Raw genomic sequence first — 56,826 nt, forward strand, 5'->3', positions numbered from 1 at the left:
AGAGTGCTACGGCGCGTTGCACCTGCGCCCCGTCCGTGCAGTCGAAAGTGTCCTGGTCGCCCGCACACAACGCCCTCGGCAGCTTCGGCTGGTCGCGTAGCACCGTCGCCAACAGCGCGACGGTGGCGTCACCGTCGAGACGAACATCAGCGCCCGTCATGCTCGCCACCGTGCTGGCGTCGGAGTGTCGCGAACACTGCGGCCACGTCCGTCCCCGCCAGGAACGCGACGACGTGCCCGGCCAGCACGCTGGCGGCGTGAGCGACGTCGAGGTCGCTGAACTCGGACACGGCGACGAGCTGGTCGCAGCGCCCGATCTGGCCACGCTCGAACGCCTCGGCCAGGGCGATGGCGGCCAGGGCCAGGCGCACCTGTTCGTCGTCGGCCCCGACCTCGGCCGCTAGTTCGTGGGCGTCGGCACGGAGCTTGTCGAACGACGCTCTAGCGTGAGGACCGGCGAGCAGACCTGCCAGCGACCGCACGGCAGCGATGCGCAGCCACGCAGAGGGCACGGCGGCGTCGGCGATGACGACTGAGGCGGCCTCGGCCCGCCCGTGGGCTGCCTGCTCGGCGGCGTCGATGACGGCGAGCATCGCGGCATGGGGTGCCAGGGCATCCCAATCTGGTTGTCTGTCAGTCGTTGTCATCGGGTATCTCTCTCATTGCGTTGGAGCAGCCTGCATTCGGCGCAGAGGCCGTAGCGCACGGACAGCGGGTGAATGAGGCGCGCCGTGCAATCCTCGCCGTCGCACAGCGGCGTTCCGTCGGAGTCGTGGGCCATCAGCTCGCGGCCTCCTGACGTTTGCTGGCCTTGAGTTCGCACCACGTGCACAGGCCGGTGTCGGCGTGGATCGGACCGGGTCGGCCGCAGCCGCATTGACGCCTCGGCAGACGGTGGAGAGGCGTGTCTCGTCGCGAGATACCGTTTGCAGGCGCGACATCCGCGACATCCGCGACATCTAGTCGTCGTTGCTGTTCAGGGCCACTTTCGGTTGTCGCGCTTGTGTCGCGCTTGTCGCGCTCACGCTGTATCCGCGACACGTCCGCGACGGATTGACCTGCAATGTCGCCCGTGTCGCGGACGTCGCGCTTACCTCCAGCGGGCAGGTATCGAGCCCAGGCTTGCGCCAGTCCCGTTTGGCCGCTGACGAGATACCCCTTGCGGTGATCGGCACCGATTCGAACTTCCTGCGACTCAACGCCGTACCGCTTCAGCTCCTTTGCCAGACGGGACTGGTTGAGCGGCACACCCCACAGGTCCCGCCATTCGGATTCCGGATCGAATAGCAGCGTGGACACGATGTTGGCAGAGAACATGCGGTCGCGACTGCCGAACGCCTCCCGCACATCCGAGAGCAGTCGAACACCGAACGACAGCCGGTCGTCGGCGTTACTCTCCAGCACGAAGTACCGGCACGCTTCACGCGCCCGCCGGGGCCAGTCCCCGCCCACCACATCTGCGATGGACAGCAGCGCCTCCCAGACTTCGGCGGGACGGTCGCGCACACCTTTAGGCATGTCGGGCCGGGCATCGGTGAGCGCTTGCAGGTTCGCCTCGGCCCAGTGTTGTAGACCTTCGCGGAGCAGCACGGCCTTCAGCCCGGCGTCTCGCTCGCGAAACTCGGCGACCCGCTCCCCCGGTGCTCGGCGGCGCATGTGCAGGGTGATGCCCCGACTGGTGATGGTCGCGGGCATCTTCCCGGCCAGACCGGCCAGTGCCACGGGCGCGAATACAGGGAACTCGACCACCTTCATGCTGCGCGCGTCACCCTGGCAGCGGTCGACGGTCGCCCCGCGCTTGTATCCGGCGTTGTAGAGGGCGCGCAGTTCTTCGGCCTGAGGGGTGCTCACCCGACCGAACACGGCGTCGGCCTCATCCTGGAGGACCGTCGGCGGAGCGTCGTCAGCGGCTGCGATGCGTCGGTACAGCGCGGCCGTCGTCGTGGACACGGTGAGCTTCGCGTCACGGCATAGCAGTCCAAGCACCTCCAGGACGCGCGTCTTGCCCGAGCCAGGCTCGGGTGAGTCCAGGATCAGCCGAGGCGTCACGTAGAAAGCGGAGAGCGCCCACGTGTGCGCCGCCCACAGGCACACGACGGTGAGGTGGTGGTCGGTGGGGAACGCGAGGTACTGGTCCGCGAACTTCTCGACCGCGCCGAACAACTCGCCCCCGCCCCCAGCGACGTCAGTCATGGAGTCTCCCCCCGCAGCGCACGCAGCCGCTCCTCGGTCGCCCGCAGCTTGGCCACGGCGGTGTCCACCAGGCCGCTCAGGCTGACCTCGGAGGCGTCGGACGATGCGGTCACCAAGGCGTTGCCGATGGACTCGACCTGTCGCCGGTACGCCGCCGCCACGACGGCGCTGGCGTAGAACCGCAGAGCAACGGGCGTGCAGGCGGCCCCCGAGGTGGTGGCGTTGAGCAGCGCCGCGCGCACCTCCGGCCGTGAGCCGTTGCGGGTCAGGCGGTCCCATACGGCGGCCGGGCCGAACACGTCGGCGTCCAGCACCACCGCGGCGCGGATGGTTTCCAGGACCACCGCGTTGGCCGGGCTCCGCATGTCGGTGGTCTCGATCAGCGCCAGCACCTCGGCGGCGTCGATGGGTAGCGCACCGACGAGACCGCCGAGCAGCAGGGTCTCGGAATCGGGCGGGCGGCCAGTGGCGGGCGGCACCTGTCGCGTTGAGCGGGCAGGCGCGGCCGGTGAATCGGCTAGCATCGTCATTGGATTGCTCTCTGCGGCCCACCCTTTGACGGTCATCAGGGGTGGGCCGCGCTCGTTCTACTTGACGGTCACGCGCTCGCGGAGCGCGGCCATGAGTTCGTCGGGGCGGTCCGATAGGCCAATGAGATGGGACAGCATTTCAACCGCCTCCAGCAGCACGACACCCATTGGCACGGACGGCACGCGCAAGGCTTGGGCCATGCGGTGTCCGTCGCCCTGTAGTCGCGCACCAACGCTGTCGAGCACGGCGGACGCACCCGCAGCCTGCTGAGCGCGGAACATGCTCGCTCGCGCGGCGACCAGCTCGGGGTCCTCGGGCACCCGATTCCGGCTGAGCGCAGCCACCCTCGCCCGACTGCGGTCTACGTTCCTACTCGTCACGGTTCGGCTCCAGTCTTTCGGCAGCTAATGCCCTCGGGCTGAGTACAGCTCATGTTGTGTCGATCTGTCCAGATTGAACGTGACTGTCTAACAATGGCTTTCATTGACAGTCAGTTCGCGCGAACACGGTCGGCGACCCACGAATGCACGTCGCTCCACCTGTAGAGCACTCGTTGACCCACCTTGACGAAAGGGGGACCCTGGCGTCGGTATCGGAGCTGACTGAGCCCATCAACGGAGGTTTGTAGATACGCGGCGACGTCAGCCGGGGTGGCCAGCCGCTCGCGTTCAGAGACGGATGCAGCCTGAGCGCTGCGATTGCTTCTAGTCATGCACTAAGACTAGGGATGAGCCGCGACGGGAATCATCCGAAATCGGCTGTCTCAGTCCATCATTGGGGGTCGGTTGTCAGCCAGCCCGACCTAACACCCGCAGGCCTGCCTCCGAAGTGTCATACCGTGTCATAGGACCTGAGAAGTTCGTGAGACTTCAGCGGAGGCAGCCGAGCGGGCCTTGTCCAGCGCAACGGCAACCGCATCGAGGTCGTCGTCGAAGAGGTCGGCGTAGAGGTCCAGCGTCATGGCCGCCGACGCATGACCGAGCATCCGCTGCACGGCCTTCACGTTCGCGCCCGCTGAGACCGCCAGCGACGCGGCGGTGTGGCGCAGATCGTGCGGTGTCACCCTCGGCACCCCGGCCGTGGTGACGGCCTTGTCGAACCATCCCGAGCCCGTGTGTGGCCTCTCCAGGTGCTCCCCATCCGAGCCGGGAAACAGAAGGGCGTCGCGTTGCTTGCCCTCGCACTGGCGGGCGAGGTACGCCACCAGGAACGTGGGCAGCGGCACGCTGCGCTGCTTGTGCCCCTTGGTGGTGCCGACGTGGATGGTCGATCCGACCTGGACGGCATTCTCAGAGACCACCGCGCGAGGCCGAACCCGCAGCAGATCGAGGTCGCGCACCCTCAAACCGGTTGCCTCGCCCCAGCGCAGCCCGGTGTAGGCGAGCAGTAGCACTAGGGCCTCGCGCTCGCCCGACGCAGCCGCAAGGGCGGTGACCTGATCATGGTTGAGGTACACCGGACGCTTGGGCGTCTTGCGGGGCAGCTTCATGCCATCGCACGGGTTGCGGGCCAGCAGTCGGTCTCGCACGGCGTCGGCCATGATCGCCGAGAACACCTGATGTGTCCGGATGACGACGGTTGCACCGACGGCCTTGACGTCCCCGGCACCCTCGCCGAGATCAGTCAGCCAGGCCTGCACCTCCGACGGCCGAACGTCGCCGAGCGCGGTTGTGCCCCAACGCGGTTGTACGCGGGTTCGCCATGCGACCTCCAGCGGCCGGTAGCTCGACGGCTTGAGGTGACCCTTTTGTCGCGCCAGCCAGCTCGGCCCGAGACTGTCCACCGTTCGACGGGCGTCGGCCGGGTTGACGTACTCGCCGCGCATCTTGGCCACCTCGATGGTGGCGGCGAACATCTCGGCGTCGCGCTTGGTCCTGAATCCGCGCTTGTCGGTCTGCCTGCGGTCGGGCGTGCGGTACCGCACGCGATAGCGCTTGCCCTGAGCCGTCTGATACGCGACCACCTGTGCCATGGAGGTAAACCTACTCAGACACCGCGACGGAGAGTGGGCAGAATGTGGGCAGACGGTGGGCAATCCCCCGCACAGCAAACAGGAAAAAGCCCCCCACCTCGGTGGAGAGGTGAGGGGCATCGTGGGCGCGGAGGGTTTCGAACCCCCGACCGCTGGTGTGTAAATGCCTTTGACCAGCGTGTATTGCATTTCACCGTGTCCGCTCTGTACCTATATGTCCAGGTCAGCGGGTTGCGCCTGTCTCGCCTTGTCTCCGCCATCTCGCGCGTTTCTGCGGGTCTTGGCACACTCTTGGCACAGCGGGGGTTTTGATTAATTCGCCAAAGGAAGAGGCAGCGGTTAGCCCTAGCCACCGCTGCCACCACGTCAGGTGGACCGGAACCAACGCGGCGCTACTCGCTCCTAACGATCGCCCACTCGGGCCGCGCCTCTTGGCTACACCAGCGCCGTGACCGCCCGTTTGAACAGTTGACCGGCTCGGCCGTCGTTGCAGGGTTCCATGAGGCGCCGCGTCTACGACGGGTAGTAAACGGTACCGCCGGTTCGGGTATGTTGCTGTACCAAGTACGGGACAGTCCGTAGTTTGCCCCGGACTCTTCATTGCCAGTGCCCCGTCGCCCTGAATGGAACTGGAGGGAAACAGTGCTCATCGCCAACGTCGCCTGTAGGTGCATGGACAGCGCGCTGCAGCCAAACGGCGAGCAGGCGGTGATCGTGTGACGCTGTCGCCTTCTCCCTACCTGGCCACCGATGTCGGGCTGTGGATGTCGCTCCCCGCGTTCGGACCAGCACTGGCGGTGGTGGCGGTGGTGTTCGTCGTGATCCGTCGCGACCGTCGTCGCCACCCCGAAGTCGACGAACCGACTGAAACTGAGCCACCGAGCCACGGAAGGAACGAGATCTAATGCCCACCGTGACGTGTCTGACGCGCGCCGTGCCAGCCGTCCTGATGCTCCTGATCGTCGGTTGTGGGTCCACGTCGACGACAACGCAGTCGCAGTCAACGAGCCCGTCGGCGGAAAGCACTGCCTCGAGTTCGGCTGGTGGACCGTCGTCGAGTGAGTTGGCGCCGCCGACACCGGCACCCGCCGACCGCACCACGGTCGACATCTCGATCGCCAACGGCGCGGTGACTCCGACCAATGGCCAGACCACCGCATCTGTCGGCATGCCCATCGTCTTGCAGGTCGCCAGCGACACGGCAGATCAGCTGCACGTGCACTCCGTGCCCGAGAACACGTTCTCGGTTGAGCCGCGTCCCGATCAGAGCTTCGAGTTCACCGTCGACGTGCCGGGCCAGGTCGACGTCGAGTTACACGATCTGAACCGGACGGTCGTGACGATCCAAGTCCGCCCGTGATACCGACGGGTCTCACCGTCGTCGCCCATGGCGTCGGGGGCTCTACCGACCTTCCGGTGCCGCTGTCGTTCGCCCTGATCGGAGCTGCCTGGGCTCTCACGGCGACGTTTGCGATCGTTGCACTGGCGTGGAAGAAGCCGCGCTTCGATCCGGCCACGCCGGGACGGGACCTGCCGGCGTGGGTTACCCGAGCGGTGGACTCCCCGGTGATCCGTTGGACCGCTGCGCTTGTGGCGTTGGTGTTCGCCGTGTGGGTGGCCGTCGCTGCCGTATGGGGTCCGCCGGGAAGCGACAATGCCCTACAAGGTGTGTTCTACGTCTTGCTGTGGGTGGGCTTGGTCGCCGTGTCCGTCATTGTTGGGCCGGTGTGGCGGCTGCTGTCGCCGTTGCGGACGGTCTACAGGTTGGCGGGTCTGCGGCGGCGGGAGACCCCAGAGGGATCGGTACGTCGCTACCCACCCAAGTGGGGGTACTGGCCAGCCGCGGTAGGCCTGTTCGCGTTCGTGTGGCTGGAATTGGCGAGCCCGGATCCCGGATCGTTGACAGCGATCAAGACGTGGCTGGTCGTCTACGCGGTGGTGATGCTGGCCGGCGCATTGATCTTTGGATCGCGTTGGTTCGCCCGGGCCGACCCGTTCGAGGTGTACGGCATGGCGGTCTCTCGGCTGGCGCCGGTCCGACGAGGCCCGCAGTCAGGTCGTGTAGAGCTCGTCAATCCGCTCAATCACCTCCCGTCGCTGCCGGTGCGGCCCGGGATGGTCGCCGTTCTCGCGGTGCTGCTGGGATCGACTGCGTTCGACAGCTTCTCCGCGGCCCCGGCGTTCAGGAACTTCGTCGATCGGCACGCCATGTCGGTGCCCGCGGTGGACGAGGCCTGGGGTGCGACGCTGCTGCGTTCGGCCGGGCTGCTTATGTTCGTCTTGGTGGTGGGTCTGACCTTCCGGGCAGCGGCCCGAGCGACCGGAGGCGTCGACGCGGAGCTGCGGCGAGAGCTGCCCGGCCGGCTTGCGCACTCGCTGATCCCGATCGTCGTGGGGTACATCTTTGCCCACTACCTGTCCTATCTCGTCGAGCGAGGGCAGGAGACCCTCGTTCGCCTGGCCGACCCCCTGGGACGCGGATGGCATCTGCTGGGGCTGGACGCCGGTGACGTTCAATACGTGCTGTCGCAGCACCCGTCGGTGTTGTGGTCGCTCAAGGTGTCGTGCGTCGTCATCGGACACATCGTCGCGGTCATCGCCGCCCACGATCGTGCCCTGCACCTGCTGCCGCGACGGCATCAGATCACCGGGCAGCTGGCGATGATGCTCACGATGGTGGGCTACACGTTCGCAGGCCTGTACCTCTTGTTCGGCGGATAGCTCGAATATGTTCAGCGCGATGAGTTTTCGCTCAACCGCCGCGTGACAGGTGCGTACGTGTCGGCCGGCCAGCACGAAGCAGTGCAATCGCGACGAGCGTGAGTGCTGCCAGTGCGCCCGCCAGGACCCACAATTGCCGGGTTCACTCCCGCGGCTTGGTCCTCTGCGGGTGTGTGTCGTCGTAGCTGCGCGTGGTGGGCCGTGCGGTCGAGGATACCGACGGAATGGACGCAGGGGTGGCCACGGCCGGCGCCGCTGCGTGGACACGCCTCAGGCACGCGAGGTACTGACCCGCCACATCTCTGTTGTCCCGTCAGTCGTACGAGAAAGTCCTGCACTGCCACTCTACGAAGTACATCCGTAGGTCCAGTTCGGCGGATGGCCACATTCGCTGGGCGCTCCCGTAAAGGGCTTTGTGCCTCGTCGTCCGCCCAGCCAAAGTATAGACACATGCGCATGTCACTATGTATTGTGGCGTGATGACGAGATGGCGGGTCGGTGGCCACGTGGAAAGCTTCAGTGTCGAACCGTCTTTCGACCATGCCGATGCCAGGGCAGCCATCGTGTTCGTCGACATGTCGGGTTACACGGCGCTCACCGAGGTCCACGGCGATCACGTCGCCGCCCAATTCGCCGTCGACTTCGCCGACATGGCCACCGCAGCGCTGGGGACTGACGACGAACTGATCAAGACCATGGGCGATGCCGTCATGGTGGCCAGCGCAGACGCACCCGCCGCGTTGGCCTTCCTGCGCCGGTTGGGCGCAGCCGCTGGGCGCGCCGACGGCTTCCCTATGCTTCGCGCCGGGGTCAGCGCGGGGGTGGTGGTGAAACGGGGCGGCGATGTCTACGGGACGACCGTGAACGCCGCCGCGCGGTTGGCCGCACTCGCTTTGCCCGGCCAGGTCGTCGTATGTCGCGACGTCGCCGCATTTGCGCGCGAGGTCGACTTGCCCATTGAAGCGCTCGGACTGGTGAGCATCAGGAACATGGCCGAACCGATGGAGCTCTTCGCGGTCGATACCGCCGGGGGTCACCAGCAGCACGTGGACCCGGTGTGCCGGATGCACGTCAATGCCACGTCCGCCGCAGCCACCCTGAGCCGTGACGGACGAACCTACCGCTTCTGCTCGAGGGCCTGCGCCGACCGGTTCGACCCGCGGGCCAAAGATGCAACGGAGTCATCGAATACGCAGTGATCATTCAAAAGCTGTTGAGTCACAACGGGTACGACACGAGTTGAGGAGGCCGCAATGGCAACGGCAGCATTGGTGCTCTATGGAGTGTTCATCGTCTCGGGGTTCGGATGGCGAAGCTACCGGCAGTGGCGCCGCACCGGATCCACGGGCATGCGTGGCTTCCACGGTCGGCCCGGATCGCTGGAGTGGATCGCCGGTGCGGGCTTCGTGGTGGCAATCGTGGCGGGGGCCGTCGCGCCGATCTTGCAACTTGCCGGCTCACTGTCGCCGGTGGCCGCGGTCGACCACCCCGCGATCGCTGCGCTCGGGACGTTGGCTGCGGTGGTGGGTATCGCGGGGACACTTTGGGCGCAAGAGTCGATGGGCGACTCGTGGCGGATCGGTGTCGACGACGGTGAGGTCACCCGGCTCGTCGACAGTGGGGTGTTCGGGTGGGTGCGCAACCCCATCTTCACCGCCATGTTGGTCTTCGGCGCCGGTGTGGCACTGATGGCCCCAAATCCTCTGGCAGTCACAGGGTTCGTGCTGTTGGTGGTGTCGATCGAGCTGCAGGTGCGTGTCGTGGAGGAACCGTATCTGCGTCGCACGCACGGAGAGCGCTACCGCGAGTACGCCAGCCGGGTGGGACGTTTCATCCCGCGCATCGGACAAACGTACAGGGTTTCCTGAATACAGATCGCGCTGTATTGTCAGGATGATGGAGACACTCGTTCGACGTGACGCTCTGGTGCGGTTCGGCTACGCCTTGTCCGACCCGACGCGCACGCAAATCCTGCTGACCCTGCGGGACGGGGCTCGGTATCCGTCTGACCTCGCCGACGACATCGGTGTGTCGCGCCAGATCGTGTCGAACCATCTGGCATGCCTTCGTGGGTGCGGCTTGGTGGTCGCGGTTCCGGAGGGTCGGCGGGCGCGATACGAACTCGCCGACCCACGCATCGGCCGCGCCCTCGATGACCTGACCGGCCTTGTCCTGGCAGTGGATCCCGCTTGCTGCGGTGCCAGCGACGATGACGGGTGCTGCTGATGAGTGACCTCGGACTTCCCTCTGCAAGGCCGGCCGTTTCGGACGAACGCCGCCAGCTGCTGTCCCGCCGCATCCGGTGGTTCGTCGCCGCCACCATCAGCTACAACGTCGTCGAGGCAATAATCGCTCTGACGGAGGGCGCGCGCGTGTCCTCCACGGCGCTGGTGGGCTTCGGCCTCGACTCCGTCATCGAAGTCTCCTCGGCGGCCGCGGTGGCATGGCAGTTCGCCGGCAAGGACCCGGAGTCACGGGAGAAGGCGGCGCTGCGGGTCATTGCGTTCTCCTTCTTCGCCCTCGCCGCCTACGTCACCGTGGACGCGGTTCGAGCGCTGTTCGGTTTCGGCGAAGCTCGCCATTCGACGATCGGGATCGTCCTGGCGGCCGTCAGCCTGGCCATCATGCCCGTCTTGTCCTGGGCACAGCGTCGCGCAGGGCGGGAACTGGGATCGCTGTCCGCCGTCGCCGACTCCAAGCAAACGCTGCTGTGCACGTATCTGTCCGGGGTGCTTCTGGTCGGACTGCTTCTCAACAGCGTGCTCGGATGGTCCTGGGCCGACCCCATCGCCGCCCTGGTCATCGCCGGAGTCGCAGTGCGGGAAGGCCTCGAAGCTTGGCGAGGTCGAACCTGCTGCCCCGCGCCGATGATGCCGACGACTAAGGCCGCCTCGACGCACGACTGCGATTGCTGCGAAGACTGATGGAGGGCGCACGGCTCGAACCCCATACTTGCGATCTGTACTGCCGGGAGATGGCCGCCGCGAAGACCGCGTCAACTGCGGACCAACGGTGGAGGCATCTGGAACGGGCCCACATAGTGTCCCAAACAGATCCGTGCCTGAACACGTGTAATCACGCGGCGATGCTGGCGAATGTATGCCCATTCCCAGCGACCTCGCCGCGCAGTGGTCGCCGTGAGCGAGAGCATCCAAGGGTGACCGTTCGTTCGCGGCGTAACACCGATGAAGTCCGACCTTCACGACTCGAGGTGGTACACCTATCACGCAGTAAGGCCGTAGATGGCTCTGAGGCGGGCGGCACCCTGCGAACGAGCGGACGTTCAGGCAATCGAAAAGGGGCTCAACAGCTATGCATTCGCGACTGTGGGCGGTGCTCGCGTGCCTGTGTGCGCTGCTCTCCGGTCTGGTTCTTGCGCCACCGACCGTCGCGGCCTGCGGGATCGATGACGTCGGATGTGACTTGCGCGAGCGCATCGCCGAGGCCGAACGCTACGTGGCAACCCGGCCCGGGACGATCGGTTTCGTGCTCCGCGACCGCGTGACCGGGGCCAAGTACCGCAATGCCCATGCCGGCACCCCGATCTGGACGGCCTCGACGATCAAGCTGGCGATGGTCGCCGACCTGCTGACCCGCGAGCGGGCAGGATTGATCCGGCTCGGCGATGCCGACCGGCGCCTGATGGTCGCCATGCTGCGAACATCCGACAACGAGGCAGCCGACTCCTTGTGGTCGCGATACGGCGGAACCGACGGCGCGTTCAACGCCAACCTCGCGCGCTACGGCATGCCCAACGTCAGCCCCCAGCCCGGTTTCGGCGACGTATACCCCTACTGGGGATTTCAGAAGGGCACCGCCGACGACTTCGACGGCCTGATGAATTACGTGCTAACCGGCCTCACGCCAGCAGACGCGACCGCCGTGTCGGCCGAAATGCAGCGTGTCGACGGCCAGCAGCAATGGGGAGTATGGGGCGCCGGTGCCACCATGGCACCGGGGAACAAAAACGGGTGGTCACAGGAGCAGGGCGGATGGGTCGTCAACACCGTGGGCTTCGCGGGCCCGCAGCAGCGCTACACACTGGCCATCATGAATGCACTCGGCGACGAGGGCGGCTACGACGACGGCGTGGCCACCACCACAACGCTCAGCCGCATCCTGCTGGCACCGACCTAGCGGCATCGAGACCACGGATCAGACACGCTCTACGAGAGGAGGTCGGCAACTGTGAACACCGTTGCACGAACGATAGTGGCCCTCGTGGCCGCATTGGTGGGACTGACGTGCGCAGCCGGTAACGCCGCCGCGCACACCGCGTTGATCAGCTCAGACCCTGCCGCAGGTGCGACGACCGAGTCTGCGCCTACGGCCATCACCTTGACCTTCACCGAAGACATCAACACGGCCTTCGCCACCGTCGTCATCGGCGGCAGCGATGGTCGCAACTGGGCCGATGGCCCCGCGCAGGTGACCGGTCGCCTAGTGCGTGCCGCCGTGAGCCCCGACCTACCCAGCGCCGGCGGCTACACCATCGGCTACCGCGTGGTGTCGAAAGACGGCCACCCCGTGTCGGGATCCTTCACCTTCACCGTCGCCCCAACCCCCGGGGCCGCCGCACCACCGACCAGCGCATCGCCGACCAGCACCGCTGCCTCGCCCACGACCACCGCACCCACCGCCAGCGGCCCACTCGGCTCGGACACCAAGACCTCCGTCCTCACCGCCGCGGCGATAGGTCTGACCTTGGGAGGGCTCATCGCGTTCTGGCAATCTCGGCGACACCGACGCAACAACACCCCGAACGATGAGCCCCCCTCACCCGAATAGCTCCGCAGACGACCCCGCCGCCCCGCCGCGCTGGGGCGGTGCGGCCCTCCTGCGGCCGGGAGTGCTCGCGTTCGCCGGGTCTATCGGCTCCACCGACACCCACGCCCACCACGCCGTGCAAGTCATCACCGCTGCAACGCCATTGACGGTCATCGATGGGCACGGGGTGGCACACACCGGTACGAAGGTCGTGGTGCCCGCCGACGCCACCCACCAGATTGCGGCCGGTGCCCAAAACGGCACCGTGGTGTTCCTCGAGCCGGAATCCGCGCCGGGGCGGGCTGCCCACCTACGTGCCGTCGACTCTGGGTGGGCCGCGAGCCCGGCACTCGCCTCCACTGAGAGCCGATCTCTTGCCGCCACGGTCACCGAGCTGGTCGCACAACTATCACCCACCCCCAAAGACTGCGTTTTCCCGGCGCGGCACTCCTCGATCGACCGTGCGTTGCAGTTGCTGCCCGACCTCGTAGCAGCCGGAGCCGTCAGTGGCACCGAACTCGCGACACAGGTTGGCCTCTCGATGAGCCGTTTCACCCACCTGTTCACCGAGCAGGTCGGCATTCCGTTGCGGCGCTACGTCTTGTGGACGCGACTGCGGATCGCGATCACCCTGGTGCAGGGCGGAGATGACCTCACCGGCGCCGCGCACGGTGCAGGCTTCGCCGACAGTGCCCACCTCACCCGTACCACCCGCGAGATGTTCGGCCTGCCGCCCTCGGTGCTGAGCCGACACGTGTCCTGGAACCTCGAGTCCAGCGACTAGCCGAATCATTCAAGCCCCGCCCCGGCGCCGGCCGCGACGATCAGCACATGAGCACGACATCTTCCTCGACATCCACGACCACGGCCGCAGTTCAGGCAGTGGCCCGCTACGGCTACGTCCCGTTCATGCTGATCGGTCTCAACGGCGCGGGCATCGCGGTGGCCGCCGCCAGCGCCCCGAAGTACTGGCTGCTCGCGATTCTGGCGGTCGCGATCGCCACGGCGTTTCTGGTGGAGCGAATCATCCCGTATGACCCGGAATGGAATCACGACCGCGCCGACGGCACCCGCGACCGCATCCACGTCGCGGTCAACGAAACCCTCATCCTGGCCAGCGTCGCCGCAATCCCACTGCTCGCCGCCATCGTCCCCGCGCCTCAATTGTGGCCCCACAACTGGCCGTTCCTTACGCAGGTTCTCAGCGCCATCCTCGTCGCCGATTTCGGCATCACCGTCGTACACCTGGCCAGTCACAAGATCGGCGTGCTGTGGCGCTTCCACGCGGTGCACCACAGCATCACCCGCTTCTATGGCCTCAACGGCCTGATGAAACACCCCCTGCACCAAACCGTGGAAATGGCCGCCGGTGTCGCACCCCTGATACTCGTCGGTCTGCCCGTCGACGTCGCCTCCGCCCTGGCCCTAGCCGTGGCGATCCAGCTGTTGCTGCAGCACTCCAACGCCGACTACCGCATCGGCCCGGCCAAGTACGTCTTGGCCCTCAACGAAGGCCACCGCTTCCATCACCTCAAATGGGCCGGCATTGGTGACGTCAACTTCGGGCTGTTCACCCTTGTGTGGGACCACCTCATGCGCACCTTTTCCTACGACCCCGCCCGACGATTCGACTCCACCCAGCTGGGCATGGCCGCCAAACCCGACTACCCCAACGGCTATCTGCGTCAGATGATCCACCCGTTCACTCGTAGCGGCGGCTGCACCCTTAAACCCACCACGGCGGCGAACCACACCACGGACCTACCGGCACCCGACCCGGCCTCGAAGTATCGCTCTGACCGGTTATCATCGTTCGGTGACGATCAATAAGGCGGATCCCTGCCTCACCGGCACCACAGGAAATTCCCGTCTGAACGCCGCTGTAGCGCTGTTTCATAGCCTCTCGGACCCGGCCAGGCTGGCGATCGTGCGCCGCCTAGCCGACGGAGAGGCCCGCGTGGCCGACCTAACCGGAGCGCTGGGGTTGGCGCAATCCACCGTGTCGGCCCACATGGCGTGCCTGCGGGACTGCGGCCTGGTCACCGGTCGCCCGGAGGGTAGGCAGGTGTTCTACTCGCTGACGCGTCCCGAACTGCTCGAACTGCTGGCCTCAACAGAAACGCTGCTCGCCGCCACCGGCAACGCCGTCGCACTATGCCCGACCTACGGAACCTCCAGGAACGCCAAATGAGCATGCGGACACCCGAATTGACCGCCGCCGAAACCGACCGGCTCACCCGCCGCGGCCTGCGCCTGGCCCAGTTCACCGTCGGCTACAACGTCATCGAAGGCGCCGTCGCCATCACCGCTGGCCTGCTCGCAGGTCTCGTCTCGGTCGTAGGGTTCGGCATCGACTCCGGCATCGAATCCATCGCCGCCATACTCGTCGGACTGCGCCTGGCCGCTCGGCTGCGCGACGGCCACGCCGACGAACGCAAGGAACGCCTCGCCCTCAAGCTGGTCGCAAGCACCTTCTTTCTCCTGGCCGCTTACGTCACCATCGAAGGCATCCGCAGCCTCACCGACGGCGAAGAACCCGAACGCTCGTGGATCGCCATCGGGCTACTCGTCGCCTCCATCATCGTGATGCCTGTCCTGGCCGCGGCGAAGAAACGTGTCGGCCAACGACTCAACGACAACCTCATCCTCGCCGACGCCGCGGAGACGAAGATCTGTGTCCTCTTGAGCATCTCGACCCTGCTAGGAGTCGGGCTCTACGAACTGACTGGCGCAGCGTGGCTCGACCCAGTAGCCGGTTTCGTCATCGCCGCCTTCGCCATCTATGAGGGCAAAGAAGCTTGGGAAGGCGAACTCGTCGAGTCCGACGATGATGACGACTGACCTCGGGACAACCTCAGTCCTCGCCGCTCAATCCTCGAACCCACCAGCTGCGCAATGCGCTGCCGAGAACTCGACGGCCATAGCAAGACCCGCGTACCACCATGAAAGACGGTCGTCCACCGCAACAGTCAGCCAGCGCCTTTAGCTTCGGGGGCCATCTCGACTGCCGCGGACTCCTCGACCGGTTATGCGGCGTTCCGCGCGTGGCGCCGTCGCCACCGCCTGCGCGGTCCGTAGCAACGGTGACGGATGCATCTCGGTCGGGTCTAGATGTGGCGTCACTCAACAACTACCGGTGGTCGCGCTGCCATCCTGGTTCGGTGGCACCCAGGACAGCGAGGAAGACCGACAGCAGGCTGGCCGCTCGGCTCGCCGCGCTCGCCTCGATCGGCGCGTCAGTAATTCACTTCGCCGTCGTGCCGAACCACTGGCAGGAGTGGATGCCAGCAGGTGTCTTCTTCGCATCGCTCGCACTCTTCCAATTGCTCTGGGCGCGGCTCATTCTCTCTCGAACCACGATCCCTGTGCTTGCTGTTGGCATTGTGTTCAACATTGGAGCCATCGCTCTCTGGGCGTTGTCGAGGACCGCAGGAGCCCCGTTCGGCCCCAACGCGGGAGAAGCCGAATTGGTCCAAGCCGCGGACCTTTGCGCGCTTCTACTTCAAATTTACGTCGTGATGGGCGCCAGCTGGGTGTGGTACCGCGGCCTGCAGGGAGAGCCGATACCGATGTTCATCAGCGCATCAGTGCTCATGGGCGCGGTCGGTATCGTGGCGCTAGCGTCGACAGTGGGCGTTGCCTCAGGCCTGCGGCATGGCCACGACGCGTCAGCGAGCGCCGATGGTGGTCATCACGGGACAGCCCCGGGGGACGCGCAAAGCGAGCACCACGGGACCGCCCCCGACGATGCACATAGCGAACAACAAGCCATTGACGCTGAGTCTGAACAGTCCATCCAGCACGACTCCAGCGCTCAGCACGCCCATGACCCTGAGAGCAACCATGAGTCGGCCGTCCCGCCACCGGTGAACGAGCCCGCCAGCCAGTCGGCGCTGCCGCCGGCGCCGGCAGAAGCCCCGACTCCACCCGCAGTACCTGCACATGACGGCCAGGGCAATCATGATCACAGCGAGTGAAGAATCGAATCTCTGCGCTTGTTCGGGTCTCCGCACGACCGAACAGTTACCCGTTGATATCCGGTGAGCCATCTCGAAAGATGAACGTCCAGAGGGCACGTCGTCGGCCAAGCCGACCAGTCAACGTCTAGGGACGCTCATTGCCAACCTCCACCCCAACCGTGCACGCGGCCAACCATTCGCGGCGCACCACGAAATGGGTTCGCCGTCCCCGGTGCTAACGATCGAGAACCGAGCGCGTGCTGGCCTCAGGGCTCAGGTCGAGACGGCGTAACACTTGCGCATTGAGAGCCACGACGATCGTCGAGAAGGACATCAGAATCGCTCCGACTGACATCGGCAGCACGAACCCAATCGGGGCGAGCACACCCGCAGCCAATGGCACTGCGATGAGGTTGTAGCCGGCACCCCACCACAGGTTCTGCTTCATCTTCCGGTAGCTCGCCCGGGACAGCTCGATCACCGACAGCACCGATCGCGGGTCGGAACTGGCCAGGATTACACCGGCAGAGGCGATCGCTACGTCGGTACCCGCGCCGATCGCGATGCCAACGTCAGCCTGCGCCAACGCGGGGGCATCATTGACACCATCGCCGACCATGGCGACCTTCTTGCCCTCGTGCTGCAGAGCCGAGACCTTCGACGCCTTGTCCTCCGGGCGCACGCCGGCGAACACCCGATCGATGCCGAGTTCGCGGCCCACGGCTTGGGCGACCGCCTCGGCGTCACCGGTGATCATGACCACCTCGACGCCGAGTTCGTGCAGGGCAGCGACCGCTTCCCGCGATTCAGGCCGGATTTCGTCCGCCAGGCGCAGGCCGCCGAGCACAGCACCGTCGCGGACGACGTGCAAGATGATGGCGCCCTCCTCACGCCACGCGGTGGCGGTGTCGACTTCCCGTCCGCCGATCTCGTCGAGCAGGCGGGGGCCGCCCACCCGGATCTCGTGCCCGGCAACCGTGGCAGTCACACCGACCGCCGGCGAGGACGAAAAGCCGCTGGCGCGCGGCACAGTGAGTGCGCGCTCCTCGGCGGCTTTCACGATGGCCCGTGCCAAGGGGTGTTCACTGTCGGCCTCGGCGGCGGCGGCCAGGGCGAGCATGGTGTCGTGGTCGACGTCTCCGATGGCGTCGATCGCGGTGACGGTCGGTTCGCCCTTGGTCAGGGTGCCGGTTTTGTCGAAGAGCAGGGAATCGACGGTGCGCATGCCTTCTAGGGCGAGGCGGTCCTTGATCAGCACGCCTCCCCGCGCGGCTCGTTCGGTGGCGATGGACACCACCAGTGGTATCGCCAATCCCAGTGCATGGGGGCACGCGATGACGAGCACGGTGATCGCGCGGACGACTGAGGCGTCGGGATCTCCGACGATCGACCACGCCGCGGCGGTGATTGCGGCGGTCCCCAAGGCGAACCAGAACAGCCAGCCGGCCGCCCGGTCGGCGAGGCGCTGGGCTCGCGAGGACGAGTTCTGCGCCTCGGTGACCAGGCGCTGGATGCCCGCCAGCGCGGTATCGTCGCCCGTGGCGGTGATTTCGACCCGCAGCCCAGAATCGGTGGCGACAGTTCCGGCCGTCACCGCGTCCCCGAGACCACGGGCCACCGATCGCGATTCACCCGTCACCATCGACTCGTCGATGTCCGCGCGTCCGTCGACGATTCTGCCGTCGGCGGGGACGCTGCCGCCGGGTCGGACGACCACCAGATCCCCGACGTGCAGGTCGGCGGGTGAGACGGTGATGATGCGGTCGCCGTCGACTTTCTCGGCCTCGTCGGGAAGCAAGGCGGCCAGGGAGTCCAGTGCGGAGGTGGTTTGGGCGAGAGAACGCATCTCGACCCAGTGGCCGAGCAGCATAATCACGATCAGCAGCGCCAGTTCCCACCAGAACTCCAGTTCGTGGTGGAGCAGGCCCAGGCTCGCGCCCCAGGAGGCGAAGAATGCGACGGTGATGGCCAGCCCGATGAGCAGCATCATTCCCGGCTTGCGAGACCGGATTTCGCTGACGGCACCGGTGAGGAAAGGGCGACCACCGACGACGTACATGACCGTGCCGAGCAACGGCGCGATCCAGCGGGCGCCGGGAAAGCCGGGTACTTGGTAGCCGAGCAGCATTGCGAACATGGTCGAGAACACGATGACCGGGACGGCTATGATCACGTTGATCCAGAAGAGCCTCCGGAACACAGCGACGTGATCGCCGCCGTGGCCGGCATGGCCCCCGTGTCCAGCATGGCCGTCGTGGCCGGCATGGCCCCCGTGTCCAGCATGGCCGTCGTGGCCGGTGCTCGTTTGGTGTTCGGGGCGTCGTCCGTCTCCGCCGCGGTCTTCGTGGTCCGGGTGCGCGCCGCCGTGAGACGCCGCCACCGCGTGCTCGTCGTGATGTGTCATTTCGCTCCTTGGAAGACTCATGTGTCGGTTCGAACGTGTGAGTAGCGATCGGAGGTCCGACGCAACTGCGTCGAGATGCACCGCTGTCACGCGTCATGGCCGCCAGAGTCGATCAATCTGGACTCTTCAGTGCGTTTGGCGTCGTCGACCGGTCCTGCGGCGGCAGCGTCTGGAACACCATGGCGTCATGACGAGAGCGGTCACGCCGCGCTGGCGTACTTGTCGGGATCGCGGTCGAACCGCGGTCCACATCCTCTGCAGCACAACCAATACCGTTGACCGTGATAGTCGCGGAACAGGCCCGCGGCTTCGGCGGCCGCCTTGTTCACTGGCGTGCCGGGCATGACCGGGCATGTCGTCTCGTCGGATGCGGGTTCGAGGAGGTTCGTGGCCGCACGATTGATGACCGTCGTGCCGAGGTCTTGTGGTGATCCGCTGCAGCAGCAGCTCGACGTCAGGTTGTCGTTGTCGGACATGGGGTCTCCTTGATGCAGTAGGGGTTTAGTGGGCAGAGGCTGTGGATTTGAAGCCGCGCAGTCGGAGGCTGTTGCCCACGACGAAGACGCTGGAGAACGCCATTGCCGCGCCGGCGAGCATGGGGTTGAGCATGCCCAGGGCTGCGACCGGTATGGCGGCGACGTTGTAGGCGAACGCCCAGAACAGGTTCGTCTTGATCGTCGACAACGTTCTGCGGGATAGCCGGATTGCGTCGACGACGCTTCGCAGGTCGCCGCGCACCAGGGTGATGTCGGAGGCCTCGATCGCCACGTCAGTTCCGGTACCCATGGCCAAGCCGAGGTCGGCTTGGGCGAGGGCGGGCGCATCGTTGACGCCATCGCCGACCATCGCCACGGTCTTGCCCTCCGATTGGAGCCGGACAATGACGTCGACTTTGTGTTTCGGCATCACCTCGGCGATCACGGTGTCGATGCCGACCTCGGCGGCAATCTGCCTCGCAACGGCTTCGTTGTCACCGGTGAGCAGCACGGGGGTCAGGCCCATCTGGCGCATCTGTGAGATCGCCTGCGCGCTGGTGGGTTTTACGGTGTCTGCGACGAGGAGCACACCGCGAGCCTGACCGTCCCAGCCGGCGGCGACCACCGTCTTGCCCTGGGCTTCGGCCGCTTCTTTCGCCTGCACCAACTCCGGGCTCAGGTGTTGGGACCAGTCGGCGAGCAGTGATTGGCGTCCCACGACGACGGCGTGGCCGTCGACGATGCCCTGTACGCCCTTGCCTTCGACATTGGCGAAATCCTCGGGCGTGGGTAGCGTGCCGAGTTCTTGAGTCGCAGCGAGCGCGATGGCCTGGGCGATCGGGTGTTCCGATGCGTTCTCCAGTGCGCCGGCTAGCCGGAGCAGGTCTGCGCGTTCGGTTCCCGCGGCAGTGATCACCTCGACCAGGGTCATCTTGCCGGTGGTGACGGTGCCGGTCTTGTCCAGGACCACCGTGTCGACCTTGCGGGTGGACTCGAGCACCTCCGGTCCCTTGATCAAGACGCCCATTTGCGCGCCGCGACCGGTGCCGACCAGAAGTGCTGTCGGCGTGGCTAAACCGAGCGCGCACGGGCACGCGATCACGAGGACTGCGACGGCTGCGGTGAAGGCGGCCGCGACCGGAAAGCCTGCGCCCAGCCACGCGCCCAGTGTGATCACCGCGATCGCGAGGACGATCGGTACGAAGACTCCGGAGATGCGGTCTGCCAAGCGCTGGACTTCGGCTTTTCCGGTTTGGGCGTTCTCGACCAGTTGCGCCATCTGCGCCAACTGGGTATCTGAGCCGACGCGGGTGGCTCGCACCACCAGTCGCCCGCCGGCGTTGACGGTTGCACCGACCACGGAGTCACCTGGACCGACCTCTACGGGTACCGATTCGCCGGTCAGCATCGACGCGTCGACCGCCGATGTCCCCGATGTCACCATCCCGTCGGTGGCGATCTTCTCCCCCGGGCGCACGACGAACTCGTCGTCCACCGCCAGGTCCTCGACGGCGATCTTCGCTTCCGCGCCGTCGCGCAGCACGGACACCTCTTTGGCGCCCAGCTCTATTAAGGCGCGCAGCGCGGCGCCGGCCTGCCGTTTGGACCGTTTCTCGAAGTACCGTCCCGCGAGGATGAAGGTCGTTACACCTGCTGCGACTTCGAGGTAGATGTTGGCGGCGCCGTGAGACGGTGCCAGCGTCAGTTCGAAGGGGTGTTTCATTCCCGGGGTGCCGGCGGTGCCGAGGAACAGCGCGTACAGCGACCACAGGAACGCCGACAGGGTGCCCAGGGAGATGAGCGTGTCCATTGTTGCCGTGCCGTGTCGCAGGTTGGTCCAGGCGGCGCGGTGGAATGGCCACGCCGCCCAGACGATCACCGGCGCAGCGAGCGCCAGCGACGCCCACTGCCAGTAGGTGAACTGCGCTGCGGGGATCATCGCCATCGCGATGACCGGCACCGACAACAGCACCGAACCGACCAGCCGGTGGCGTAGCGACACCATCTCGGGGTCGTCGGTTTCGCCTGTTTCCCGGCTGGGGGCGGGCTTCTCCGGTGTCGGGAGCGCGGCGCTGTAGCCGGCGTTCTTCACCTCGGCGATCAGCAGCGCCGGATCGTATTTGTCAGGCACCGTGACGGTGGCCTTTTCTGTCGCGTAGTTGACCGTCGCGGCGACACCATCGATCTTGTTGAGCTTGCGCTCGATGCGGTTGGCGCAGGAGGCGCAGGTCATCCCGCTGATGCGCAATTCAACGCTCGGGCCGGACACTGGTGTCGATGTCGTCATACGTGGCACTGCCTTTCGATTCTCTGGGTCGGGCGGAAGTCGTCAGTGCCCGCCGGCATGGCCGGCGTCGCGCGAAGGCTCTGGCTCGGCCTGATCGGTATTTCCACGCGCGGCGTCCACGACGAACGTGGCGGTGTGCACGATGTCATCGACTTTGAAGTCGAGGTAGAGCAGGTAGCGACCGGCGGTGGGTGCGGTCGCCGCGAATGACACCGCAGGCCCGCCGGTGCGGCCCGCTACCGGCTCAACCCCCTCAGGGTGCACGTGCAGATAAGCCAGGTCTCCCTCACGTAACGCGACGAGGTGCCCATAGGCCCCCAGGTAGGGCTGCAAGGTCGTCACCGGGTCGCCGTCACGGGTGACCGTCGCAGTGAGCTGCTTCGAGACGCCCGCGCTGAGCGCACCGTCGAGTTCTACGGTGTACCCGGCGATTTCATCCATGGTGCGTGTGGCAGCCGGGTGCGACGGGGCGAAGTCGCCGGCCACCTCCACGGTGCGGGTGAGGGTGAGTTTCGTGCTGTCTGCTCGGGCAGGCTGAAAGTCGGCGAACACGCGGTAAGAGCCGGCAGCCTTCCACGTCCAGGGCGTCGACCACGTGCCCGCGGTATGGTCCAGGACCGGGTGTACGTGCGCGAAGTGCTGACCATCAGAACGGACGACGATGAGATGCAGCTGCTTGTCGTGCACGGTCGCGTAGTCGAGCAGCGGCTCGCCATCAGGATCGACAATGGCGAAGCTCAACGTTCCTCGATCACCTGGGGCGATGGGTGCCCGTACCGAGCTGAGCACGTAGCCATCTCGGGCTAGGGACAACCCTGGCGGACCGGCGGACGGAAGGGACACCGGCGACGCTTGCCCGGTGGTCGCGGCGCGACCACCAGGGCCATCCGCGCCGGGGTTCTGCGAAGCGGTCACCGCGGTGCCGGGAGCGACGGCCGCGGCTACGCCGTACGCAGCAGCAAATGCCATCACCAGCCCCGCACCGAAAGCGGCCAATCGACCTGCGGCGTTCATGCGACGCGCACCGCCGAATAGCCGGCCTCGTCGACGGCGTTGAGAACCTGCGCGTCATCGATGGGACCGGTGGACGTCACGATCAGCGTCCCCGTCGTGGCGCTAACCTCGACGTCTTCAACCCCGGGCACCCCGCTCACTTCCTCGCGCACCGACAGCTCGCAATGTCCGCAGGTCATACCCGTGACGGTGTACTCGATCGTGCTCATGTCCGGCTCCCATTCCATGGTATATACCCCTATGGGGTATCGATACCTCCTGAACGTATACCCCCCGAGGGTATAGCGCAAGGGTGGGGTTCACCGACCATCGAGGTGCCATGCGCGCGTCAATGCTCTTCGAGCTCTGAACCTTGGGAAGGGATGACCTACGATGCGGGCGCCTCACATGGGCAACGACGGCTGGCCGCTGATGGGCGAGGCGATCGGCAACGGCGAGCTGATCGTCGTGCTCCATGGCGGTGGGCCCGATCACCACAGCATGAAGCCACTTGCGGATCTGCTTTCGGGTCGGTAACGCGTTGCGCTACATGATATTCGAGGGCATGGCGCACCCGACGCATCTGATGATCGCAGTTGCGCGCAGGGAGGCAGCACGATTTGAACGTGGACCAAGGCAAGCGGCAACGTGCGCGTGGTGAAGCCAGCTTGCCGTTTACCCTTGCAGCGCAAACGCGTTGCCAGGCAGACGGTTCGAAGGGGCTGCGAGACCTGCACATGCCACACCGTGTTCGGCACACATCGACCACGACGCTTGGTACGTAGCGTTCGACGCCGCGTGCCGCGACGTTCGGCGGTGCCGTTTCTCCGCGCTGACCGGTACACGGCCGACCGCGCGCGACCGGGCGCACCCGCTACTGCGGTTCCATCCCGTTGGCCGGTTTAATCAAGGCGTAGTAGGCGTATCGGCTGTCGAGGCGGTTGCGCGGAACGAGAGTGGCTAGCTGCGGCTCGAGGCCGCACTCGCCGGCGAGTGTCCAGAACCCCTCGATCGTGAACGTAGTATTGAGCGCCAAGTTGCGAGCGTAGGCCAAGCCGATCCGTCCGCGGGTGTGGCCGTCGCTGGTGTGATATTTCACCTGCACGAGGGCCATTCCGCCCGGTCGAAGCACGCGTTGGGCGATGCGGAGGATGGTGCGCACGGCGTCGACTCCGGTGGTCAACTCGATGACGTAGAGGCATAGGAACAGGTCGCACGCGTGGCGCAGGCCGTCGGCGGCTGCGTTGGGGTCGGCGAGATCGATGAGCAGGGTGTCCACCAGGGTGTTGCAGACGGCCTGCACTTGGCGGGAGCACTCGGCAAGGTTGTCCGGCGAAACGTCGGCGGCGATGAAGCGCTCGACATGCGGCGCGAAGGCCACGGCGTTGGCTCCCCCACCCGCCCCCCACTCGATGATCGTTGTCGCAGTGTCGACCTCTAGTGCGCGAGCGAACCGCTGATAGATCTCCCAGTGGTCCCTACCGACCTCCGCGAAGGCCTCGTCACCGATTCCGTTTCGCCAGTGCGAATTCGAGTTCCACGACTGGTCGCCATCGGAGGCGGACCAGTATCGGGCCGCTTGTCTCTTGATACGGGCGTCGTGTCGTCCTGGCATGAGCAGCCGGACGGCGGCCACGATGATCTCTTCGCCGCGCGCGGGCATGCTCAACCCCGTCGGCTGGTGACGGCACTGGCTGTCGCGCGCGGGCGGCGCGGTCGCGCGGTCACGCGGCCGGCGGCGCGGCCAGGCAGTATCCGACGCCGCGCACGCTCAGCACCAGGGCCGGTTCTTCGGAATCGTCTCCGAGTCGGCGGCGCAGCGCAGCGATGTGCACGCTGATCCGTTCGGTGTTTGCGCTCGACCGCGATCCCCAGACCGCCTCCATCAGATCCCGGCGGGTGACCACGGCACCGCGCCGCCTGGCCAGCTCGACCAAGATGTCGAACTGGGTACGAGTCAGCCCGATCCGCTCGTCTGCGATTCGCACCTCCCGTCGACCAACGTCGATCGACAACGGTCCGTACGAATATCGCCGTGGCATGGGGTCGCCGCCTTCTGCAAGCGCTTCGTTGGCCTGCCATCTCCGCAGCGCGGCCCGCACCCGCGCCGCAAGCTCGCGGCTACTGCGCGGACCGGTGAGGACGTCGTCAGCGCCGGCCCGCAAGCCGGCCACGACGACATTCTCGTTAGCCGCGCTCGAGCACATCGTGACGTGGGAATCGCAGACGCCGCGTATTTCTCGGCACACCTGCATCACCGAACCACCCAGGAGATCCACGTCGAGCGCGACGAACCCCGGCTGCAGCCGCTGGGCGGCGCCCACCGCCTCATCACCGCCGTCGGCCACCACCAAGGAGACCTCATCGGTGCGGAAATGGTCGGCGACCGCCTCGATCCACCTGAGGTGGTCACCGACGATCAACATCGTCGCCGGGACCGGTTCCGTCGCCATCAAGCCGTCACGCATTAGGAAATACTGCACTACTACGTAGAACAGTACTGACTCTTGACAGCGGCGTGTCGAATTCGCCCCCTTCCGTGAAGCCGATACACACAGCCGCGAAAGGCATAGCGCGCCCGAACTTTCGCGCGCCGCGCCGTGGCCAGCGAATTGTTACGCAAGCGAGACTTGAGGCGCAAGTCACCTCACGTGACCGGTGTTAACGTTTGGTCTGAACGTGTTACCTACGTACTGCCCTGCTACGTAGACGGTTGGCGGTCGGTCGGCAAGCATCCGGTGATCGACGCGGGATCTACCCATGCGCTGCGCCGGCCGACGACCGAGAAGGCGAGGACCGTGTCCACGAAGCTCCACCGGCGCCTGAAGGCGCTGAGCTGTATGGCCATCGTCGCGCTGGCAGTGACCCTAGCCGCGCCCGCGGCCGCGCAACCGGGCGACGGAACCTTGGATCCAAGCCTTCCACAGGTTGTCAGTGCTGGCGCACCCGGCGACCCTCTCGCCATCGCCAATGCCTCACTTCGCGCCACCGCCATGGCTACCGAGACCACGATGAACCTCGGCCGCAACTTCCTGCGCACTTTGGGTTTCGGGGGCGCCGAACCCAGCGCCGCTCCGCTCGCGTCAGGCCGTGTGTCGGGCAGTCAGGCGATCGAGTACGTCATTCGCCGTGCAGGCACACAGCTCGGGGTGCCTTATTCATGGGGCGGCGGCAGCGTGACCGGACCTAGCCGCGGCATCGACCAGGGCGCTGGCACAGTTGGTTTCGACTGTTCAGGACTGACTCGTTTCGCCTTCGCTGGTGTTGGCATTCTGCTACCCCGCTGGTCCGGTGACCAGTACAACGCTGGCCGCAAGGTCCCTCCGTCGCAGGCCCGCCGAGGCGACCTGTTGTTCTGGGGCCCCGGAGGCAGTCAGCACGAGGCGCTCTATTTGGGTAACGGCCAAATGCTGGAGGCCCAACAGACGGGTGTTCCGATCAAGATCTCACCGGTGCGCAAGGCCGGAATGACGCCTTACGTCACGCGCATCATCGAGTGACGCGCCCGTACAGCATCCGCATCTGCCCATCATTGCCAGTCGGGCAGGCATGCGGCCCCGGGCCTGGACCCGAGCCCGGACCGGAATGTCGGTCATGGTGTTGTTCGGCGCCGGGATGGGCAGGCTCGGAACGCGGACGTTGTCGACGTCATCGATATTCACGGCCGAACACCGCTGCCCAACCGCCGCAGCTACACCCGGCTAGTGCAACCCGAGCGGAAGCTGACCGGGATGGATCGGTGGCACGGCGCTATGGTCGCTTAGGCGTGGTGAATACCCGGGGTGGTGACGCAGCTGCCGCACCGTGCTGGAGCGGCTCGGCGCTACTGCGCCCAGGCGTGTTGGCCTAGGCCGAATCGATCGGCACCACCGATGCACACGCCCACCATGCGTTCAGGTGATTGCCGCAACATCGGCTTTGTTGGTGCTCGATGGGCACGGCGCCCGACACGTCGGAACGAACCTGGTCGTGCCCGCCGACGCGCCACACCAGATCGCGGTCGGCGCCCAGGAGGCCACGGGTGTGTCTGGACCCGGCCTCCGCGCCGGGCCGGGCCGCGCATTCGCAAGCCGTCCGCTCCGGATGGACGGTCACCCCCGGTGGCCTAGTTTGACGAGACGACGAGCGGTGGCCGCGGTCGTCGACGAGCTGATCACAAGCCTGGCACCCACCCCTGTCCTTCGAGACAGAGACGCAGTGCGCCATCCCGCCGTCGATGACGCATGCGTCTGTTGCCTGACCTCGTGGCGGCTGGCGGGTCAGCGGAGCCAAATCCGCTGCATTGGTGGGGATCTCGGCGAGCCGGTTCACCTACCTATTAGCAGGTCGGCATCCCGTTGCGGCGCTACGCGTTTGGACGCGACTGCGGACCGCAATCACCCTGGTCCAGGGCGGAGACGACCTCACTGGCGCGGGCCCAAAGATCGTGGTCGGTCTGTGATCGGTTTTGACACACGCTGTGCGGCCAGGTCTCGACATCTACTGAGTAACCTAGTAGAAGTACTGGGGAGCAGCGGATTTCGTCGGCAGCCGCTACGCATCCAGCCACTGCTCATAGACCTGAGAAGGAGATCGATGTTCGCTGCGACGCCCATCTTCGACGCTTTGGCCGAAAAATTGCTGGGTCGGGAAACTGACTTCGTACCGCAATGGCTGACCGTTCGTCGTAACGGGTACAGCGAGTCACCGCCGAATGGGTGGGCCCGCCATCAACTCCCCCGGTCAGCTTTGCATTCATCCGACGTCCCCGGCGGTGCGCGCCGCATGTCTAGCACCGACTGAAGCTTCCTTGTCCGCTTGGGGATGCGCCCGTACGTGGTCCCTGGTCTGCCACCCCCTTCCCCGCGGCGTGAAGCCAAGTCGTGGGGAGTTTGGCGCAGTGGTGTTCGTTTCGAACTCGGTCAACCTCGCAATGGCAGGACCGACCTCCTACGGCGGCCTTACGTGACGGCTGCGCCGACTGGCTCAACTGCAGACGAGCACACCGGAAGCGGCCAGCGTCAGACCCGCCAATGGCGCCAGCGCGATGAGGCCCGCCGCGCCGGCCAGCGCAGCCTCCCTGCCCCGCAAGCGGTTTACTGGCGGCAGGGTCAATCGCTCGACGCGACTCACCACGGCGACATCGGCGGCACCCAACGCCGTCGCTGGCGCCGCGCCAGCCAGCGCGAGCAGCCCACGCAACACGGTGTGGCGGCCGAACCGTCGGGCCGCGGCATCATCGGCGCACATCTCCAGCAACCGCGTCACCTCCAGGGCGCCGTCTCGCATCAGCGCCAGCCGCGGCAGCACCGACGCCACCGCGCGCACGAAGATGGTTACCTCGAGGTGGCGTCCGCGTACGTGGGCCCACTCATGGGCGAGCACCGCCTTCATCTCGTCTCCGTCGAGGGCGGCGACGGCGGCGCTGGTCATCACGATCGTTGACGGCTTGCCGGCTACGCAGTAGGCGGCGCGGACATCGGCGTTGACCACGAAAGTGCGGTGGTCGAGGATGGGACGGCCCACCAGCCGGATGCCGTGGGCGTGGCCGTGGGCAAGCGTCCGCAACCGCGTCACGGCGCACACCAGTCGGACGGAGACAACCAAGACCGCCCCGACCACCGCGCCGGCGCTAAGCAGCAGCACCGCCCGTGGTGCGCCACCAGACTGGCCAGCGAGCAGCCGACATACGAACTCGATGCATGAGTCGATGAAGGTGTGCCGCTGGCTCCCGTGCGCGACCTCATCGACAACGATCAACACTGCCGAAACTAGCCAGGTCGCAAGCACGCTGACGATTGCGATCAACCACATCGCTACACCCAGCCGGGGGACGCGTCCCGCCCTGGTGAGCGCCCGCAGCACCGGCGGACCACCTAGGAGAATCGCCGCGCTATACAGCAGCAGGCAAGCGGCCAGGCTCACTGGCGCTTGGCATTGGTGGCGCGTTTCGACACGCGGCGCAGTGCCGAACGCAGCCTCTCGGACTCCTCCGGTCCGATCTGTTCGATGAAATGGTTCAGCACCAGTTCGGAGCGACCTCCCCCGTCAAGCGCCTCGCGCATCAAACGGGCGGTGTGCTCCTCGCGGGTCATCACCGCCCAATAGCGGTATGCGCGACCGTCGCGTTCGCGGTCGAGCCAGCCTTTGGTGTGGAGATTGTCCATCGTGGACATCACCGTGGTGTAGGCAATCTGCCGCTGCTGTGCCATTTCCTCGAATATCTCGCGCACCGTCACGGTGTAGGGATCGTGGTCCCACATGCGATCCATCACTGCGGCCTCCAGCTCGCCGAAACCCCGAACCCTCACCGCACAACCTCCACGTCGTTGCTGGGCAGCCTACCTCGCGGCCCTGTCAATACCGCGGACGCGCAGTGGTCACCGCGCGTTCCCATGGCGGGCTCGGTTGCACTTCCTCTGTACGCAGGTTCTCCGTCAGTCATCGGGTGACCCCGAAGGCACGGCGATGATGCCGGGGATCGCCGTCGCTCACGACGAGTGCGGGCCGCCCGCGGCCCCACACGGCCGTCGGGAAGCGCCTCGTCCCGTTTGGTCTCAATTGGCCAAGTCGGCGATGCCGCGGCAGGATCGGACAATTCCCTCTGGTTCGGTCGACGTATGCGGAGTATCGGGAAGGCGATTCTCTCCCCTAAGACCGACAGGCCGCCGTGGTACTCAGCCAGCTGTGCACGACGCCAGCACACTCATCAACAGGTAGCACCGATGTCGCCGCCCACGTCGCGCAGCTTTACCAAGGCACCCGGGGTCATGCGCACGAAGATGGAGTTGGCCAGCTGCTCACTCGGCACGCCGGCGGCCGCGGCGACGCCCGCAGACACGGCCAAGCCGATCCCCCGTCGCATGCACGGCCTTACCGCAGGTGGCGGTGAAGAACCACCGGGCCAAACGGGTCCCTTCAGATACGACGTGAGCCGCGCATCGTCGGTTCGTCCGCCGCCACCGAGCTGGTGTCGGCCGCGCGGGTCACCCGTGGTGCGCGGGCGCGCTCGGGGCCGGGCAACAGCGCCGCGGTGGCCACGATGGCCGTCATCCAACACGCGATGAGAACGCCGACAAGTAGTGGCCAGTCATGCCAATCACCGCCCATCACCGGATGCGTCATCAGGTCGGCAGCCGTCACCGTGCTCATCTCGCCCTCCTCAGTCACCACGGTGTGTCCTGCGGGCTGCGATACAGGTGTTGGTCGTGTGAAGATTCGTTGAAGATGACGCTTGGCGACGTCTGTGCGCCGGACCCGGCACCATGAACGTCATGAGTGATCCCGCATTGCGCACCGACGACCGTTCGCCCGAGTTCCGGGCGTTGGTGGTCGACGATGAAACCGCGTTGGCCGAAATCGTGGCCAGCTACCTGATTCGGGAACGTTTCGACACGCGGGTCGCTCATGACGGCGCCGCCGCCGTTGCTCTGGCGCGTGACCATGACCCCGATGTCGTGATCTTGGATTTGGGTCTGCCCGGCATGGACGGGTTGGAAGTTTGCCGTCAACTCCGGACGTTCTCTGACGCCTACGTCGTGATACTCACCGCGCGCGACACCGAGCTGGACACCATCGTCGGACTCAGCGTGGGAGCCGACGACTACGTGACCAAGCCGTTTAGCTCGGGTGAGCTGGTCGCGCGGATACGGGCTATGTTGCGCCGCCCTCGCTCGGTACCTGGCGCCGCGGCCGCTGCTCCGGACGCCCCGGCGCCCCTGGTCCTGGGGCCGCTGCGCATCGATCTGGCGGCCCGCGAGGTGTCCCTCGACGGCCAGTCGATCCCCTTGACGCGCACCGAATTCGACCTGCTGGCCGCGCTGTCCGGGCGGCCCGGCATGGTGATGAGCCGACGCCAGCTGCTCGAAATCGTGCGCGACGGCCCGTGGGTAGGCAACGACCACCTCGTCGACGTCCACGTCGGGCACGTGCGCCGCAAACTGGGAGACGACCCCACAAACCCTCGATACATCATCACCGTGCGCGGCGTCGGATACCGGATCGGCAGTCTCCGATGATCATCTCGGCACTGCGCCGCCGACCCGGCCTGGGCATGCGGCTGCTCATCGCGCAGACCCTGGTCCTGCTCGCTGGGGCGATCACCACCTGGGTGGTCGCCGCCCTCGTCGGACCACCCCTATTTCGAGAGCACTTGCGTCAAGCGGGGGTATCGGCAGGTTCGGCCGAGCAGCTGCACGCCGAGGAGGCTTATCTGTATGCCACCGTGTTCTCCGTGGGGGGCGCGGTCGCGGTCTCAGCGCTAACCGCGTTCGCGGTCTCGCTCTACGTCAGCCGCCGCCTGCAGCGGTCGGTCACCGAGGTGGCGGCCGCAGCCAGCGCCGTCTCCGAGGGCCGGTACGAGGTCCGGGTGGCCCCACAGAACCTCGGTGAGGAGTTCGACGCGCTCTCGGCGGCCTTCAACCGGATGGCCGCCCAGCTCCAGGCCATCGACACCACGCGCCGCCAGCTCTTCGGCGACCTCGCCCACGAAATCCGCACACCGGTGGCCGTGCTCGAGGCATGGTTGGAAGCCGTCGAAGACGGTGTTCGGCCGCTGACTCCCGACACCATTGCGTTGATGCGCGATCAGTCGCGCCGCCTGGTCCGGTTTTCCGGAGACCTCGGCGCGCTGGCTCAGGCGGAGGAAAGTTCAGCCACGATGTCCTTCACCGACATTGACGTCGCCGACGTGATCACGACGACGGCTGCCGCCGTGGCCGACCGGTATCACGCCAAGGGCGTGGCGCTGTCGACGCACCTAGCAGCAAGCAGACATCATCTGTGGGGAGACCCGCAGCGGCTGAGCCAAGTGGTGACCAACGTCCTCGACAACGCGCTACGGCACACCTCCGCACATGGCCGGGTGGACGTCAGCACTGACACGGAGGGCGACCAGCTCGTCATTCGCATCGCCGACAACGGCGACGGTATTGCCGCGCCGCATCTATCGCTTATCTTCGATCGCCTCTACCGCGCTGATGCCGCCCGCACCCGTGACCACGGCGGTTCGGGCCTGGGGTTGGCCATCGCCAAGGCTCTCGTCGAAGCACACGGTGGGCGCATCGGCGCCGCCAGCGGCGGCGTCGGCGGCGGCGCGATAATCACGATCTATCTACCGCTGCCGACGAACCCGCCGCCACTGGGCACCTCAGACGTCGCCCACCCGCCGCCCACCGCCTGAACTCCGAGACGATCGGCCGAACCAGGGCGCCGTCTCACATCGAGGCCAGCATCGACTCCATGGAGTCGATCTCCTGCTGCTGGGACGCGATGATGGTGCGCGCCATCTCGGTTGCCGCTGGGAACTGGCCGCTGTCGACCTCGGTTCGAGCCATGGCGATGGCTCCCTTGTGGTGTTCGATCATCTGAGTCAGGAAGAGCTTGCTCGCTGCGGCGCCCTGGGCGTTCTGCAGTGCTGCCATGTCCTGCTCGGACATCATGCCGCCGCCACCCATGCTGCTCATGTCGTGACCGGGCATCTCCGACATGTCCGGCATGTCAGAACTGGGCGCCGGCACCTTCCAATCGGACAGCCAACCTCGCATCGTCTCGATCTCGGGCCCTTGCGCTGCCTTGATTTCGTTGGCCAACGTCATGACCGCAGGATCGATGCCCTGCTTGCCCAGCAGCATGTCACTCATCTCGACTGCCTGCTGATGGTGCGGGATCATGCCCTGCGCGAAGGTCACGTCGGCGTCATTGTGCGCCTGCTCGGTCTGGCCGCCCGTCGTCGCGGGGGCCGCAGCCGCCGACGTCTGCGAGCTGCTCGTCGCCGACATGTCTTGGTCCGCAGGGGTACTGCTACAGGCGCCCACCGTCAGCGTGGCCGCCACGGCACTGACAACCAGCATTCCGACCCGTGTCACGTCCATCATCCAAATCCTCCACCATCGTTTATCTGCCAAAGGTCCGACTTTTGCTCGCCGACCTCGTTCGACCGACCAGCGCGAGCGGATCGGGACACCCAGCTTGACCGCCCCGCCTAAGGGTGACCGCGACGTTCGATGAAGAAACGGTAAAGACGATCGTCTAGGTCCCGACGTTGCGCCGGTCAGTAACGCCTGGCGTTGTAGAACGGCGACGACGAGATCGGCGCCACCTTCACCGGTGTGCCGAAGGTCGAGGCGTGCACCATCATCCCGTCGCCGATGTAGATGCCGGCATGAGACACGTCGGAGTAGAACGTGACGATGTCGCCCGGCTGCAAGTCGGCTTCGGTGACCGGCTGTCCACCCACGGCCAGAGCTTGACCAAGCGCGGCAACTTGCGGCAGCTGTGATCCCTTCATGCGGCTGGCAGTCTCGATAGAGACGACCCACTGGACGGACAACTCGTCGATCAACTGCTGCGGCGAACTCGCGGTCAACACCACAGACGAGCCAACGGGCAGCGAACCGTCTTTACCGAATCTTCACGGAAGAGCCAAACCAACCATAAGCGCCCACGTGACACTGAAGGTCGCAGCAACGGCGCCGCGCAGGCAGTCCGTACCTTCGAAGGGGTGGTTTCGTGCCAACCGACCACACGTCACCGTCCGCACGTCTCAGTCGCAGATTCGCACCACGACGGCGCCGGCGTTTCGCTGCGGCGATCGCCGTGCTCGTGGCCTCGACACTCGCCGTGGTGGCGTGCGCGAATCCAGCGACCACCACGACGGCAGAGGCGCCAGCTTCGATCGCCCAGAAGGGCGAACCCTACGCGGACCTGCTCGAGCCGTGGTTGCAATCCTCGGTAACGGACGGCGCGGTCGGGGTGCCCGTCGACGCACCGGTGACCGTAAAGGCCGGTGACGGCGTGCTCGGCGCCGTGAAAATGGTCAATGCGCAAGGCGAGACCGTGGCCGGTCAGGTTGGCTCGGACGGCGTGACGTGGTCCACCGCGGAACCCCTGGGTTACAACAAGCGATACACGTTGACCGCCGAGGCACTCGGGATCGCCGACGCGATCACTCAGCAGATGACGTTCCAGACTCAGTCGCCAAAGAACCTGACGATGCCCTACGTGATGCCGAACGATGGCGACGTGGTAGGCGTGGGCCAGCCGGTAGCCATCCGCTTCGACGAAGACATCACCGACCGAACGGCTGCACAACAGGCCATCAAGGTCACCACGAGCCCCCGCGTCGAGGCAGCGTTCTACTGGCTAAGTGATCGCGAAGTCCGTTGGCGCCCAGCGGAATATTGGACACCCGGCACGACCGTCGAAGTTGCGGTGAACACCTACGGTGTAGACCTTGGCGAGGGACTGTTCGGACAAGACAACATCCTCACCCGCTTTACCGTCGGCGATCAGGTCATCGCCACCGCCGACGACGCCACCAAGACATTGACGGTGCGACGAAACGGCGAGGTAGTCCGGACCATGCCGATGTCCATGGGAAAGAACAGCACCCCTACCGACAACGGCGCCTACATCATCGGCGATAGATACGCCAACCTCGTCATGGACTCATCGACCTACGGCGTCCCCGTCAACTCACCCAACGGCTACCGCCTCGACGTGGATTGGGCTACCCAGATGTCCTACAGCGGCATCTACGTCCACTCCGCCCCCTGGTCGGTGAGCAGCCAAGGCAAGACCAACGTCAGCCACGGCTGCCTCAACGTCAGTCCAGAAAACGCAAAGTGGTTCTACGACAACATTAAACGTGGTGACATCGTTGAAGTAGTCAACACGGTGGGGTCGACCCTCTCGGGCGTCGACGGCCTCGGCGACTGGAATGTTCCCTGGGAACAATGGCGGACCGGCAACACCACCGTCTAACGACCGCGGCCATCGGCGGGGCGGCGTCCGTCACAGACTGGCCACTCACATCTACGTAGAAATTGCGTAGGCTTTTGTCGAGTGACGTATCGCGGGAACCGCGGCACGTCGTATAAGTGTGGAGGTTCGACGTCAGGAGGAGTCATGACTCGGCGAACCACCGCGTGCGCTGCGCTTGGCGCAGTCGCCGTCGTCGACCTCAGTGCCACGCTATCGGCGGCTCCGACCGCCGACGCCGAACCGAGAGCACGATAAGCGACCCACGACAGACAAGCAGCTGCGTCGGCGCCGACACGCAAGCGCAACTAGCACCAAAGTTCGACCCGAGAACGATTACTTAGGAAGGGATAACTATGACTGACCTCGCCCACTCCACCTCGAGCCGGCCCCAACGGCTCTACCAAGCCTTGGCGATCACGGGCATCGCGGTGGGAATCTTCGTCATTGCCGCTGGCCTGTACTTCCTCATCGCACGTCCGGGTTGCTGCGATTCCATGAATATGAGCAAGACCAAGATGATGGAACAACCGATGGACATGCCGTCGATGTCGCCAATGCCGGGCGCATCCGTTCCTGCGCCCGCGCCCTGAAGATCCTCGTTGCGACACGCCCCCCAAACGATGAGTGGCCGTCTCGGTGATTACGGTCGTACACGTGCGGTGGCCTCTCAGCGCGGCCGAACGGATTTTAACGCTGTGTTCGCTACGCCACAACGGGAGTCCATGAACTCGGATGACGTGGGTGCTATTGCCCTCCAGCCTCAACCCCGGCCCAGGCACACCGGATCTACGGTCTTCCTCCGTATATTGTCGAACACACGACGCTCAACCGTGGACGCGGTTTAATTCGGTGCTGCGGTACGCCGCTGCTCTGGCGCATTACAGACTTTCCAGTGAACTCAAGAAGGACGCATCCGAATGGCACCTCTCACACGCCTTCTACTGACCGTCTTCGTGGCCATCACCGCAATCATTGGGGTTGGTGTCTACCTCTCGGCCCAGGACAAGGGCATACCCGCCTCCGCCCAAGCTGAGGGTGGAGACGCCGGTCAGCTTGTCCGGGACAACAGTCGCCGCCTCAGTACCGCGACGAACAGCGATGTCAACTTCGTCGAATTCCTCGACTTCGAATGCGAGGCCTGTCGGGCAGCCTTCCCTATGGTTGAACAACTGCGTGCCGAGTACGGAGACCGCGTCAACTTCGTCGTCCGCTACTTCCCAATTCAGTCTCACTTCAACGCGGAGAGGGCGGCGCGAGCGGTCGAGGCGGCGGCCCAACAGGACAAGTTTGAGCCTATGTACAAGAAGATGTACGAAACGCAAAGCGAGTGGGGCGAACAACGAACTCCTGCGGACTCCCGATTCCGCGGATACGCCGACGAACTTGGACTCGACATGGCGGCGTTCGATGCCGCCTACAACGACCCCGCTACGCTCGATCGTGTCAATGTCGACGTAGCTGACGGCAAGGCCCTCGGCGTACAGGGCACACCGACCTTCTTCCTCGACGGAACGGAAGTGGAGTTCAGAAGCTACGACGACATGAAGACCGCAATCGAGCAGGCACTGAACAGCCAGCCTTAGTGCGGGGCAGCCGGTGTCGGCGGACGAGGTCGACGCGTCGGGACGTAGCGGGAGGTGCCATTGCGCGACACCGGGTCGGCGCCATTCGTCGGCCCGGAGGCCAGCGTGAACGCGCCGCTGTGCGCCTGTGGGGTCGTCAGGAGCCGATACTCGGCGCGCCCGTCTTCCGCACCGTTGCAGCCGAGCGGGCGCGCTGGACGATCGGCACTGCAAGCACCGCCAGCATCGCCACGAGCCCGCCAGCAGCCAGAATTTGGCCGCCCAATCGCTGGTCGCCGAGCAAGTTCGTATGCCAGCCCAATTTCAACGAGCGGTAGAAGGCACCACCGAGAGTGTCGCGCATGGTCGTCACCAAGACTCCAGCGAGGACGAATTGAGACATCGCGAACAACAGTATTGCCATCCGCCTCCGCGTGGGCATCGGCCGTAGCACCGGATCGACACCGCTGACGGCGGCGAAGAACCATACACCGCTGAGCAGGAAGTACCCGATCATGAGTATGTGGGGAGCGCGCTCGCTCACGGCGGCATCGAAAATGACCTCGAAGCACAAACCGTAGACGCCCACCAGAAGAAGCGCGAGAGCCGTCCACGGACGAGCGATCAGACCCAGCGAAGATGAATTCAGTGCGCTCACAAGCCATTCGCGCGGGCCAGGCACCGCATTCGAATGCGATGCTCGCATTGGCGTCAGCGCTAGGGTCACCGGCGCGCCCTGCACGAGCAACACCGGCACCCCTATCGTGAGGATCACTTGAACGACGGCGTGCATGCTGAACATTGCCGCCATGTACATGCCAAGTCCTGACGAAGTGGCGAACACCAATGTGAGGCAACCCATCACCCACGATGCGGTGCGCCGCTTCGACCATGAGGCACCGCCGCGAGCTAGCCGATACACCGCAGCAAGGTAGATGCCGACCATGACAAGCGCCGCCGTGCCGAAGATCAGGTCGAAACGCCATTCGAGGAAGACCCGCGCGATCGTCGGTGGCCCGGCGAGGTCGAAGCCCAACTCAGCTTCAGCCGGAAGCGGTTCGCGCGGCGCGAGCGGTGGTGGCGTACGACCAAGCCCGACGGCTACGCCGACCGCCACGCCAAATAGGGCGGCTTCGGTGAGTGCGAGCCGCAGCAGCGCACGGCGCGACGTCGGATCACGCTGCAGCGCAACGATCGACGATCGTCGATGCCGCCATCCAATTGCACCGAGCCCAATCAAGGCCGCCACCTTCCCCACGACGAGGAGTCCGTAACTGCTGCTCAAGATGTCCGACACATCTATGCGGACGGCCGCGTTGACTAATCCGCTCACGGCCATGGCCGCGAAGCACCACAACGCCAGCCTCGAGAACCGACGGGCGGCGATGTCGGTGTGCCCGCCGCCGCGCAGCGCGTGCCCCAGCAGCGCCAGCAACCCGCCGGCCCACAATGCTCCGGCGACGAGATGAATGATCAGACTGTTGGTCGCGATGTCGTGCGAGCCGCCCGAGGAGGAGTGCCCCGTCACGGCCAGCGGCATCAACGTCACCAGGCCACTGAGCAGCAGGGCGGGCGTCCATGACCACCGCAACACCGGCAGGCTCGCTACGGCAACGACCGCGGCCAAGATCGCTGTGGTACGCCACGCCGACGTGGTTTCGACGAGGTCGGTCGCTGACCAAATGTCCAGCGGCGACAGATCGGTCAACGGCACCCCTGACACGTCGGAGACCGTCAGCGCGACCAACACTGCAGCGCACATCGCCCAGACCGCGCAAGCGGCACCGCCGGTCCGAAGCGCTCGGTACCCGTCGACGTCGAGCACTCCATTGGCCTGCGGCGGGACGAGGAAGGCCGCGAACAAGAAGTGTCCGATCGCCACTATCGCAGCGATCTCGCCGGCGGCGCGCAGGAAGGGCAGCCCGTAGGTGGTTACCGGTCCCGGATCACTAAGCCCAGTCACCGCCAGCGCGTCTGGTAGTACCAGGGCGCCGATCGAGGCCGCGCTCACGCCTGCCAACAGTGCGACACCAAGCAACACGGCCCGCCCCACCCGGCGTGGAGTATCAGTCGACGTCGCCACGCCTTCACCCTCCTTTTCTCTTTCCACGTTCTCTACTTCTACCCGTCGATCCGCCAGGCCCACTGTCGCGGCGTCACGACAGCACGGGGCCTCCCAAACCGACGGCTGGCCACCCGACGAACAACCCAGCGGCTCGGCGGTCTGCGAATGTCCTCGACGACACGACAGCGACTGTGTCGCTGCTGATCCTCGCCACGGTCATCCCGGCCAGGTAGAAACGGTCAGTCGGGCCCACGAAACAGGTCAAGCAACGAGACCGGCCGGCATCGCCGGCGCGTGGGGATACGTGAGTGCGTGGCCTGAGATGGCGGTCGCGTGTGACTACATCACGCAGCCTGACGTCCTTCGCATGCACTCGTCCGTTGCCTGCTGACTGCTACGCAAGTCCCATGCCATGCTGCCGGACCCGACGTCACATCATCTACTATGCAAGTACGTACAACAAATTCCGCCCAGCCGCCGCGAGCGTCGGTCGGCGACTAGTGGAAGGGAGAGGCCCGAATGCGGTGTCCGCCAGTCAACCCAGTCGTCACGATGATGACGGTCGCCCTAGCAGCTGTGACGATTGCTCTCGCGCCGTCGGCCTCGGCCGAGCCACAGGTTCCGGTGCCCGCACCCGGCGATCCCCTCACGATCCCCAACTCGACGGCACCGAATCCGTTCGCCGATCCAACAACCGGCCCATCATCAACGGCTGTCAACGACTTAGCCGCCGGCCAGAACCCAGCGCCCTACACCGGACCACCGGTCTTCGCTCCACCCACGTTCAATCCGTCGAATGGCTCGACGGTTGGCGTCGCCAAACCGATAATCATCAACTTCCAACGTCCCATCGTCGACCGCAACCTGGCCGAGGACGCGGTCCACGTCTCCTCCTCCCCCGCAGTCCCGGGCAAGTTCTATTGGATGAGCCCAACTCAACTCCGATGGCGGCCCACTGACTTCTGGCCGGCCAACACCACGGTCAGCATCGATGCCGGTGGTACGAGGTCGAGCTTCCGCACCGGCGACTCGCTGGTGGCGACCATCGACAACGCCACCCTCCAAATGGAGATCATGCGCAACGGCGAACTAGAGAAGACCATGCCGGTATCTCTAGGAAAGCCTGGCTACGAGACACCCAACGGCACCTACTACGTGCTCGAGAAGTTCGCAGACATGGTGATGGATTCCTCCACCTACGGTGTGCCGGTCGACGCAGCCGAAGGTTACAGACTCAAGGTCCAAGATGCGGTGCGCATCAGCAACACAGGCATCTTCGTCCACGGCGCACCGTGGTCGGTCGGCGATCAGGGTAAGCGCAACGTGAGCCACGGTTGTCCAAATCTGAGTCCGGCCAATGCGCAGTGGTTCTACGACAACTTTGGCAGCGGGGACCCGGTCGTGGTCAAGAACTCCGTCGGCATCTACGACGACAACGATGGAGCCCAGGACTGGCAGATGTGACGTCTAAGCCACCGACAGCCGCGTCCTCACGAAGTAGCCAAACCGCTCGACTTCGCCGGGGAGCCGTCGCGAACCAACCGGCCTGCCAACATAGCGAACACCAGCGCAATCGTCACCCACATCACCAAGACGGTCGCCAAGGAATGCAGCCGAAATTCATAGAGGTCGTCGGCGGCGAACCCCGGATACACGGTGGCACCGGTGTTGTCGCGCAGCGCGCTCGGTGTTTCGTCGAAAGTCGGCAGCACCAGCATCATGAGCGCAGACGCCACCAGATACGATCCCGCAGCTGCGAGCGTTGCATTCCAGTGGCCCAAGCGTGGTGACAGTCGCCGGGCCACCCACACCGCCAGAATCATCAGGACCGCCGACAGCACCACGACGAGCACGAACAGCAGGCTGCGCTGCTGAAGGGTCCCCTCCTGCCCTACCGCGGGCGGATTCTTCGGATACTTCAACGCCGGGACCAAGTAAAGCGACAAGAACATCCCAGCGGCTAGCAGAACGGCCAGCAGGCGCGCGGAGACGTTTCCAAGGCGCCCGCAGACGATGCAGAAGACCACCGCAAACAGCGCTCCCATGGCAACACTGAATGCCAGAACGCCAAAGCCCATCCCGATATTGGCCTGCACCCCGCGGGTGAACAATTCAACACCGTGGCCGGGTAATTCCGCCGCCTCGGTGCGGCCCTCCTCGTAAGCCACAGCGCGGTCGATGACCGGCGTCACGAACAGCCGGGCGTATGCGAAGGACGTTAGGCCCGCCAGGGCGCCGGCGACCAGGCCGGCCGCGATCAGTCGCTTTTCCATGATCCGAATTCCTATCAGTGGTGTGGGCGTCAAGCCGTTGGCGGGTGTGATGCGATGACTCTCGATGGTCCTCGTCGGGCCTCCCAGCTTGAAGCGGGTGGCGCGCCTCGGGCGATGAACGTCGTGGGAGCAGCCCGTCCAAAATCGCGACAGCGCGGACGGTTCGGCATGTGAGCGAATAACACTGTGGCGAGCAGAATTCGGGGCGCAGTTCACCGTCCGCGTTCTACGAGCATATTGATGAGGTTGACGTCGATGCGGCATTCCCACCGGCTGGCGAGGGCACCGGTGTGCCGAAGTGCGCCGCAACCTCGCCGACGAACGACTGAGTGGTCTGCGGGTCCCCGTCATCCGACGACGTGCCGACGCGCTTCGCGAATTGGCTCGAACAAGCCGCTGAGCAGAAGTAGAAACGGTAAGTGTCTTCTTGATGCGCGATCGTCAGGGACTCGGCATCCGTCGTGACATGCATTCGACATATCGGATCGACGTGCTCCTGGTGGCGGGTTCCGACGTCGAGGGCGAAGGCCTCCACGAGCGCACCGACGTTCCGCAACCGCAGCGGACCCAACGACATCAGCGCCAAACGGTCGGCCCCGTGAAGCGCGGCCGCGGCTTCGGCGTTGCCGACGATCTGGCCTGGCCGGGCGATCGCGGCGAGTCTGGCCGCAGTATTGACTGTCGAGCCGAAGACGTCACCGCGGCGCTTCACTACCGACCCGGCATCGATTCCCGCGCGCAACAGCGGAGATCCGTCAATGCGACGGATTTCGTCGTGGAGTCGTCGAAGGAAGGCTAGTGCCGCAGTGGGGTCCGAACTGGTGATTAGCACGCCATCGCCGAGGGTCTTGATCATCTCGTCGTCAGGCCCCAGAACACTCGCGGCGATGGTGGTGAATCGATCTGCCAGTTCGGCAGCAAGATGATCGCCGTGGGCCTCGGTGAACGCCGTGAAACCAGCGATGTCCACGAAGACGACCACCGTGTCTACGTGAGCATGCTCGAATCGATCTGCCGCACTGAAATCTTCGACCGTCATCGCGCCACGTCTGCGAGTTCGACGCGCGGTGCCGCTTCGGGGGTCACCGACTGCATCGGCATCCCGAGAAGGCGCAGTGCATTGGCGACGACGATGAGAGTCGAGCCCTCATGGATGAGCACGGCGGGACCGATGCCCAGACCGAAGACCGTCGCCGGGATGAGGACCGCGACGATTCCGAGACTCGCCCACAGGTTTTGCTTGATGACCCGCGAAGAGCGACGGCTCAGGCTCACCGCGAAGGGCAAGGCGCGCAGGTCGTCGGCCATCAGCGCAACGTCAGCAGTCTCCAGCGCCACATCGGATCCGGCCGCACCCATCGCGATCCCCACACTCGCACCGGCCATGGCCGGCGCATCGTTGACGCCATCGCCGACCATACCCACGCGGCCGTGGCGTTCCCTCAAGGCGGCGATCTCCGCCACCTTGTCCTCGGGCATCAGATCCCCGCGGGCGTAACCGACACCAACTTCGGCGGCGACGGCGTCCGCCACCCGCTGATTGTCTCCCGACAGCATCACCGTGTTCTCGAGGCCGAGTTCGGCGAGCCGTGCGATCACCGCCGACGCCTCCGGTCGAGGAAGATCCATCAATCCGATTGCGCCCAACCACCGATCGCCCGCGCGGACGATCATCGTCGTGCGGCCCTGCTGTTCGAGACGACTCACCTCGGCAGCGAGTTCGGCCGGTGGCGGCTGGGCGGCGTCAGTGAACAGTTCGGTCTTGCCGATGTAGACCTCGACATCCTCGACGGACGCAACGATGCCGCGGCCAATCACCGCACGGACGTCGGTCGCGCGAAGCGTCGCCGCTCCGGCCAATCGCTGGCTGCCGTCGCGGACGATGGCGCGGGCGAGCGGGTGGTCGCTTTGCTCCTCCACGGCCACGGCAATCTTCAACAGTTCGGCCTCGTCGCTGTCCCCGGTGGCCCACACGTCGGCAATCCTGGGCCGCCCCTCGGTGAGGGTGCCAGTCTTGTCGAAGGCCAGCACGTCGAGTCGCCCCAGTTCCTCCAGCGCGGCGCCGCCCTTCATCAGGATGCCGGCCCGCGCCGCTCGCGCCACCGCCGACAACACCGCACTGGGCGTGGCTATTGCCAGCGCACACGGGCTGGCCGCCACCAGAACGGCAAGCGCCCGGTACACCGTGTCGGTGAACGGCTCGTCAACTACTAACCCGGCGAAGAGCAGCAGGACCACACCGACCAGGATCGCCGGCACGAAGATGCGCTGAAATCGGTCGGTGAAACGCTGTGTGGAAGTCGTCTTGGTTTGCGCTTCGGCCACCAAACGCGCCACCCGGGCCAAGGTGGAGTCGCCGGCGAGCCGGGTGACTTGCACTTCGATGGCGCCGGCGCCGTTTATCGTTCCGGCGAACACCCGCGACACCGCGTCAATGCGTTCTGGCGCAGCGGCGGCTGCCGTTACGTCCGGGACCGGAATCTTGTCGACCGGGACGCTTTCGCCGGTCACTGGCGCTTGATCGACGCTGCTGGCACCTGCTACGACGAATCCGTCCGCAGGCAGCCGCACGTTGGGGCGCACGACGACGACGTCCCCAACGCGCAGGTCCGCAACGGACACTTCGACGATGTCGCCGGTGCCGCCGCGCCGCACTAGGGCCGTCTTGGGGGCCAGCTCGGCGAGCGCATCGATCGCTCGGCGAGCGCGGCCCATCGCGTACCCTTCCAGCGCGTGCCCGACGCTGAACAGGAACAGCAAAAGGGCGCCTTCGGCGACTTCGCCGAGCGCTGCCGCACCTGCTGCGGACACCAGCATGAGGAAATCGATCTCGAAGCGGCCCTGCCGCACACTCGCGAGGGCTTCCTGCACGGTGAAGAACGCACCGAAGAAGAACGCCAGGCCGTAGGCCACCACCTCCACCGAGCGCGGCGTCTCGGCTAAGGCGGCCAGTAACCAGCCTGTCAGCAGCAGCGCGCCCGCCAGTCCCGCGAAGATCAATTCGGTGCGCTCGCCGAAGATTCCGCCGTGACCGTGTTGATGGTCGCCGTCGTCTCCGTCGTGGGCGACGGGAGTTTCGGCAACGGCGGTCTCTGCGTCGGGGACTACCCCTGACGGCGCCACCTTCGCGGCGATGACGTCTACGAGTTCTTGGGCCGTCACCATCGCCCGCTCGAACTCCAGCTGGACCGATCCTGGTGCCGCTGCTGCGGCGACGACGCCAGGAATCGTCGACAGTGTGTCGACGAGCGCAGTTCGCACCGCCTCATCGTCATCAGTGCCTGTGGTCAACCACCGCAGGTGCCCGTACGTCGACGTGATCGTATTGGCCACCTGCAGAGCCCGTCGCTGCACTTCTGTTGCGGTGGCAGCCTCGGCGTCGTAGTGCACGCAAAGGCGGGGTTCCGACGTGTCGCCATCGATGACGTGGGCCTGTTCGATGACTCCGTCGTCCCCCAGGTTGCGCCTGAGCCGGTCAGCGCAGCGCTCGTCGCTACCGGGAAGCAGGGCTGCTAGGTCCAGTGCAAGAGTGTCGTTCGCGGGCCCGGCGTCCGCGCCGCCGGTATTCACCGTCCCGCCGTTGCGATCTGCCATGCATGCGATAGTACGCATGTATGCATATCAATCAACCCTTTGCCGCGAAACCTCGCCGCGTCGGCGAGATAATCGGGCCGGCGTCATCGTCCGGCTGTGTCGGTCGACACGCCCAAGGGTGAGCGCGGTGCCCCCGGGAGTTTTCCGATAAGGCTCGACGGGACAGTCGCCGTGTGGCAGAACGGCCCCGTACCGGCGGCGCGCTCTCGAGAATCGGCGTACAACAGACCGTCCAGCTCGACATCTGTTGTCTCGCACTGCTGCTGCGAGCGTCGCCACACATGACTGTTTCGTCGGGTTTCTTCTGGTGAACATAGACGATTCCGATGCGCAGCGTCGCGGCGCACGCACCGGGGGCGCGGCGCTATTGCCGGCGTCGCGAGGCGACGCCGGGACATCGGCGATGATGGGAGCACTACCAACGGTGACCGAGGCCCGTGGCGGTCTTCGACGGCCAATACGCTACGTACTTACCCTGGGGATCGTAGAAGTGACAGCCGCCATCGGGACTGGTCTGCGCCGTCCATCCTCGCGACACGGCCCACTCCACTAGCGCACCGACCATCTCACCGGTTGCCGGCGGCCCGTCGGATTGGTTCCGCCCCGCGCCGTGGAACTGCTGCATATGCCATGCCCTGGGCCTGCCATTGGCGAGGCCTCTTCCTCTCGTCTCATGTTGGTCGCCGCAACGGAGATATGCGGGAGGTCGTTTCGCCGCGTCACCTACGTATCTAGACAGTACTTGTTGGTGGCGCCGATGGTGGAAAGCGCGTTCGGGGCATGAGCCGAGAATCGCTCAGTGAACGCCAGCAGCAAGGAAGCTCGGACGGCCACCCTCAGAACGCCCCGCGGTGCGTTCGTCTCGCTATCCGGCGCCGCCGTTGGCTATGCGAGGTCAGGCCGTCCCGTTAGCGAATCGTCGGCTTGCACAACGAAGCGGCACTGACGAAGTTGTGAGCCGCCTCAGTGCGCGCAATAGGACGCCGCTTAGGGCCACCATCCGGTCAACGCACCCATCCTGCGCCCAAGTTCTGGCGCCAGGGAGCGTACGTACGTGGCCGACAGGTGATGAGAATCTCGGTAGATGAGGACGTTCCCTTCGGCGGCTCGGCAGTAGTCGTCTCGACACAGCGCACCGCTCAGATCGATCACGTTCATCTGCGGGAACCGTCCGGGGAGACTTGCGGCGGGATTGACGTCGTCGAGGACAAGTGCTCGTGGCATGCCGCACGTCGTCGCGTCACCACCGTCGGCGAGGCAATCACTCGGGAAGAAGGGGTCGCCGTTGCGGACCAGCCACGGTGTGTCGCGCATGCCCAGCACCTTCACCCCGTTGTCGGCGAACGCCTGCCAGATCGGCAGGTACGCCTCCGGCATGACGTCACCGGGCCCGGTGTCTCGTGGTCTTGTCACGGTGGTGAACACGTAGTCTGGGCGGTCGGCGACGATCTCCCGCATGGCGGCTTGGACCCAGTTGAAGCACTGCGGGTACGGCTCCCCCGACCCCGGGATGCGGGGCACCCGCTCCGCCGATAGGGGGCAGCCCATCTTGAGGTAGGTCACGACCTTGAAGCCGTGCAGCCGGCCGAGCAGGTCCAGCGCGGTGATCCAATGCTCGGAGTGCGAGCCGCCGGCCAGCGCGATGGTGCGGGTCGCGGCCCCGGAACCGTAACTGCACTTGCGCAGACTCGGGTCCGCGAAGTCGCTGATGCAATTGTCTTTGGTGCTCTGCGGCAGGTCGTCCTTGGCCTCGAGGACCGTGGGCCGCATCGGCAGCTGGGGAACCTTGGCACGGTCGATCAGCGCGCGGGCCCCCGGGTAGTCGCGCGCCGACAGACCGGACAATTCCTCGCCGTTCGCCCGCTGAACCGTCATGTGCTCGCGCCACGTGAACGACGTCGCCGCAAGCGCCACACCCAGCAGCGTGACGATCGAACCCAGCACGACGGTCGGCCGACGCAGCCGGATGCGCAGCGGCACGGCAGACTTCGGCTTTTGAGCATTCGTCGCACGCAACCGCAACGGGTTCTCCACGAAGCGCGTAGTCAACCAGGCCAGCACACCGGAGGCCAGCAGGACGCCTGCGCCCTCGGTCAGGTTGGTCTCGGCGTGTCCGCTGTAGGCGAGCCAGAAAATCAGCAGCGGCCAGTGCCACAGGTAGAGCGAGTACGCCACCGCGCCGAGGGACACGAGCGGCGCGGTGGCGAGGAGGCGATTCGGTAGCGGCAACCCGCCGTCCACGCCAGCGAGATGCGGATCGGCGGCACGGTTGGCGGCGCTGAGGATGAACAGGATGGTCGCCCCGACCGGTACCAGCGTCCAGGGCCCGGGGAACTCCGCGACGCCGTCGAGGAATGCGCCACACGACAGAATCGCGGCGAGTGCGATCGCCGAAACGGTAGTCCGCAGCCACATCGGCCACCGCACGTGCCGGATTAGCGCACCTGCCAGCGCGCCGAGGAGAAGCTCCCAGGCCCGGGCGAAGCTGTCGTAGTAGGCGGTTGCCTGGTCCGCGTCATGCGCGATGATCGCGTAGACGAACGACGCCACGGTGAGCGCCGACAGCACCGCGATGAAGACGATCCGCAGGTGATGGCGGAGGAGGCGGCGCAGCAGGAACCCCAGGCCGAATACCAACAGCAACAAAGCGATGTAGAACTGCCCCTGCACCGACATCGACCAGATGTGCTGCAGCGGACTCACCGTTTCGCCCGCGCGCAGGTAGTCCGACGCCGTGGTCGCCAGTTCCCAATTCTGGTAGTAGCCAAGGCTCGCCAAGCTTTGGTCGGCGAACGTCTCCCACCGGGTCTCGGGCTGCACCAGGATCGTCAGCACCGCCGACGCGGACAGCACCACCACCAGCGCGGGGAGCAGTCGCCGGACCAGACGCCGCACCTCCGGCATGAGTGCCAGGGATGCGGTCGGATTGAGCGCGGCCCGCAACAGCCTTCCGCCGAAGAAGAAACCCGACAGCACGAGGAAGACGTCGACACCACCGGAGACCCTGCCGAACCACACGTGAAACACGGCGACCAGTGCGATCGCGACGCCACGTAGGCCGTCTAGGTCATGACGGTAGACGCCGAACTCGCTAGGGCGCAACGAAACAGAGGTCGCTGACCCCGAACCATTACGTCGAACCTCCCGCGGTTGAGCGACGGTCAACATGGCCGTCGAAACGACGCTCGGTGAGTCGTAATTTCAGCCGCGGTCATGACGCTGGCGAGACGAGATCGGTGTGTTGGATACGTGCGCACGCTGTGGCCCCGGCGTCAGCCCACCCCGGCGTAGGAGTGCAACCCCGCAATGACTAGATTGATGAAGAACAGATTGAAGACCATCGCCACGAATCCGGCCACGTTTATCCATGCGGCCTTCCTGTCACGCCACCCCGCGGTGGATCTAGCATGCAGATAGGCCGCGTAGGCGACCCACGCGACGAAAGACACCGTCTCCTTGGGGTCCCATCCCCAAAAGCGTCCCCATGTCTCCTCGGCCCAGATCGCGCCGAAGATGACGCCGAACCCGAAGACGGGGAACGCGAATATCGTGGTGCGGTATGCGAGTCGGTCCAAGATTTGCGCATCGGGCAGTCTGGACACGACGCCCGCATAGAGTCCTTCGCGTCCGGGGTCGCCCAACCGCGACGTCCTCACCAGGAAGAGGATGCTCGCCACGCCGGCGACGAGGAACACCCCTGAGCCGAGGCTCACCACCGACACGTGAATCGGCAACCAGTACGACTGCAGCGCGGGCATGACGGGTGCGGCGTCGGCATACAGCCACTTGCCCGACACCGCAAGCAGAATCAGCACCGGAACCAGGACGAACACCCACAGTGGCCGAAGATCAAGACGCCGCAACACGATCAACGCCGCCACCAGTCCGCAGAAGCAGGTCAGGTTGATGAACTCGTACATGTTGCCCCACGGCGCGCGCGAGGTGGCCAGCCCACGCAACACGATGCACAGCAGCAGGAACCCGGCACCCACGACGACGAGGGCAACACCAGCACGCTCCGCGCGTTCCACGACCGACCGTCTAGGGACGTCTGCGACGACACCCGGACGTGCGCTGTCGGTTGCGACTCCCACAGGCGCCATTGACCTCTCGAGTGCCCGACTGCGACTGTTCGCGAACGTTGCTGCCAGCACCAACAACGCGAGAACGAGTCCGACCATCGCCGACGTGTACGCCCAATCCGAATACAACGCCAGGGATACGCGTGTGCCAACTGCGTTCATGACGTGTTACTTGCATTGCTGTTGAAGGCCGTCGACGCAGCGCAGCGAGGCCGCGATCTGACTCGTCTGGTTCCGTTCCTCCCTGCTCTACGCGATAGCGTCGACGAATCGAACGTCGCTTCACACTGTTTGACTTGAAAGGCAGCCGGCCGCCGCCTCCCGCAAATGGTCATTGCGTGCCTGGCCTGTCGGATAGCGGAGGTTCGAGGTCCCGAAGGAGATGACCGAATCCATTGATTCGCATGTCGGTTCGAAGCGATGGGCTCGGCCGGTTAGTCCGCAGCCATCTCGCCAACGCATCGGCTTGCCGTTCCTGGGGGGCATCCGCCACACCAGCGTCGTCGAGGACGAAGTAGCACAAGGTTGCGTCGCCGTAACGTTCGTCGATCATGCCCGCGGCGGTGGTCGCCTTAACGTCGGCCGCCATGACGCGCAGTTCGAGGAAGGCCCCATCGGCGTGCGGCGCTGCAGCTGCGTGCAGACGCAACCACTCGTGGAATTCCTGGTACAGGTCGGACGGCAGGGGGTGGCCGGTGCGGGACAAGGCAGTGACCACCACCAGTATCGCCAGGCTCGGCTCCCCGGCGTGTAGCGCCGTGAGCGCCGCCGAACGCTGCGCCTCCGTGAGGCAGGGTTCGGCGGCCTCCCACATCACCTCGGCCATCTCGAAGTCTCCCCTGATCATTTTGTGCGCCTGTGTGTTTCACCAGCCGACCCTGGCCTCAACCCAGGCCGCGTGCGCGTCCGTATGCCAGCGTCTCGTCGTTCGCCGCCCAATAAGCTTGGATAGCGCGCGCTCTTCCCGACCATCGCTGAAGCCGGCTTAGGTGCGCACTTGCGCGTCGTCGAGCCGGGTCACGTCGCCGTCGTCGGGGCCGTGAGCCTTGCCGACGTGCGCCTCGGCGCGCATCCGCTCCACCATGTGCGGGTAGTGCAGCTCGAACGCGGGACGCTCCGAACGGATCCGGGGCAGCTCGGTGAAGTTGTGCCGCGGCGGCGGGCAGCTGGTGGCCCACTCCAGGGAGTTGCCGTAGCCCCAGGGGTCGTCGACCACGACGGGCTCGCCGTAGCGCCAGCTCTTGAAGACGTTCCAGACGAACGGCAGCGTTGACAGACCGAGGATGAAGGCGCCAACCGTGGAAACGATGTTTAGCGTGGTGAAGTCGTCCGCAGGCAGGTAGTCGGCGTAGCGGCGCGGCATGCCCTCGTTACCAAGCCAGTGCTGCACCAGGAACGTGGTGTGGAAGCCGATGAACGTCAGCCAGAAGTGCAGCTTGCCCAGCCGCTCGTCGAGCAAACGTCCGGTCATCTTCGGGAACCAGAAGTAGATGCCCGCGTAGGTGGCGAACACGATGGTGCCGAAGAGGACGTAGTGGAAGTGCGCGATGACGAAGTAGGTGTCGGTGACCTGGAAGTCGATCGGCGGGCTGGCGAGCAGCACACCGGACAGGCCGCCGAGCAGGAAGGTGACGAGGAAGCCCACCGAGAACAGCATCGGTGTCTCGAACGTCAGTTGGCCCTTCCACATCGTGCCGATCCAGTTGAAGAACTTGATACCGGTCGGGACGGCGATCAGGAACGTCATGAAGCTGAAGAACGGCAGCAGCACCGCACCGGTGGCGTACATGTGGTGCGCCCACACGGCCACCGACAGGGCCGCGATGGCCAGCGTCGCGTAGATGAGGGTGGTGTAGCCGAAGATCGGCTTGCGGCTGAACACCGGGAAGATCTCGCTCACGATGCCGAAGAACGGCAGCGCGATGATGTAGACCTCGGGGTGGCCGAAGAACCAGAACAGGTGCTGCCACAGCAGGACGCCGCCGTTGGCGGGGTCGTAGATGTGGGCGCCGAGGTGGCGGTCGGCGGCGAGTGCGAACAGGGCGGCGGTCAGCAGCGGGAAGGCCAGCAGCACCAGGATCGACGTCACCAGGATGTTCCAGGTGAAGATCGGCATCCGGAACATGGTCATGCCGGGGGCGCGCATGCAGACCACGGTGGTGATCATGTTGACCGCGCCCAGAATCGTCCCCAACCCGCCGACGATTAGGCCGAGGATCCACAGGTCGGCACCGGCTCCTGGGCTGCTGATGGCATTCGACAGCGGCGTGTAGGCCGTCCAGCCGAAGTCCGCCGCACCACCGGGAGTGATGAAGCCACCCAATGCGATCAGCGCGCCGAAGAGAAACAACCAGAACGACAGAGCGTTGAGTCGCGGGAAGGCGACGTCGGGCGCGCCGATCTGCAGCGGCAGCACCAGGTTGGCGAAGCCGAACACGATGGGCGTCGCGTAGAACAGCAGCATCACCGTGCCGTGCATGGTGAACAGCTGGTTGTACTGCTCGTTGGACAGGAACTGCAGCCCCGGAATCGCGAGTTCGGTCCTGATGAACAGCGCCATGAGACCGCCGGCGAAGAAGAACACGAAGCACGTGACGACGTACATCATGCCGATCAGCTTGTGATCGGTCGTGGTCACCAGCTTGTAGATCAGGCTGCCCCTCGGTCCCACCCGTGTCGGAAACGGACGGCGTGCCTGTAGCTCACCGGCCGGCGGCGCTTCGGCGACCATGACATCCTTTCGACACGGGGCTTTCGACCCCCACATCTGCGACCTACTGACTAGAGCCGTAGTTTAACCTACTGAGAAGACTAGTACTATCTGCCGTAGTAAGAAGGCCGAGACTCGCGAGTCGATGGACGATCTCCGATGACGGGCCCCGACGGCAACGGCATCGAGCGGCGCACCGGCTCCGGCTCGCACCGAGAGGGCGGGGCCACTACGCACCACATGCCCCGCTAGTCAGGCGCCGTTCAGGCTCGGACGAAGTCACGTGACAACGCCACGTAGCGGCCTACTACGTAGGTGCTTACACGCTCGCTCGTTCGACGTGTTACAACAAATGTGTTCAAATGTTCTCTGACACAGAATCTTTGACGCGATGCGGCACTGCCTGATCCACTCTGCGGCGACCGGCGGCTTGCTCAACCGCGAGTGTTCGGTTAGCGTCTCGCCAACCACATAACAAATCGGTAACGACAAGGACCGTCTCGAATTGGTGCATCACCAAAGCGCGCGCCGACGAACATCGGCTGACCGTGCGGCCACCGATGTCACCGAGGTCATTGCCTTCGGCGAGTTCGGGGCGTTGGCCGAGACGGCGAGTCGCTACAGCCACCCGTTCGCCGTCGATCGGGACGTGCTAAACGCACCCGAACTCGATGACCTCAACGACTTGGCAGACGAGTCGCCACGGCTTCTACTCGCGCCGAGAAGTGGGTCAGGTCCCGCGATGGCCGTGCCGGTCACCGAGACACGTCCCCAACGACGCCCACTGCCGTCGCACCGAGCCAACTCGAGCACTTCCGCCTCCACCACGGCCGGGGCGCATCGACGCCTCCCCGACTCAGCGGGTGCAGTGCACAGCAGACTAGTCATCGCGGCCATGGCCGCCGGCGCCGTCGCCGCGGCAGCAAATGCAGCGGTTGGCGCGACCGAGGCGCGACCCGACCCCATCCTGGTCGCCGACAGCGCAACGTCTCCGCCTGCTTCCCCCAATACTTCAGGGATGCAGATCGTTTCTGTCTCGAATCAATTCGATGCGGCCGTGCACCAACGGGAACTGGCCAACGGGACGGCCTTCGCCCAGGAACGCGCGCAGCGCGAGTCCCAACTTCGGCGCCCACAATTCGCCTTTCCCACTCAGGGCATCCTGACGTCCGGCTTCGGCGCACGCTGGGGAACCTTGCACGCCGGGCTCGACATCGCCAACGCCGTCGGCACGCCCATCTACGCCGCGTCGGATGGCCAGGTGATCGCCTCCGGCCCCACACCGGGCTACGGCATGTGGGTAAAGATCCGCGCCGCGGACGGCACGGTCACGCTTTACGGTCACATCGACACCACCACGGTGCAAGTCGGCGAGCGTGTGATGGCTGGCGACCAGATCGCCACCATGGGCAACAGAGGGAACTCGACCGGACCGCACTTGCACTTCGAGGTGCACGGCAACGGATCGATCAAGACCGACCCAATGGCGTGGTTGCAGGAGCGGGGAGTGCGCGGCAGATGACTCGCGTTGCTACGGTCGCGCCGCCGGGGCCGTCCGCCACCGCAATGCCCTTGGTATGACGGCTGAACGGGAGCCCTGCCGAGTCGAACGGGGCGCGCTGCACCGCATAACCCGTTACAACGGTCGTGCCCGCTGCGGCTGACGCCGGCGACAAGGGCTCACTTCGGCGCACCCTGCTGAGCCCCACACCGTAAGCTACCTACTGACTAGATCAGGAGGTTGGATCATGACGCGGGTGCGTGGCTTCGGAGAACTCGAGGCGTCCATCATGGACCGGCTCTGGAATCGTGACCCTGACGCCGACACCTCGGTACGACAGATATTCGACGAGTTGAGCAGCGAACGGCACATCGCGTACACCACCGTGATGTCCACAATGGACAACCTCCACGGCAAGGGTTGGTTATCGCGTGAACGAGACGGCAAGGCATACCGGTACCGGCCGACCCTGACTCGCGAGGAGCACAGTGCGCGGCTCATGCTCGAAGCACTGAGCGGCGGCGGTCGTTCAGAAGCGGTCCTCAGTCACTTCGTGGCTCAGATCGACACGGAGGAATCCGCTGACCTGCGCGCTGCGCTGCGTCGCCTCGCTCGGAAAACAAGCGGCCAATGACCATCGCGGCGGCCTTGATGCTGTACGTCGCGGCGATATTGGCGTTGGGGCCGAAACTGCTGAGCCATATCACCGCTGATGGCGGGGCGCCGCGGCTCGCAATAGCAGCTTGGACGACCGCGGTGGTGATGGTGATCGGCTGCTCGGTTGCCGCCATCGCGCTGCTCTTGGTCGAGGCCGCCGGACACTGGGACAGCCCCGACTCCTTGCTCGTCTCGTGTTTGGAACGTCTACGCGCAATCCTCCTTGGCCATGCCGGATTACCGGCAAGATGGGTCGCAACCGTCGCGGTGGCCATCGCCGTCGGAAGCTTGGTGGCCGTCGTCGTTCGAATCGGCCGCGCTATGAGTCGCATGCGCATACACACCTTTGCGCACGCCGACGCAGTGCGCCTGGTCGGCAAGTCGCACGGCAGCGACGTCGTAGTCATCGAGGCAGCTGAACCTGCAGCGTATTGCGTCGCGGGCCGACCCCCGGCGATCGTGGTGACCACCGCAGCGCTGGCCGCACTCGATGAAGCACAACTGGCAGCCGTCGTCGCCCACGAGCGAGCTCACCTCGACGGCCGGCACGCCTACGTCGTCGCCGCGGCGCGGGGCCTCACCGCCGCGCTGCCCAAATTCGGGCTCTTCACGAGCGCAGCGACGCACATCGGCGCCCTCCTCGAGATGTGCGCCGACGATACGGCCGCACGCCGCCACGGCCGTCAGCCGTTGCTCACGGGTTTGCTAACCCTCTCGGGCGCCTTCACCCCGGCCCACGGTCTGGCCGCCGCCGGTATCGCCGTGCTCACCCGAGCGGTACGGCTATCAGACCCACCACGCGGCATGGCTCGCATGCAGGCCCAAGTAACGCTGAGCGGTGCGGTGGCGGCAATGGCCGCTACGCCGCTAGCGATCGTCGCTCTGGCGCTGACGGGCGCGTTGATCTGCTTCGCGTAGAGCGCGTACGACATGCCCACGGTTGCTGACACCAAATGCCATGCCACAGGGCTGCTTCGACGATGGAGGCAAATACGGGCCTGGGAGGTTCTGTCGGTGCCGACTAGGCGCCGGGAAGCATCACCATGCCGGCGAGGTAAGCGCCGGCAGAGTCGGCCATGGCGAAGGCCAACACGGTCAAAAACAGAGCCAGGAGCAGTGCCGTCGCGATCCATCGGCGAGCCAACCGACGCTTCCGCGGCGCTCGACGGTGCTCAGTGCACGTCAACCACGGTCCGTGACAAGACACGGCCACTGCGCTCTTCACGTCTTCAATCTACTATGACGCTACGTAAGTGACCAGCGCTTCACGGTCACCCGACACGAGGTGCAGTAATGGGTTCTCAGATCTATGTCGGCACGCTCCGAGGCTGCAACGGGCGCCGTCTGCCGAGCGGCGCTCGAACGACATGCCCACGCATCGATCCGGCCACCCACACCGGCCGGGCGGCTCGCACGGCATGGGTGTCACTCACACTCGTGACGACGATGCTTATGACGGGATGCGGCGGCGCGAATTCTCTTACTTCGCAACCAGATTTAGGTGGCGCGCCTGCCGTCACTGAACAATCGCACACTCGATCCGACGTGATGTTCGCCCTCGACATCATCGATCACAGCGCTCAGGCCATTGCGCTGAGCAACCCGGCCATGAGCAAGCAAGGCATCGCGCCAATGGTCCGCGACATCGCCCAACGAATATCCGCGACCAGCACCACCAATCTCAACCAGCTGCAAACACTCCTTCAAGAGTGGGGATTCGCTCCCCCTCCCGTCGGGCAACCGCCGACAGCGGCGGCACCCAGCATCCCCGTTGCGCCGGGTGAACACCCCCTTGCCGTCGACGCCGACGTGCGTCGCGCAGCCAATGCGACCGGCCCGGATGCAGGGGGCCAGTATCTCGATTTGATGATTAGGCAACACCATTTCACCATCTCGGCCGCGCGTGACCAGCTGCAGACAGGGTCGAATCCTCGCGCGAGGGCGATCGCGCGCTCGCTCATCGAGCGCCAGCAGTCCGAGATCGTGGCCATGGAGGCCCTTCAGCGCTGACGGGAACTCCCGGGGACCCGGCTGCCAGTCTTGGGATCGTGGTTGCCATGCGGTCACTCGTGCTCGCTGGCAGGCCTCGGCTCGACGGTCGAAGGCCGCGATTGTTGACGCAGCCCGCGCAGAAACGCGTTATAGGCAGCCAATTCGGCGTCGTCGCGTTCGACGTCGGCCTCCCTCTTGACCGACTCCGACGCCTCGTCACGCTGCCACCGGATGGCGAAGATCAACGTAATCAGCAACGCGACGGGCTCGCCGTACGACCACGCCAAACCGCCGGCGACCGCCTGATCGGCGACCGGGTCGACGTTCCAGCCCGATGGTGGATGAGCAAAGGTGTCGGTGAGCGCCCGCGGCGCCATCATCAAGATGACACCAATGAAGACGTGCAGGGGCATCTCGACGAATATGTCGAAGAACCGGCCAAGGTTGCTCTGCCGGACTGGCAATGGACCGGTCGACAAGATCGGCACTATGAACAGCAGTCCGCTAATCAAGAAGAACATCTGCAGTGTGACGTGTCCAGCCACGCTGGCTGCCGCCGCGTCGAAGAGGTCGGACAGGTACAGGCCGTAGTAGCTCAGCAAGAAGACCGGAATGGTGAAGCCGGGATGCAGCACGATTCTGCTCGCCCGGCACCGCAGTCCCCCGAGCGCAGCGACTAACACGTACCGTCCAAATCCACGATGAGGCGTAGACCTGAGCAACAGTCGCCCGGGTGCACCGAGCACCAGCAGCGGTGGAACGAGGATCGACAACGTGAGATGTTGAAACATGAAGGCGCTGAACAGGCGGTAGCCGTAGCCGTCGATGGCTAGGCCCGTCACCGCCGCCAAGGCCAGGCACCCCGCCAAGAAACTCGCCGTTCGCATCCAGGCCCACTCGCGGCCCTGCGACTTGACGACTCGAACGGCAGCCACGTACCACACCGCCAACGCAACGGCCATCATGGGCAAGATTGGAAGCGGCGGCGGGAACCACCCCAGCATCGCCCACAACGACGGCGGAGAGGCGGGAAGTACAACCTCACCGATCACCAGGCCGTCCCCCTTCAAGTCGCGGCGTTGCAATCGCGTACCGGCCGCACCACTCGCCGACCTTCAGCCGGGGCGCAGTCGCCGTTCACTTCGGAAGCCCTGAGTCGCTCACAGCCTCGGCGGCGAGGCGACGGACCAGGGGTTCGAGATCCTCGGCGAGCAGCGCCCGGAGGAACACTGCGGCGACGCGGTGCGACCGGTCCAAGACGATGGTTGACGGAATGACGGTGGTGGGATACCTCTCGCCCAACGCGATCATCGTGCGCATCGGCGGGTCGTAAATCGACGGAAATGTGACCTTTCGATCGATGATGAAGTCGACCGCAGCTTGGCGGTTGTTATCACGGACATCGATGCCCAAGAAGGCCACGCCCTCGGACCGGGTAGCGTCGTACACCTTCTGCAGCTCCGGCATCTCCGTGCGACAGGGACCACACCACTGACCCCACACGTTGATGACCACCACCTGCCCGGTGAAGTCATCGACTGACAACGTGCGGTCGGGGTCCATCAAATCGGGTCCGCGAATCGGCCCCGGACTACCACGATCTTGCGGCGGGTCATAGAGGATATCGACCTGCCCGCCCGGCGACACGAACTCGAAGGAACCGCCCTGAGCGACCGCATCGGTCCCACTAGAACACCCGGACACTGCGGCGCTGAGCAATACGGTACTCAGACCCACGACGATTCCGCGCCGGATTGCCGCTGCACCGCGTGACGGTACTCGCCGGCGACGCTCAACGCGTGTCGTCGTTCCCCACGTGGACGTCCGTGGCACACCGGTTAGTCCATCAGTCACTTCAGCCGCCACTCACTTGGCCTCACCCTCTGCGGAACAATTACTGCACGGCCCCACACGATTGCCAGCCATTCTCTGCGGCAGCCGTGTACCAGCGGCCGAACGCGCACAGCACATTCTACGTAGCGACTACGTACGATGTTAACGCAACGACTCCACCACGAATGACGGGACGACATGATGAGGCGGATCCACTCCGCGGCGAGCCGGCAGCGCAAGAGCATCTGGCGGACGACGCTGATGTTGTTGACGATCCTCGGCGTGGTCTCGAGCGTCGCAGCGTGCGGCGGCGGTCTCCCCACGCCACAGCAGGAGCAGCAATCCAGGGCGATCGTCGACAAGGGCACTCCTTACGCCGATCTGCTCGTTCCGAGCGTGCAAACGTCGGTCGCCGAGGGCGACGTCGGGGTCCCGGTGGAGTCGCCGGTTACGGTCAGCGCGGTGTCCGGTGTGCTGGGCGCCGTGACCCTCACAAACGAGGAGGGTCGAGT

The 56,826-nt window shown here is 65.5% G+C and carries 57 protein-coding genes and 1 pseudogene (2 of these 58 cut by a window edge); 27 read left to right on the forward strand and 31 right to left on the reverse strand.

Annotation, left to right across the window (positions count from 1 at the left end):
- The 7 genes from LOK44_RS03665 to LOK44_RS03695 form a co-directional block, all read right to left on the reverse strand.
- A protein-coding gene (locus tag LOK44_RS03665; protein WP_237568687.1) for a WhiB family transcriptional regulator crosses the window boundary here: on the reverse strand, positions 1-160 show its 5' portion. The gene continues 107 nt to the left of window position 1, outside the view; the window shows 160 of its 267 coding nt (coding positions 1-160); its start codon is at positions 158-160; the stop codon falls past the left edge of the window.
- Positions 147-647 carry a hypothetical protein gene (locus LOK44_RS03670; RefSeq protein ID WP_237568688.1) on the reverse strand — a complete coding sequence of 167 codons (501 nt, stop codon included), beginning with the start codon at positions 645-647 and terminating at the stop codon, positions 147-149. The genes LOK44_RS03665 and LOK44_RS03670 overlap by 14 nt, the downstream gene beginning before the upstream one ends.
- Positions 648-780: 133 nt before the next feature.
- On the reverse strand, positions 781-2,193 hold the full coding sequence (locus LOK44_RS03675; RefSeq protein WP_237568689.1) for a DUF3631 domain-containing protein: 1,413 nt from the start codon (positions 2,191-2,193) through the stop codon (positions 781-783).
- Positions 2,190-2,723, reverse strand: coding sequence for a hypothetical protein (locus LOK44_RS03680; RefSeq protein ID WP_237568690.1), 534 nt, complete (start codon positions 2,721-2,723; stop codon positions 2,190-2,192). Before LOK44_RS03680 ends, LOK44_RS03675 begins: the two co-directional genes overlap by 4 nt.
- A gap of 57 nt (positions 2,724-2,780) precedes the next feature.
- Entirely contained in the window at positions 2,781-3,104 is a 324-nt protein-coding gene (locus LOK44_RS03685; RefSeq protein WP_237568691.1) for a hypothetical protein, read from the reverse strand.
- Positions 3,105-3,214: 110 nt separating this feature from the next.
- Complete coding sequence (locus LOK44_RS30050; RefSeq protein ID WP_237568692.1) at positions 3,215-3,436, reverse strand: helix-turn-helix transcriptional regulator; 222 nt, start codon at positions 3,434-3,436, stop codon at positions 3,215-3,217.
- Positions 3,437-3,565: 129 nt separating this feature from the next.
- Positions 3,566-4,696: a tyrosine-type recombinase/integrase gene (locus LOK44_RS03695; RefSeq protein WP_237568693.1), complete on the reverse strand. Its 1,131-nt coding sequence runs from the start codon at positions 4,694-4,696 to the stop codon at positions 3,566-3,568.
- A gap of 904 nt (positions 4,697-5,600) precedes the next feature.
- Between LOK44_RS03695 and LOK44_RS03700 the strand changes: the two genes are divergently transcribed.
- From LOK44_RS03700 to LOK44_RS03765, 14 genes and pseudogenes are all read left to right on the forward strand, one after another.
- On the forward strand, positions 5,601-6,056 hold the full coding sequence (locus LOK44_RS03700; RefSeq protein WP_237568694.1) for a hypothetical protein: 456 nt from the start codon (positions 5,601-5,603) through the stop codon (positions 6,054-6,056).
- Entirely contained in the window at positions 6,053-7,417 is a 1,365-nt protein-coding gene (locus LOK44_RS03705) for a hypothetical protein (protein WP_372481162.1), read from the forward strand. The genes LOK44_RS03700 and LOK44_RS03705 overlap by 4 nt, the downstream gene beginning before the upstream one ends.
- A 479-nt stretch (positions 7,418-7,896) precedes the next feature.
- The gene (locus LOK44_RS03710) at positions 7,897-8,616 is read left to right on the forward strand and encodes a YHS domain-containing protein (RefSeq protein WP_237568695.1); all 720 of its coding nucleotides are present in this window, start codon (positions 7,897-7,899) and stop codon (positions 8,614-8,616) included.
- A 54-nt stretch (positions 8,617-8,670) separates the two neighbouring features.
- Positions 8,671-9,285 (forward strand): methyltransferase family protein, encoded by a 615-nt coding sequence (locus tag LOK44_RS03715; protein ID WP_237568696.1) that lies wholly within the window; start codon positions 8,671-8,673, stop codon positions 9,283-9,285.
- 28 nt (positions 9,286-9,313) lie between these two features.
- Entirely contained in the window at positions 9,314-9,643 is a 330-nt protein-coding gene (locus LOK44_RS03720; protein ID WP_237568697.1) for an ArsR/SmtB family transcription factor, read from the forward strand.
- The gene (locus tag LOK44_RS03725; protein WP_372481163.1) at positions 9,643-10,341 is read left to right on the forward strand and encodes a cation efflux transmembrane domain-containing protein; all 699 of its coding nucleotides are present in this window, start codon (positions 9,643-9,645) and stop codon (positions 10,339-10,341) included. The genes LOK44_RS03720 and LOK44_RS03725 overlap by 1 nt, the downstream gene beginning before the upstream one ends.
- Positions 10,341-10,511: pseudogene (locus LOK44_RS03730) on the forward strand (DUF3703 domain-containing protein); the annotation flags it as partial. The gene LOK44_RS03725 and the pseudogene LOK44_RS03730, both read left to right, overlap by 1 nt.
- 218 nt (positions 10,512-10,729) lie before the next feature.
- Positions 10,730-11,554 carry a serine hydrolase gene (locus LOK44_RS03735; protein WP_237568698.1) on the forward strand — a complete coding sequence of 275 codons (825 nt, stop codon included), beginning with the start codon at positions 10,730-10,732 and terminating at the stop codon, positions 11,552-11,554.
- Between the two features lie 84 nt (positions 11,555-11,638).
- A complete protein-coding gene (locus tag LOK44_RS03740) occupies positions 11,639-12,205 on the forward strand; it encodes a copper resistance CopC family protein (protein ID WP_237568699.1) in 567 nt (188 codons plus the stop codon).
- Positions 12,183-12,968, forward strand: coding sequence for an AraC family transcriptional regulator (locus LOK44_RS03745; RefSeq protein ID WP_237568700.1), 786 nt, complete (start codon positions 12,183-12,185; stop codon positions 12,966-12,968). Before LOK44_RS03740 ends, LOK44_RS03745 begins: the two co-directional genes overlap by 23 nt.
- A gap of 47 nt (positions 12,969-13,015) precedes the next feature.
- Positions 13,016-14,014 (forward strand): sterol desaturase family protein, encoded by a 999-nt coding sequence (locus LOK44_RS03750; protein ID WP_237568701.1) that lies wholly within the window; start codon positions 13,016-13,018, stop codon positions 14,012-14,014.
- Positions 14,001-14,375, forward strand: coding sequence for an ArsR/SmtB family transcription factor (locus LOK44_RS03755; protein ID WP_237568702.1), 375 nt, complete (start codon positions 14,001-14,003; stop codon positions 14,373-14,375). Before LOK44_RS03750 ends, LOK44_RS03755 begins: the two co-directional genes overlap by 14 nt.
- The gene (locus tag LOK44_RS03760; protein ID WP_237568703.1) at positions 14,372-15,025 is read left to right on the forward strand and encodes a cation diffusion facilitator family transporter; all 654 of its coding nucleotides are present in this window, start codon (positions 14,372-14,374) and stop codon (positions 15,023-15,025) included. Before LOK44_RS03755 ends, LOK44_RS03760 begins: the two co-directional genes overlap by 4 nt.
- Positions 15,026-15,345: 320 nt before the next feature.
- Entirely contained in the window at positions 15,346-16,161 is an 816-nt protein-coding gene (locus LOK44_RS03765) for a hypothetical protein (RefSeq protein ID WP_237568704.1), read from the forward strand.
- Positions 16,162-16,378: 217 nt separating this feature from the next.
- On the opposite strand, the gene LOK44_RS03770 is transcribed toward LOK44_RS03765, so the two are convergent.
- The 5 genes from LOK44_RS03770 to LOK44_RS03790 all read right to left on the reverse strand — a co-directional run bounded on the left by LOK44_RS03770 (position 16,379) and on the right by LOK44_RS03790 (position 22,533).
- Entirely contained in the window at positions 16,379-18,547 is a 2,169-nt protein-coding gene (locus tag LOK44_RS03770) for a heavy metal translocating P-type ATPase (RefSeq protein ID WP_237568705.1), read from the reverse strand.
- A gap of 200 nt (positions 18,548-18,747) precedes the next feature.
- Positions 18,748-19,023, reverse strand: a complete 276-nt coding sequence (locus LOK44_RS03775) for a YHS domain-containing protein (protein ID WP_237568706.1) — start codon at positions 19,021-19,023, stop codon at positions 18,748-18,750.
- A gap of 25 nt (positions 19,024-19,048) precedes the next feature.
- Positions 19,049-21,310: a heavy metal translocating P-type ATPase gene (locus LOK44_RS03780; protein ID WP_237568707.1), complete on the reverse strand. Its 2,262-nt coding sequence runs from the start codon at positions 21,308-21,310 to the stop codon at positions 19,049-19,051.
- A 42-nt stretch (positions 21,311-21,352) separates the two neighbouring features.
- The gene (locus tag LOK44_RS03785) at positions 21,353-22,324 is read right to left on the reverse strand and encodes a DUF8832 domain-containing protein (RefSeq protein ID WP_237568708.1); all 972 of its coding nucleotides are present in this window, start codon (positions 22,322-22,324) and stop codon (positions 21,353-21,355) included.
- The gene (locus tag LOK44_RS03790; RefSeq protein WP_237568709.1) at positions 22,321-22,533 is read right to left on the reverse strand and encodes a heavy-metal-associated domain-containing protein; all 213 of its coding nucleotides are present in this window, start codon (positions 22,531-22,533) and stop codon (positions 22,321-22,323) included. Before LOK44_RS03790 ends, LOK44_RS03785 begins: the two co-directional genes overlap by 4 nt.
- A gap of 163 nt (positions 22,534-22,696) precedes the next feature.
- Between LOK44_RS03790 and LOK44_RS03795 the strand changes: the two genes are divergently transcribed.
- Complete coding sequence (locus LOK44_RS03795) at positions 22,697-22,840, forward strand: hypothetical protein (RefSeq protein WP_237568710.1); 144 nt, start codon at positions 22,697-22,699, stop codon at positions 22,838-22,840.
- A 337-nt stretch (positions 22,841-23,177) separates the two neighbouring features.
- Here the strand turns inward: LOK44_RS03795 and LOK44_RS03800 are convergent, their stop codons facing one another.
- Both LOK44_RS03800 and LOK44_RS03805 read right to left on the reverse strand, forming a co-directional pair.
- The gene (locus LOK44_RS03800; protein ID WP_237568711.1) at positions 23,178-23,966 is read right to left on the reverse strand and encodes a methyltransferase domain-containing protein; all 789 of its coding nucleotides are present in this window, start codon (positions 23,964-23,966) and stop codon (positions 23,178-23,180) included.
- A 61-nt stretch (positions 23,967-24,027) separates the two neighbouring features.
- Positions 24,028-24,771 (reverse strand): response regulator transcription factor, encoded by a 744-nt coding sequence (locus LOK44_RS03805; protein WP_237568712.1) that lies wholly within the window; start codon positions 24,769-24,771, stop codon positions 24,028-24,030.
- Between the two features lie 372 nt (positions 24,772-25,143).
- Between LOK44_RS03805 and ripB the strand changes: the two genes are divergently transcribed.
- Entirely contained in the window at positions 25,144-25,803 is a 660-nt protein-coding gene (gene ripB / locus LOK44_RS03810; RefSeq protein WP_237568961.1) for an NlpC/P60 family peptidoglycan endopeptidase RipB, read from the forward strand.
- A gap of 346 nt (positions 25,804-26,149) precedes the next feature.
- On the opposite strand, the gene LOK44_RS03815 is transcribed toward ripB, so the two are convergent.
- The 5 genes from LOK44_RS03815 to LOK44_RS03835 all read right to left on the reverse strand — a co-directional run bounded on the left by LOK44_RS03815 (position 26,150) and on the right by LOK44_RS03835 (position 29,434).
- Positions 26,150-26,614 carry a hypothetical protein gene (locus tag LOK44_RS03815; RefSeq protein ID WP_237568713.1) on the reverse strand — a complete coding sequence of 155 codons (465 nt, stop codon included), beginning with the start codon at positions 26,612-26,614 and terminating at the stop codon, positions 26,150-26,152.
- A 654-nt stretch (positions 26,615-27,268) separates the two neighbouring features.
- Positions 27,269-28,096, reverse strand: coding sequence for a M56 family metallopeptidase (locus LOK44_RS03820; protein ID WP_249782791.1), 828 nt, complete (start codon positions 28,094-28,096; stop codon positions 27,269-27,271).
- Positions 28,097-28,203: 107 nt separating this feature from the next.
- Complete coding sequence (locus LOK44_RS03825) at positions 28,204-28,593, reverse strand: BlaI/MecI/CopY family transcriptional regulator (protein WP_163924516.1); 390 nt, start codon at positions 28,591-28,593, stop codon at positions 28,204-28,206.
- Positions 28,594-28,991: 398 nt separating this feature from the next.
- Complete coding sequence (locus LOK44_RS03830; RefSeq protein WP_237568714.1) at positions 28,992-29,147, reverse strand: hypothetical protein; 156 nt, start codon at positions 29,145-29,147, stop codon at positions 28,992-28,994.
- Between the two features lie 53 nt (positions 29,148-29,200).
- Positions 29,201-29,434 (reverse strand): hypothetical protein, encoded by a 234-nt coding sequence (locus tag LOK44_RS03835; protein WP_237568715.1) that lies wholly within the window; start codon positions 29,432-29,434, stop codon positions 29,201-29,203.
- A 113-nt stretch (positions 29,435-29,547) separates the two neighbouring features.
- Here LOK44_RS03835 and LOK44_RS03840 point away from each other — a divergent pair, with 113 nt between their 5' ends.
- Both LOK44_RS03840 and LOK44_RS03845 read left to right on the forward strand, forming a co-directional pair.
- A complete protein-coding gene (locus LOK44_RS03840; protein WP_237568716.1) occupies positions 29,548-30,300 on the forward strand; it encodes a response regulator in 753 nt (250 codons plus the stop codon).
- Positions 30,297-31,463: a sensor histidine kinase gene (locus LOK44_RS03845; protein WP_237568717.1), complete on the forward strand. Its 1,167-nt coding sequence runs from the start codon at positions 30,297-30,299 to the stop codon at positions 31,461-31,463. Before LOK44_RS03840 ends, LOK44_RS03845 begins: the two co-directional genes overlap by 4 nt.
- Before the next feature lie 34 nt (positions 31,464-31,497).
- Here the strand turns inward: LOK44_RS03845 and LOK44_RS03850 are convergent, their stop codons facing one another.
- On the reverse strand, positions 31,498-32,154 hold the full coding sequence (locus LOK44_RS03850; protein ID WP_237568718.1) for a DUF305 domain-containing protein: 657 nt from the start codon (positions 32,152-32,154) through the stop codon (positions 31,498-31,500).
- A 179-nt stretch (positions 32,155-32,333) separates the two neighbouring features.
- Positions 32,334-32,654 carry a C40 family peptidase gene (locus LOK44_RS03855; protein WP_372481164.1) on the reverse strand — a complete coding sequence of 107 codons (321 nt, stop codon included), beginning with the start codon at positions 32,652-32,654 and terminating at the stop codon, positions 32,334-32,336.
- 248 nt (positions 32,655-32,902) lie between these two features.
- Here LOK44_RS03855 and LOK44_RS03860 point away from each other — a divergent pair, with 248 nt between their 5' ends.
- From LOK44_RS03860 to LOK44_RS03870, 3 genes are all read left to right on the forward strand, one after another.
- Entirely contained in the window at positions 32,903-34,045 is a 1,143-nt protein-coding gene (locus LOK44_RS03860) for a L,D-transpeptidase (RefSeq protein ID WP_372481185.1), read from the forward strand.
- Positions 34,046-34,398: 353 nt separating this feature from the next.
- Positions 34,399-34,635, forward strand: a complete 237-nt coding sequence (locus LOK44_RS03865) for a hypothetical protein (protein WP_163924511.1) — start codon at positions 34,399-34,401, stop codon at positions 34,633-34,635.
- 327 nt (positions 34,636-34,962) lie between these two features.
- Positions 34,963-35,628 carry a DsbA family protein gene (locus LOK44_RS03870; protein WP_237568719.1) on the forward strand — a complete coding sequence of 222 codons (666 nt, stop codon included), beginning with the start codon at positions 34,963-34,965 and terminating at the stop codon, positions 35,626-35,628.
- 136 nt (positions 35,629-35,764) lie between these two features.
- Here the strand turns inward: LOK44_RS03870 and LOK44_RS03875 are convergent, their stop codons facing one another.
- Positions 35,765-37,690: a bifunctional copper resistance protein CopD/cytochrome c oxidase assembly protein gene (locus LOK44_RS03875; protein ID WP_372481186.1), complete on the reverse strand. Its 1,926-nt coding sequence runs from the start codon at positions 37,688-37,690 to the stop codon at positions 35,765-35,767.
- 501 nt (positions 37,691-38,191) lie between these two features.
- Here LOK44_RS03875 and LOK44_RS03880 point away from each other — a divergent pair.
- Positions 38,192-39,136 (forward strand): L,D-transpeptidase, encoded by a 945-nt coding sequence (locus LOK44_RS03880; protein ID WP_237568721.1) that lies wholly within the window; start codon positions 38,192-38,194, stop codon positions 39,134-39,136.
- Positions 39,137-39,162: 26 nt separating this feature from the next.
- On the opposite strand, the gene LOK44_RS03885 is transcribed toward LOK44_RS03880, so the two are convergent.
- The 7 genes from LOK44_RS03885 to ctaD form a co-directional block, all read right to left on the reverse strand.
- Entirely contained in the window at positions 39,163-39,945 is a 783-nt protein-coding gene (locus LOK44_RS03885; RefSeq protein ID WP_237568722.1) for a CbtA family protein, read from the reverse strand.
- A 226-nt stretch (positions 39,946-40,171) separates the two neighbouring features.
- Positions 40,172-40,984: an adenylate/guanylate cyclase domain-containing protein gene (locus LOK44_RS03890; RefSeq protein WP_237568723.1), complete on the reverse strand. Its 813-nt coding sequence runs from the start codon at positions 40,982-40,984 to the stop codon at positions 40,172-40,174.
- Positions 40,981-43,557, reverse strand: a complete 2,577-nt coding sequence (locus tag LOK44_RS03895; RefSeq protein ID WP_249782793.1) for a heavy metal translocating P-type ATPase — start codon at positions 43,555-43,557, stop codon at positions 40,981-40,983. The genes LOK44_RS03890 and LOK44_RS03895 overlap by 4 nt, the downstream gene beginning before the upstream one ends.
- A gap of 969 nt (positions 43,558-44,526) precedes the next feature.
- Positions 44,527-46,707, reverse strand: a complete 2,181-nt coding sequence (gene sucT, locus LOK44_RS03900) for an acetyltransferase SucT (protein ID WP_372481165.1) — start codon at positions 46,705-46,707, stop codon at positions 44,527-44,529.
- A gap of 104 nt (positions 46,708-46,811) precedes the next feature.
- A complete protein-coding gene (gene ccsB / locus LOK44_RS03905; protein WP_163924504.1) occupies positions 46,812-47,783 on the reverse strand; it encodes a c-type cytochrome biogenesis protein CcsB in 972 nt (323 codons plus the stop codon).
- Between the two features lie 169 nt (positions 47,784-47,952).
- A complete protein-coding gene (locus LOK44_RS03910) occupies positions 47,953-48,468 on the reverse strand; it encodes a hypothetical protein (RefSeq protein WP_237568726.1) in 516 nt (171 codons plus the stop codon).
- Between the two features lie 138 nt (positions 48,469-48,606).
- Complete coding sequence (ctaD, locus tag LOK44_RS03915; protein WP_163924502.1) at positions 48,607-50,352, reverse strand: aa3-type cytochrome oxidase subunit I; 1,746 nt, start codon at positions 50,350-50,352, stop codon at positions 48,607-48,609.
- A 484-nt stretch (positions 50,353-50,836) separates the two neighbouring features.
- On the opposite strand from ctaD, the gene LOK44_RS30055 reads away from it, so the two are divergent.
- The 4 genes from LOK44_RS30055 (at position 50,837) to LOK44_RS03935 (ending at position 54,499) form a co-directional block, all read left to right on the forward strand.
- Positions 50,837-51,853: a M23 family metallopeptidase gene (locus LOK44_RS30055; protein WP_163924501.1), complete on the forward strand. Its 1,017-nt coding sequence runs from the start codon at positions 50,837-50,839 to the stop codon at positions 51,851-51,853.
- Between the two features lie 226 nt (positions 51,854-52,079).
- On the forward strand, positions 52,080-52,466 hold the full coding sequence (locus LOK44_RS03925; RefSeq protein WP_163924500.1) for a BlaI/MecI/CopY family transcriptional regulator: 387 nt from the start codon (positions 52,080-52,082) through the stop codon (positions 52,464-52,466).
- Positions 52,463-53,407: a M56 family metallopeptidase gene (locus LOK44_RS03930; RefSeq protein WP_163924499.1), complete on the forward strand. Its 945-nt coding sequence runs from the start codon at positions 52,463-52,465 to the stop codon at positions 53,405-53,407. The genes LOK44_RS03925 and LOK44_RS03930 overlap by 4 nt, the downstream gene beginning before the upstream one ends.
- Positions 53,408-54,037: 630 nt before the next feature.
- A complete protein-coding gene (locus tag LOK44_RS03935) occupies positions 54,038-54,499 on the forward strand; it encodes a DUF305 domain-containing protein (protein WP_237568963.1) in 462 nt (153 codons plus the stop codon).
- 53 nt (positions 54,500-54,552) lie between these two features.
- Here LOK44_RS03935 and LOK44_RS03940 read toward each other — a convergent pair whose 3' ends face one another.
- Positions 54,553-55,485, reverse strand: coding sequence for a cytochrome c oxidase assembly protein (locus tag LOK44_RS03940; RefSeq protein ID WP_237568964.1), 933 nt, complete (start codon positions 55,483-55,485; stop codon positions 54,553-54,555).
- Between the two features lie 133 nt (positions 55,486-55,618).
- Positions 55,619-56,218 (reverse strand): TlpA disulfide reductase family protein, encoded by a 600-nt coding sequence (locus tag LOK44_RS03945; protein WP_372481166.1) that lies wholly within the window; start codon positions 56,216-56,218, stop codon positions 55,619-55,621.
- A 294-nt stretch (positions 56,219-56,512) separates the two neighbouring features.
- Between LOK44_RS03945 and LOK44_RS03950 the strand changes: the two genes are divergently transcribed.
- Positions 56,513-56,826: the start of a L,D-transpeptidase gene (locus LOK44_RS03950; RefSeq protein ID WP_372481167.1), read on the forward strand. Its footprint extends 934 nt past the window's final position; only the first 314 of its 1,248 coding nucleotides appear in the window; its start codon is at positions 56,513-56,515; its stop codon lies off the right edge, out of view.

Source organism: Mycolicibacterium lacusdiani (assembly GCF_021916785.1).
GTDB lineage: Bacteria > Actinomycetota > Actinomycetes > Mycobacteriales > Mycobacteriaceae > Mycobacterium > Mycobacterium lacusdiani.

Excerpts from the sequence above, each read along its gene's own strand:
- LOK44_RS03670 (WP_237568688.1), bottom strand. The coding sequence starts at position 647 with ATGACAACGACTGACAGACAACCAGATTGGGATGCCCTGGCACCCCAT.
- LOK44_RS03675 (WP_237568689.1), bottom strand. The coding sequence starts at position 2,193 with ATGACTGACGTCGCTGGGGGCGGGGGCGAGTTGTTCGGCGCGGTCGAG.
- LOK44_RS03680 (WP_237568690.1), bottom strand. The coding sequence starts at position 2,723 with ATGACGATGCTAGCCGATTCACCGGCCGCGCCTGCCCGCTCAACGCGA.
- LOK44_RS30050 (WP_237568692.1), bottom strand. The coding sequence starts at position 3,436 with ATGACTAGAAGCAATCGCAGCGCTCAGGCTGCATCCGTCTCTGAACGC.
- LOK44_RS03695 (WP_237568693.1), bottom strand. The coding sequence starts at position 4,696 with ATGGCACAGGTGGTCGCGTATCAGACGGCTCAGGGCAAGCGCTATCGC.
- LOK44_RS03700 (WP_237568694.1), top strand. The coding sequence starts at position 5,601 with ATGCCCACCGTGACGTGTCTGACGCGCGCCGTGCCAGCCGTCCTGATG.
- LOK44_RS03710 (WP_237568695.1), top strand. The coding sequence starts at position 7,897 with ATGACGAGATGGCGGGTCGGTGGCCACGTGGAAAGCTTCAGTGTCGAA.
- LOK44_RS03715 (WP_237568696.1), top strand. The coding sequence starts at position 8,671 with ATGGCAACGGCAGCATTGGTGCTCTATGGAGTGTTCATCGTCTCGGGG.
- LOK44_RS03720 (WP_237568697.1), top strand. The coding sequence starts at position 9,314 with ATGGAGACACTCGTTCGACGTGACGCTCTGGTGCGGTTCGGCTACGCC.
- LOK44_RS03725 (WP_372481163.1), top strand. The coding sequence starts at position 9,643 with ATGAGTGACCTCGGACTTCCCTCTGCAAGGCCGGCCGTTTCGGACGAA.
- LOK44_RS03735 (WP_237568698.1), top strand. The coding sequence starts at position 10,730 with ATGCATTCGCGACTGTGGGCGGTGCTCGCGTGCCTGTGTGCGCTGCTC.
- LOK44_RS03745 (WP_237568700.1), top strand. The coding sequence starts at position 12,183 with ATGAGCCCCCCTCACCCGAATAGCTCCGCAGACGACCCCGCCGCCCCG.
- LOK44_RS03750 (WP_237568701.1), top strand. The coding sequence starts at position 13,016 with ATGAGCACGACATCTTCCTCGACATCCACGACCACGGCCGCAGTTCAG.
- LOK44_RS03760 (WP_237568703.1), top strand. The coding sequence starts at position 14,372 with ATGAGCATGCGGACACCCGAATTGACCGCCGCCGAAACCGACCGGCTC.
- LOK44_RS03770 (WP_237568705.1), bottom strand. The coding sequence starts at position 18,547 with ATGACACATCACGACGAGCACGCGGTGGCGGCGTCTCACGGCGGCGCG.
- LOK44_RS03775 (WP_237568706.1), bottom strand. The coding sequence starts at position 19,023 with ATGTCCGACAACGACAACCTGACGTCGAGCTGCTGCTGCAGCGGATCA.
- LOK44_RS03780 (WP_237568707.1), bottom strand. The coding sequence starts at position 21,310 with ATGACGACATCGACACCAGTGTCCGGCCCGAGCGTTGAATTGCGCATC.
- LOK44_RS03785 (WP_237568708.1), bottom strand. The coding sequence starts at position 22,324 with ATGAACGCCGCAGGTCGATTGGCCGCTTTCGGTGCGGGGCTGGTGATG.
- LOK44_RS03790 (WP_237568709.1), bottom strand. The coding sequence starts at position 22,533 with ATGAGCACGATCGAGTACACCGTCACGGGTATGACCTGCGGACATTGC.
- LOK44_RS03795 (WP_237568710.1), top strand. The coding sequence starts at position 22,697 with ATGCGGGCGCCTCACATGGGCAACGACGGCTGGCCGCTGATGGGCGAG.
- LOK44_RS03800 (WP_237568711.1), bottom strand. The coding sequence starts at position 23,966 with ATGCCCGCGCGCGGCGAAGAGATCATCGTGGCCGCCGTCCGGCTGCTC.
- LOK44_RS03805 (WP_237568712.1), bottom strand. The coding sequence starts at position 24,771 with ATGCGTGACGGCTTGATGGCGACGGAACCGGTCCCGGCGACGATGTTG.
- ripB (WP_237568961.1), top strand. The coding sequence starts at position 25,144 with ATGGCCATCGTCGCGCTGGCAGTGACCCTAGCCGCGCCCGCGGCCGCG.
- LOK44_RS03820 (WP_249782791.1), bottom strand. The coding sequence starts at position 28,096 with ATGTGGTTGATCGCAATCGTCAGCGTGCTTGCGACCTGGCTAGTTTCG.
- LOK44_RS03830 (WP_237568714.1), bottom strand. The coding sequence starts at position 29,147 with ATGCGACGGGGGATCGGCTTGGCCGTGTCTGCGGGCGTCGCCGCGGCC.
- LOK44_RS03835 (WP_237568715.1), bottom strand. The coding sequence starts at position 29,434 with ATGAGCACGGTGACGGCTGCCGACCTGATGACGCATCCGGTGATGGGC.
- LOK44_RS03840 (WP_237568716.1), top strand. The coding sequence starts at position 29,548 with ATGAACGTCATGAGTGATCCCGCATTGCGCACCGACGACCGTTCGCCC.
- LOK44_RS03845 (WP_237568717.1), top strand. The coding sequence starts at position 30,297 with ATGATCATCTCGGCACTGCGCCGCCGACCCGGCCTGGGCATGCGGCTG.
- LOK44_RS03850 (WP_237568718.1), bottom strand. The coding sequence starts at position 32,154 with ATGGACGTGACACGGGTCGGAATGCTGGTTGTCAGTGCCGTGGCGGCC.
- LOK44_RS03865 (WP_163924511.1), top strand. The coding sequence starts at position 34,399 with ATGACTGACCTCGCCCACTCCACCTCGAGCCGGCCCCAACGGCTCTAC.
- LOK44_RS03870 (WP_237568719.1), top strand. The coding sequence starts at position 34,963 with ATGGCACCTCTCACACGCCTTCTACTGACCGTCTTCGTGGCCATCACC.
- LOK44_RS03880 (WP_237568721.1), top strand. The coding sequence starts at position 38,192 with ATGCGGTGTCCGCCAGTCAACCCAGTCGTCACGATGATGACGGTCGCC.
- LOK44_RS03885 (WP_237568722.1), bottom strand. The coding sequence starts at position 39,945 with ATGGAAAAGCGACTGATCGCGGCCGGCCTGGTCGCCGGCGCCCTGGCG.
- LOK44_RS03890 (WP_237568723.1), bottom strand. The coding sequence starts at position 40,984 with ATGACGGTCGAAGATTTCAGTGCGGCAGATCGATTCGAGCATGCTCAC.
- LOK44_RS03895 (WP_249782793.1), bottom strand. The coding sequence starts at position 43,557 with ATGCGTACTATCGCATGCATGGCAGATCGCAACGGCGGGACGGTGAAT.
- sucT (WP_372481165.1), bottom strand. The coding sequence starts at position 46,707 with ATGTTGACCGTCGCTCAACCGCGGGAGGTTCGACGTAATGGTTCGGGG.
- ccsB (WP_163924504.1), bottom strand. The coding sequence starts at position 47,783 with ATGAACGCAGTTGGCACACGCGTATCCCTGGCGTTGTATTCGGATTGG.
- LOK44_RS03910 (WP_237568726.1), bottom strand. The coding sequence starts at position 48,468 with ATGATCAGGGGAGACTTCGAGATGGCCGAGGTGATGTGGGAGGCCGCC.
- ctaD (WP_163924502.1), bottom strand. The coding sequence starts at position 50,352 with ATGGTCGCCGAAGCGCCGCCGGCCGGTGAGCTACAGGCACGCCGTCCG.
- LOK44_RS03925 (WP_163924500.1), top strand. The coding sequence starts at position 52,080 with ATGACGCGGGTGCGTGGCTTCGGAGAACTCGAGGCGTCCATCATGGAC.
- LOK44_RS03930 (WP_163924499.1), top strand. The coding sequence starts at position 52,463 with ATGACCATCGCGGCGGCCTTGATGCTGTACGTCGCGGCGATATTGGCG.
- LOK44_RS03935 (WP_237568963.1), top strand. The coding sequence starts at position 54,038 with ATGTTCGCCCTCGACATCATCGATCACAGCGCTCAGGCCATTGCGCTG.
- LOK44_RS03940 (WP_237568964.1), bottom strand. The coding sequence starts at position 55,485 with ATGCTGGGGTGGTTCCCGCCGCCGCTTCCAATCTTGCCCATGATGGCC.